Annotated in this window: 58 protein-coding genes and 3 tRNA genes (1 of these 61 cut by a window edge); 34 read left to right on the plus strand and 27 right to left on the minus strand. The window is 68.2% G+C overall.

Annotation, left to right across the window (positions count from 1 at the left end):
• Window positions 1-26 precede the first annotated feature (26 nt).
• Together H489_RS38330 and H489_RS31440 are read right to left on the minus strand one after the other, a co-directional pair.
• Window positions 27-188, minus strand: a complete 162-nt coding sequence (locus tag H489_RS38330; protein WP_156155365.1) for a hypothetical protein — start codon at window positions 186-188, stop codon at window positions 27-29.
• A gap of 35 nt (window positions 189-223) precedes the next feature.
• A complete protein-coding gene (locus tag H489_RS31440) occupies window positions 224-904 on the minus strand; it encodes an NUDIX domain-containing protein (RefSeq protein WP_017887795.1) in 681 nt (226 codons plus the stop codon).
• A gap of 90 nt (window positions 905-994) precedes the next feature.
• Here H489_RS31440 and H489_RS31445 point away from each other — a divergent pair, with 90 nt between their 5' ends.
• A complete protein-coding gene (locus H489_RS31445) occupies window positions 995-1,474 on the plus strand; it encodes a hypothetical protein (protein ID WP_139179580.1) in 480 nt (159 codons plus the stop codon).
• Window positions 1,475-1,574: 100 nt separating this feature from the next.
• On the opposite strand, the gene H489_RS31450 is transcribed toward H489_RS31445, so the two are convergent.
• Window positions 1,575-1,661, minus strand: a tRNA-Leu gene (locus H489_RS31450).
• 86 nt (window positions 1,662-1,747) lie between these two features.
• Here H489_RS31450 and H489_RS31455 point away from each other — a divergent pair.
• From H489_RS31455 to pknB, 7 genes are all read left to right on the plus strand, one after another.
• Window positions 1,748-2,428, plus strand: coding sequence for an FhaA domain-containing protein (locus H489_RS31455; RefSeq protein ID WP_017887797.1), 681 nt, complete (start codon window positions 1,748-1,750; stop codon window positions 2,426-2,428).
• On the plus strand, window positions 2,425-2,976 hold the full coding sequence (locus H489_RS31460) for an FHA domain-containing protein (protein ID WP_017887798.1): 552 nt from the start codon (window positions 2,425-2,427) through the stop codon (window positions 2,974-2,976). The genes H489_RS31455 and H489_RS31460 overlap by 4 nt, the downstream gene beginning before the upstream one ends.
• Window positions 2,977-2,982: 6 nt before the next feature.
• Window positions 2,983-4,341 carry a Stp1/IreP family PP2C-type Ser/Thr phosphatase gene (locus tag H489_RS31465; RefSeq protein ID WP_017887799.1) on the plus strand — a complete coding sequence of 453 codons (1,359 nt, stop codon included), beginning with the start codon at window positions 2,983-2,985 and terminating at the stop codon, window positions 4,339-4,341.
• Window positions 4,338-5,783 (plus strand): FtsW/RodA/SpoVE family cell cycle protein, encoded by a 1,446-nt coding sequence (locus H489_RS31470; RefSeq protein WP_017887800.1) that lies wholly within the window; start codon window positions 4,338-4,340, stop codon window positions 5,781-5,783. Before H489_RS31465 ends, H489_RS31470 begins: the two co-directional genes overlap by 4 nt.
• Complete coding sequence (locus tag H489_RS31475) at window positions 5,780-7,234, plus strand: peptidoglycan D,D-transpeptidase FtsI family protein (protein WP_017887801.1); 1,455 nt, start codon at window positions 5,780-5,782, stop codon at window positions 7,232-7,234. Before H489_RS31470 ends, H489_RS31475 begins: the two co-directional genes overlap by 4 nt.
• Window positions 7,231-9,018, plus strand: a complete 1,788-nt coding sequence (locus H489_RS31480; protein ID WP_017887802.1) for a serine/threonine-protein kinase — start codon at window positions 7,231-7,233, stop codon at window positions 9,016-9,018. The genes H489_RS31475 and H489_RS31480 overlap by 4 nt, the downstream gene beginning before the upstream one ends.
• 120 nt (window positions 9,019-9,138) lie before the next feature.
• Window positions 9,139-10,971, plus strand: a complete 1,833-nt coding sequence (gene pknB, locus H489_RS31485; RefSeq protein WP_152427298.1) for a Stk1 family PASTA domain-containing Ser/Thr kinase — start codon at window positions 9,139-9,141, stop codon at window positions 10,969-10,971.
• A gap of 334 nt (window positions 10,972-11,305) precedes the next feature.
• Here pknB and H489_RS31490 read toward each other — a convergent pair whose 3' ends face one another.
• The gene (locus H489_RS31490) at window positions 11,306-11,950 is read right to left on the minus strand and encodes an anthranilate synthase component II (protein WP_017887804.1); all 645 of its coding nucleotides are present in this window, start codon (window positions 11,948-11,950) and stop codon (window positions 11,306-11,308) included.
• Window positions 11,951-12,031: 81 nt separating this feature from the next.
• Here H489_RS31490 and H489_RS31495 point away from each other — a divergent pair, with 81 nt between their 5' ends.
• Window positions 12,032-12,286: a cell division protein CrgA gene (locus H489_RS31495; RefSeq protein ID WP_017887805.1), complete on the plus strand. Its 255-nt coding sequence runs from the start codon at window positions 12,032-12,034 to the stop codon at window positions 12,284-12,286.
• 349 nt (window positions 12,287-12,635) lie between these two features.
• Here the strand turns inward: H489_RS31495 and H489_RS31500 are convergent, their stop codons facing one another.
• Both H489_RS31500 and H489_RS31505 read right to left on the minus strand, forming a co-directional pair.
• Window positions 12,636-13,490, minus strand: a complete 855-nt coding sequence (locus H489_RS31500) for a rhomboid family intramembrane serine protease (protein WP_017887806.1) — start codon at window positions 13,488-13,490, stop codon at window positions 12,636-12,638.
• Window positions 13,491-13,497: 7 nt separating this feature from the next.
• Entirely contained in the window at window positions 13,498-14,037 is a 540-nt protein-coding gene (locus H489_RS31505) for a peptidylprolyl isomerase (RefSeq protein ID WP_017887807.1), read from the minus strand.
• Between the two features lie 115 nt (window positions 14,038-14,152).
• On the opposite strand from H489_RS31505, the gene H489_RS31510 reads away from it, so the two are divergent.
• Window positions 14,153-14,728, plus strand: coding sequence for a hypothetical protein (locus tag H489_RS31510; protein ID WP_017887808.1), 576 nt, complete (start codon window positions 14,153-14,155; stop codon window positions 14,726-14,728).
• A 413-nt stretch (window positions 14,729-15,141) separates the two neighbouring features.
• Here H489_RS31510 and H489_RS31515 read toward each other — a convergent pair.
• The 10 genes from H489_RS31515 to dnaA all read right to left on the minus strand — a co-directional run bounded on the left by H489_RS31515 (window position 15,142) and on the right by dnaA (window position 26,555).
• A tRNA-Ala gene (locus H489_RS31515) sits at window positions 15,142-15,214 on the minus strand.
• A gap of 56 nt (window positions 15,215-15,270) precedes the next feature.
• Window positions 15,271-15,347 (minus strand) — tRNA-Ile (locus tag H489_RS31520).
• 75 nt (window positions 15,348-15,422) lie between these two features.
• The gene (locus H489_RS31525) at window positions 15,423-15,830 is read right to left on the minus strand and encodes a DUF3566 domain-containing protein (RefSeq protein WP_017887809.1); all 408 of its coding nucleotides are present in this window, start codon (window positions 15,828-15,830) and stop codon (window positions 15,423-15,425) included.
• Window positions 15,823-18,480, minus strand: a complete 2,658-nt coding sequence (gyrA, locus tag H489_RS31530) for a DNA gyrase subunit A (RefSeq protein ID WP_017887810.1) — start codon at window positions 18,478-18,480, stop codon at window positions 15,823-15,825. The genes H489_RS31525 and gyrA overlap by 8 nt, the downstream gene beginning before the upstream one ends.
• Window positions 18,481-18,594: 114 nt before the next feature.
• Window positions 18,595-20,598 (minus strand): DNA topoisomerase (ATP-hydrolyzing) subunit B, encoded by a 2,004-nt coding sequence (gyrB, locus tag H489_RS31535; RefSeq protein ID WP_017887811.1) that lies wholly within the window; start codon window positions 20,596-20,598, stop codon window positions 18,595-18,597.
• A 133-nt stretch (window positions 20,599-20,731) separates the two neighbouring features.
• Window positions 20,732-21,232, minus strand: coding sequence for a DUF721 domain-containing protein (locus tag H489_RS31540; RefSeq protein ID WP_017887812.1), 501 nt, complete (start codon window positions 21,230-21,232; stop codon window positions 20,732-20,734).
• Window positions 21,232-22,557 (minus strand): DNA replication/repair protein RecF, encoded by a 1,326-nt coding sequence (recF, locus tag H489_RS31545; RefSeq protein ID WP_017887813.1) that lies wholly within the window; start codon window positions 22,555-22,557, stop codon window positions 21,232-21,234. The genes H489_RS31540 and recF overlap by 1 nt, the downstream gene beginning before the upstream one ends.
• Before the next feature lie 31 nt (window positions 22,558-22,588).
• Entirely contained in the window at window positions 22,589-23,476 is an 888-nt protein-coding gene (gnd, locus tag H489_RS31550) for a phosphogluconate dehydrogenase (NAD(+)-dependent, decarboxylating) (RefSeq protein WP_017887814.1), read from the minus strand.
• Between the two features lie 71 nt (window positions 23,477-23,547).
• Window positions 23,548-24,693, minus strand: coding sequence for a DNA polymerase III subunit beta (gene dnaN / locus H489_RS31555; protein ID WP_017887815.1), 1,146 nt, complete (start codon window positions 24,691-24,693; stop codon window positions 23,548-23,550).
• 407 nt (window positions 24,694-25,100) lie between these two features.
• Window positions 25,101-26,555 (minus strand): chromosomal replication initiator protein DnaA, encoded by a 1,455-nt coding sequence (dnaA, locus tag H489_RS31560; RefSeq protein WP_017887816.1) that lies wholly within the window; start codon window positions 26,553-26,555, stop codon window positions 25,101-25,103.
• Between the two features lie 514 nt (window positions 26,556-27,069).
• Between dnaA and rpmH the strand changes: the two genes are divergently transcribed.
• The 9 genes from rpmH (at window position 27,070) to H489_RS31600 (ending at window position 32,713) form a co-directional block, all read left to right on the plus strand.
• A complete protein-coding gene (gene rpmH / locus H489_RS31565; RefSeq protein ID WP_022889115.1) occupies window positions 27,070-27,207 on the plus strand; it encodes a 50S ribosomal protein L34 in 138 nt (45 codons plus the stop codon).
• 48 nt (window positions 27,208-27,255) lie between these two features.
• Window positions 27,256-27,606 carry a ribonuclease P protein component gene (gene rnpA, locus H489_RS31570; RefSeq protein WP_017887818.1) on the plus strand — a complete coding sequence of 117 codons (351 nt, stop codon included), beginning with the start codon at window positions 27,256-27,258 and terminating at the stop codon, window positions 27,604-27,606.
• Window positions 27,603-27,983, plus strand: a complete 381-nt coding sequence (gene yidD, locus H489_RS0119525; protein WP_017887819.1) for a membrane protein insertion efficiency factor YidD — start codon at window positions 27,603-27,605, stop codon at window positions 27,981-27,983. The genes rnpA and yidD overlap by 4 nt, the downstream gene beginning before the upstream one ends.
• Before the next feature lie 8 nt (window positions 27,984-27,991).
• Window positions 27,992-28,960 carry a membrane protein insertase YidC gene (gene yidC / locus H489_RS31575; protein ID WP_017887820.1) on the plus strand — a complete coding sequence of 323 codons (969 nt, stop codon included), beginning with the start codon at window positions 27,992-27,994 and terminating at the stop codon, window positions 28,958-28,960.
• A complete protein-coding gene (locus H489_RS31580) occupies window positions 28,961-29,461 on the plus strand; it encodes a protein jag (protein WP_017887821.1) in 501 nt (166 codons plus the stop codon). It abuts the gene before it with no gap.
• Window positions 29,458-30,117, plus strand: coding sequence for a 16S rRNA (guanine(527)-N(7))-methyltransferase RsmG (rsmG, locus tag H489_RS31585; RefSeq protein WP_042539979.1), 660 nt, complete (start codon window positions 29,458-29,460; stop codon window positions 30,115-30,117). The genes H489_RS31580 and rsmG overlap by 4 nt, the downstream gene beginning before the upstream one ends.
• An 81-nt stretch (window positions 30,118-30,198) precedes the next feature.
• Complete coding sequence (locus H489_RS31590; RefSeq protein ID WP_017887823.1) at window positions 30,199-31,092, plus strand: ParA family protein; 894 nt, start codon at window positions 30,199-30,201, stop codon at window positions 31,090-31,092.
• The gene (locus H489_RS31595) at window positions 31,092-32,060 is read left to right on the plus strand and encodes a ParB/RepB/Spo0J family partition protein (RefSeq protein ID WP_017887824.1); all 969 of its coding nucleotides are present in this window, start codon (window positions 31,092-31,094) and stop codon (window positions 32,058-32,060) included. The genes H489_RS31590 and H489_RS31595 overlap by 1 nt, the downstream gene beginning before the upstream one ends.
• Window positions 32,061-32,224: 164 nt before the next feature.
• Entirely contained in the window at window positions 32,225-32,713 is a 489-nt protein-coding gene (locus tag H489_RS31600) for an RES family NAD+ phosphorylase (protein ID WP_031260123.1), read from the plus strand.
• A 111-nt stretch (window positions 32,714-32,824) separates the two neighbouring features.
• On the opposite strand, the gene H489_RS31605 is transcribed toward H489_RS31600, so the two are convergent.
• From H489_RS31605 to H489_RS38660, 5 genes are all read right to left on the minus strand, one after another.
• Window positions 32,825-33,787, minus strand: coding sequence for a D-alanine--D-alanine ligase (locus tag H489_RS31605; protein ID WP_017887826.1), 963 nt, complete (start codon window positions 33,785-33,787; stop codon window positions 32,825-32,827).
• A gap of 60 nt (window positions 33,788-33,847) precedes the next feature.
• Window positions 33,848-35,152 (minus strand): PLP-dependent aminotransferase family protein, encoded by a 1,305-nt coding sequence (locus H489_RS0119530; protein ID WP_017887827.1) that lies wholly within the window; start codon window positions 35,150-35,152, stop codon window positions 33,848-33,850.
• 150 nt (window positions 35,153-35,302) lie between these two features.
• A complete protein-coding gene (gene trxA, locus H489_RS31610; RefSeq protein WP_017887828.1) occupies window positions 35,303-35,629 on the minus strand; it encodes a thioredoxin in 327 nt (108 codons plus the stop codon).
• A gap of 66 nt (window positions 35,630-35,695) precedes the next feature.
• Window positions 35,696-36,694, minus strand: coding sequence for a thioredoxin-disulfide reductase (gene trxB, locus H489_RS31615; protein ID WP_017887829.1), 999 nt, complete (start codon window positions 36,692-36,694; stop codon window positions 35,696-35,698).
• Window positions 36,695-36,788: 94 nt separating this feature from the next.
• A complete protein-coding gene (locus tag H489_RS38660; RefSeq protein ID WP_017887830.1) occupies window positions 36,789-40,922 on the minus strand; it encodes a DUF6049 family protein in 4,134 nt (1,377 codons plus the stop codon).
• A gap of 127 nt (window positions 40,923-41,049) precedes the next feature.
• Between H489_RS38660 and H489_RS31620 the strand changes: the two genes are divergently transcribed.
• The 6 genes from H489_RS31620 to dnaB all read left to right on the plus strand — a co-directional run bounded on the left by H489_RS31620 (window position 41,050) and on the right by dnaB (window position 46,404).
• The gene (locus H489_RS31620) at window positions 41,050-42,507 is read left to right on the plus strand and encodes a CCA tRNA nucleotidyltransferase (RefSeq protein ID WP_040419842.1); all 1,458 of its coding nucleotides are present in this window, start codon (window positions 41,050-41,052) and stop codon (window positions 42,505-42,507) included.
• A 176-nt stretch (window positions 42,508-42,683) separates the two neighbouring features.
• Entirely contained in the window at window positions 42,684-43,073 is a 390-nt protein-coding gene (gene rpsF / locus H489_RS31625; protein WP_017887832.1) for a 30S ribosomal protein S6, read from the plus strand.
• A 3-nt stretch (window positions 43,074-43,076) separates the two neighbouring features.
• On the plus strand, window positions 43,077-43,646 hold the full coding sequence (locus tag H489_RS31630; RefSeq protein ID WP_017887833.1) for a single-stranded DNA-binding protein: 570 nt from the start codon (window positions 43,077-43,079) through the stop codon (window positions 43,644-43,646).
• A gap of 100 nt (window positions 43,647-43,746) precedes the next feature.
• A complete protein-coding gene (gene rpsR / locus H489_RS31635) occupies window positions 43,747-44,004 on the plus strand; it encodes a 30S ribosomal protein S18 (RefSeq protein ID WP_017887834.1) in 258 nt (85 codons plus the stop codon).
• A 14-nt stretch (window positions 44,005-44,018) separates the two neighbouring features.
• On the plus strand, window positions 44,019-44,471 hold the full coding sequence (gene rplI / locus H489_RS31640; protein WP_017887835.1) for a 50S ribosomal protein L9: 453 nt from the start codon (window positions 44,019-44,021) through the stop codon (window positions 44,469-44,471).
• 568 nt (window positions 44,472-45,039) lie between these two features.
• Complete coding sequence (gene dnaB, locus H489_RS31645; protein ID WP_031260130.1) at window positions 45,040-46,404, plus strand: replicative DNA helicase; 1,365 nt, start codon at window positions 45,040-45,042, stop codon at window positions 46,402-46,404.
• Between the two features lie 280 nt (window positions 46,405-46,684).
• Here the strand turns inward: dnaB and H489_RS31650 are convergent, their stop codons facing one another.
• Window positions 46,685-47,170, minus strand: a complete 486-nt coding sequence (locus H489_RS31650) for a GNAT family N-acetyltransferase (RefSeq protein WP_017887837.1) — start codon at window positions 47,168-47,170, stop codon at window positions 46,685-46,687.
• A gap of 68 nt (window positions 47,171-47,238) precedes the next feature.
• Between H489_RS31650 and H489_RS31655 the strand changes: the two genes are divergently transcribed.
• Both H489_RS31655 and H489_RS31660 read left to right on the plus strand, forming a co-directional pair.
• Window positions 47,239-47,808, plus strand: a complete 570-nt coding sequence (locus tag H489_RS31655) for a GNAT family N-acetyltransferase (protein WP_017887838.1) — start codon at window positions 47,239-47,241, stop codon at window positions 47,806-47,808.
• A gap of 134 nt (window positions 47,809-47,942) precedes the next feature.
• The gene (locus tag H489_RS31660) at window positions 47,943-48,317 is read left to right on the plus strand and encodes a DUF3021 family protein (protein WP_017887839.1); all 375 of its coding nucleotides are present in this window, start codon (window positions 47,943-47,945) and stop codon (window positions 48,315-48,317) included.
• 113 nt (window positions 48,318-48,430) lie between these two features.
• Here H489_RS31660 and H489_RS38335 read toward each other — a convergent pair whose 3' ends face one another.
• The 3 genes from H489_RS38335 to H489_RS31670 form a co-directional block, all read right to left on the minus strand.
• A complete protein-coding gene (locus tag H489_RS38335; RefSeq protein ID WP_017887840.1) occupies window positions 48,431-48,598 on the minus strand; it encodes a hypothetical protein in 168 nt (55 codons plus the stop codon).
• A 225-nt stretch (window positions 48,599-48,823) separates the two neighbouring features.
• Entirely contained in the window at window positions 48,824-49,225 is a 402-nt protein-coding gene (locus tag H489_RS31665) for a hypothetical protein (RefSeq protein ID WP_017887841.1), read from the minus strand.
• Between the two features lie 209 nt (window positions 49,226-49,434).
• Window positions 49,435-49,902 carry a tetratricopeptide repeat protein gene (locus H489_RS31670; RefSeq protein ID WP_017887842.1) on the minus strand — a complete coding sequence of 156 codons (468 nt, stop codon included), beginning with the start codon at window positions 49,900-49,902 and terminating at the stop codon, window positions 49,435-49,437.
• A 324-nt stretch (window positions 49,903-50,226) separates the two neighbouring features.
• Here H489_RS31670 and H489_RS31675 point away from each other — a divergent pair, with 324 nt between their 5' ends.
• Window positions 50,227-50,649: a hypothetical protein gene (locus H489_RS31675; protein ID WP_017887843.1), complete on the plus strand. Its 423-nt coding sequence runs from the start codon at window positions 50,227-50,229 to the stop codon at window positions 50,647-50,649.
• 78 nt (window positions 50,650-50,727) lie between these two features.
• Here H489_RS31675 and H489_RS31680 read toward each other — a convergent pair whose 3' ends face one another.
• A complete protein-coding gene (locus H489_RS31680; RefSeq protein WP_139179587.1) occupies window positions 50,728-51,162 on the minus strand; it encodes a hypothetical protein in 435 nt (144 codons plus the stop codon).
• Window positions 51,163-51,445: 283 nt separating this feature from the next.
• Between H489_RS31680 and H489_RS31685 the strand changes: the two genes are divergently transcribed.
• The 4 genes from H489_RS31685 to H489_RS31700 are packed head-to-tail and all read left to right on the plus strand — an operon-like array spanning window position 51,446 to window position 53,961.
• Complete coding sequence (locus H489_RS31685; protein ID WP_152427299.1) at window positions 51,446-51,910, plus strand: hypothetical protein; 465 nt, start codon at window positions 51,446-51,448, stop codon at window positions 51,908-51,910.
• 54 nt (window positions 51,911-51,964) lie between these two features.
• The gene (locus tag H489_RS31690; protein ID WP_017887847.1) at window positions 51,965-52,384 is read left to right on the plus strand and encodes a MauE/DoxX family redox-associated membrane protein; all 420 of its coding nucleotides are present in this window, start codon (window positions 51,965-51,967) and stop codon (window positions 52,382-52,384) included.
• Between the two features lie 48 nt (window positions 52,385-52,432).
• Window positions 52,433-52,993 (plus strand): MOSC domain-containing protein, encoded by a 561-nt coding sequence (locus H489_RS31695; protein ID WP_017887848.1) that lies wholly within the window; start codon window positions 52,433-52,435, stop codon window positions 52,991-52,993.
• The gene (locus H489_RS31700) at window positions 52,993-53,961 is read left to right on the plus strand and encodes an NAD-dependent epimerase/dehydratase family protein (RefSeq protein WP_017887849.1); all 969 of its coding nucleotides are present in this window, start codon (window positions 52,993-52,995) and stop codon (window positions 53,959-53,961) included. The genes H489_RS31695 and H489_RS31700 overlap by 1 nt, the downstream gene beginning before the upstream one ends.
• Window positions 53,962-53,984: 23 nt before the next feature.
• Here H489_RS31700 and H489_RS36975 read toward each other — a convergent pair whose 3' ends face one another.
• Window positions 53,985-54,431 carry a MarR family winged helix-turn-helix transcriptional regulator gene (locus tag H489_RS36975; RefSeq protein ID WP_139179589.1) on the minus strand — a complete coding sequence of 149 codons (447 nt, stop codon included), beginning with the start codon at window positions 54,429-54,431 and terminating at the stop codon, window positions 53,985-53,987.
• A gap of 174 nt (window positions 54,432-54,605) precedes the next feature.
• On the opposite strand from H489_RS36975, the gene H489_RS31705 reads away from it, so the two are divergent.
• Complete coding sequence (locus H489_RS31705) at window positions 54,606-55,259, plus strand: hypothetical protein (RefSeq protein WP_017887851.1); 654 nt, start codon at window positions 54,606-54,608, stop codon at window positions 55,257-55,259.
• A 113-nt stretch (window positions 55,260-55,372) separates the two neighbouring features.
• Window positions 55,373-55,855, plus strand: partial view of a S26 family signal peptidase gene (locus H489_RS36980; RefSeq protein WP_017887852.1) — the 5' portion only. 402 nt of this gene lie beyond the right edge of the window; the window shows 483 of its 885 coding nt (coding positions 1-483); the start codon lies at window positions 55,373-55,375; the stop codon falls past the right edge of the window.

Here is a 55,855-nt window from a genome sequence, read left to right on the forward strand (position 1 = left end):
GCCTCCCGTCCGTCGTCCGGTCGCCGCTACTGCGGGTCGGCGGGCTCGCCGCCCGAGTCGACGTCGCTGTCCTGCTGCGGGTCCTTCGTCGCGTCACCCGTCGACGACCCGTCCGGCAGGTCCTCGGTGTACTGCTGCTGGGTCTCGGTGGGATCGCTCGATCCGTCCGGTGTCGTCGAATCAGTCATGGCCCGGACGGTACGCGGACCGGCACCACGACCGTTCAGCGAGCGGACCCGCGCCGGAGCGCCACCCACTGCAGCAGCATGATCGTCTTGCCGTCGGCGATCCGGCCGTCCGCGACCATCGCGAGTGCCGCATCGAGCGGGAGCTCGAGCACCTCGATGTCCTCACCCTCGTCCTCCACACCGCCGCCGGCCTCGACCCGGTCCGCGGGCGTGTACGCGCCCACGTAGAAGTGGACCCGCTCGGTGACCGAACCGGGGCTCATGAACACGGCACCCAGGTGCTCGAGCGCGCCGAGCCGGATGCCGAGCTCCTCGGCGGCCTCGCGCCGGACGGCGGTCTCCGGGTCGTCCTCGTCGAGCAGACCCGCCGCGGCCTCGATCAGCATCCCGTCCGGGTGTCCGTTCACGTACGCCGGCCACCGGAACTGCCGCGTGAGCAGCACCGTGCCGCGCTCGGCGTCGTACGGCAGCACCGTCGCACCGTTGCCGCGGTCGTAGGTCTCGCGCTGCTGCCGGTCCCACCGACCGTCACGGCGCCGGACGTCCAGGGTCGTGCGGCGGAGCACGTGCCATCCGTTCGACACCACCTCGACGTCCCGCACGACGACGTCGGGGTTGCGGTCGAGGTCGCGGCCGACGGCGTCGAGCCCCGTCCGGCCACGATCGTCGGGGACGTCCACTCCGGGACGCTGGACGGTGGTGCGTTCGTCGGTCACACGATCACCGTAGCGAGGCACCCCGGCAGGACTCCGCCCCCTCGGTACGCTCGACGTGCCGCACCAGGGAGCGGCAGAGGACGGTGCAGCATGACCAGGACGTTCATCCTCCGACGACCGGACCGACCGCGGGTGGTCACCGTGTCCTTCGTGCTGTGGCTGGTGTGGGTGGTCGCCTGCATCGCTGCCACGGTGCTGCAGTTCTGGAGACCGGACGCGGCGGTCGACCCGGCTCCGGTCATCGCCGGGATCGTCGCCCTGGTGCTCTGGGCCCTGGTGACGTGGGCGGTGTTCCGGACGGCAGCGGGATCCCGGGTCGCACGCATCGTGCTCGTCGTCGTCGCGGGCTTCCGCGCGGTCCTGAGCATCACCGGCGGACAGCTCGACGTCCTGACGATCGCACTGTCGGTCGTCGCCGCGGTCCTGCTCTTCCTGCCCACCGCGCGCCCGTACTTCGCCGCACGAGCGGCGTGGAGGACCGGCCACGGGTTCGACGGGACCGGCGTGTCGGGGCCGAGCCGTGCCTCCGCGCCGGATCCTGACCGCACGACGGAGGCGGACCGGTCCTGACGCCGGAGGTTCGACGGACGGCCCGGGGAAGCCCCTGGAGACCAGGCCCCGGAAACACGAAAGGCCCCGGATTCCTCCGGGGCCTTTCCTGTTCTTCGCCTGGTGCGCGAGGGGGGACTTGAACCCCCACGCCGTTTCCAGCACACGGACCTGAACCGTGCGCGTCTACCAATTCCGCCACTCGCGCCAGCCCCGAAACACTACCACGCACAGACGGGTGTCAACGCCAACCACTACCATGCAGTGGTTGACGACCGACGACACGGGAGACGCATGGGCCTGCTGGACAACTTCGAGCGAGGGTTGGAACGCGCCGTCAACGGCGCGTTCGCCAAGACCTTCCGCTCCGGGGTGCAGCCCGTCGAGATCTCGAGCGCCCTGCGGCGCGAGCTCGACACCAAGGCCGCGGTGGTCTCCCGCGAGCGCATCCTCGTGCCGAACGAGTTCACCGTTCGTCTCGCGCCGCCGGACTGCACGCGCATGAACGACGTCGGTCGTCCACTCATCGACGAACTGACCCAGATGGTCCACCAACACGCCGTGGCGCAGAACTACTCGTTCTCCGGCCCGGTCACCATCCGGCTCCAGCAGGACGGCACACTCTCGACGGGCATCCTGCAGGTCGACTCCACCACCGTGCAGCGCGACGTGGCCTGGATCCCCGTGCTCGACATCGGCTCCCAGCGGCACCGACTGCACCGCGGGCGCACGGTGATCGGGCGCGGCAGCGACGCGGACATCACCATCGCGGACACCGGGACGAGCCGCAAGCACGTCGAGGTCCTGTGGGACGGCAAGCACGCCCAGGCCACCGATCTCGGCTCCACGAACGGCTCGAAGCTGAACGGTCAGCACTTCCAGCAGGCGATCGTTGAGCCGGACTCCACCATCGAGATCGGTCGGACCCGTATGGTGTTCCGGGTGATCCCGGAGAACGACGGAGGTGCTCGATGACCACAGGCCTGACCCTGCTCGTCCTGCGCTTCGTGTTCCTCGCGGTGCTCTGGCTGTTCGTCTTCGTGATCGTGTTCGCCCTGCGCAGCGATCTCTTCGGCCAGCGCGTCCGCACGATCCCGACCGATCCCAAGTCGGCCCCGTCCGGGCCGAGCACCCCCACCGTCCCGGCAGCGGCGGCCCCCGGCCCCGCGTCCAGCGGCGCGTTCACGGACGTCATCGGACAGCCCGGTGGTGGGCAGCGTCCCGCCTCGCAGGCCGCGTCCCGCCTGGTCATCACCGAGGGTGCGCGCGAGGGCATGGAGATGCCGCTCGGTGGCGGCCCCATCACGATCGGGCGCTCGAGCGAGTCGAACGTCGTGATCCGCGACGACTACACCTCGACCAACCACGCCCGCCTCGACCTGCGCGCCGACGGCTGGCTCCTCACCGACCTCGAGTCCACGAACGGCACCTTCGTCAACGGTCAGAAGGTGAGCGCTCCCGTCCTCGTGGCAGAGGGCACGCCGATCACGATCGGGACGACGACGTTCGAGCTGCGGCGGTAACCCGGCATGACCGCTCGCACGCTGAGCGCCGCTGTGTCCCACGTGGGGCGCATCCGCGCGAACAACCAGGACTCCGGCTACGCCGGGGCGCACCTGTTCGCGGTGGCGGACGGCATGGGCGGCCACGCCGGCGGTGACGTCGCCTCGGCGATCGCGATCCGCCGCATCCGCGAGGTCGACCGCGAGTTCCCCTCGGCGCACGACGCCGAGTTCGCACTGCAGTCGGCACTCATCGCCGCGAACCAGCTGATCACCGAGACCGTGTTCGAGCACCAGGAGCTCACCGGCATGGGCACCACGGTGTCCGCGATGATCCGCGTCGGCGAGCAGATCGCGATCGCGCACATCGGCGACTCCCGCATCTACCGCCACCGCGACGGCGAGCTGCAGCAGATCACGTCGGACCACACGTTCGTCCAGCGACTGGTCGACAGCGGCCGGATCACGCCGGAGGAAGCCGCGGTCCACCCGCGCCGCTCCGTGCTGATGCGCGTACTGGGCGACGTCGACGCAGCACCCGAGGTCGACACCGCGATCATGGACATCCAGCCGGGCGACCGCTGGCTGCTCTGCTCCGACGGGCTGTCGTCGTACCTGGCCGAAGAGCGGATCCGGCACGCCCTGGCGTCGAACATGGACGCCAACCAGGTCACGCAGCGCCTGGTGAAGGAGACGCTCGACCACGGCGCCCCCGACAACGTCACCGTCGTGGTGATGGACGTCACGGACACCGAGCCCGAGGACGACGACGACGCGGCCACCACCGTCGGGTCCGCCGCGGCACCCCTCACCTTCGAGGCGTCGACCGGCCGCAAGCCGATCCGCCTCCCCACGATCCTGCTGCACCCGCTCAAGGTCACCACCGCGCCCGAGGACTCGCACTTCGAGCCCGAGTCCGACCAGTTCTTCGCCGAGCTGATCGCCGAGGACCGCCGACGCCGCATCCGTCGTCGGGTGTCCTGGACCGTCGCGCTCGTGGTCGCCGTCGCCGTGCTCGTCGGCGCCGTGTTCGTCGGTTGGCGGATCACCCAGGACCACTACTACGTCGGCACCGACCGGGGCACCGTCGCGATCTACAAGGGCGTGCAGCAGTCGATCGGGCCGTTGGCGCTGTCGGACGTGTACGAGGACAGCGACATCACGGTCTCGTCGCTGCCGGACTACACCCGCGAGAACGTCCGCTCGACGATCAACGCGCAGTCGCTCTCCGACGCCCGTGACATCGTCGAGCGCCTGCGCAAGGCCGCCGCGACCGGTGAGGACCAGGCCGGCACCGGCGGGGACGGCAACGCGAGTCCGTCGCCGTCGCCCTCACCGACGCGATCGTCCTCGCCGTCGCCGAACCCGACGCGGAGCTCGCGATGAGCACCGCCACGGCCGCCCAGTCCTTCACGCAGGCGATCACGATCAAGCTCCGGGAGCCCGCCCGTGCGCGGAACCTCGAGCTCTTCCTGCTCGTCATCGCCTGCGGCATCTGCGCGGGCGCGATGGTGCTCGTGCAGCTCGGCACCAAGGGCCGGCTGTTCGACCAGTCGGTGCTCTGGGTGGGTGGCGGCATCCTCGGCCTCGCGCTCGTCATGCACGTGGTGTTGCGCGTCGTCGCGAAGAACGCCGACCCGTTCATCCTGCCGATCGCGCTCGTCCTGAACGGCATCGGCATCGCCGAGATCTACCGCATCGACGTCCACAACGGCCTGTCCGGCTGGGACGCCATCGGCGTGAAGCAGATCGTCTGGACGATGCTCGCGATGGTCCTGGCGATCATCACGCTCGTCGCCGTCCGGAACCACCGGTTCCTGCAGCGGTACCGCTACATCTTCATGGCGCTGACGATCGTCCTGCTGCTCCTGCCCATGCTGCCCGGCATCGGCACGAACATCGGCGGCGCGCGGGTCTGGATCAAGATCGGCCCGTTCTCGTTCCAGCCCGGTGAGCTCGCGAAGATCACCATGGCGCTGTTCTTCGCCGGGTACCTCGTCACCGCCCGTGACTCGCTGTCGATCGTCGGCAAGAAGTTCCTCGGCATGACGTTCCCGCGTGCCCGCGACCTCGGCCCCATCCTGGTGATGTGGGGCGCCGCGATGGCCGTGCTCGTGTTCCAGCGCGACCTCGGCACCGCCCTGCTCTACTTCGGCCTGTTCCTCGTGATGATCTACGTCGCCACGGCACGGGTCAGCTGGGTCGCGATCGGTCTCACGCTGTTCATCGGTGGCGCCCTCGTCGCACAGAGTCTCCTCGAGTACGTCCGTGGCCGCTTCGAACAGTGGCTCGACCCGTTCAACCAAGAGGTCTTCAGCCGCGACACCCAGGCGAGCTACCAGCTCGTGCAGGGCCTGTTCGGCTTCGCGAACGGCGGGATCACCGGCACCGGCCTCGGCCAGGGCCGGCCGTACATCACCCCGGTCGCCAACGCCGACTACATCGTCGCGTCACTCGGCGAAGAGCTCGGCCTGATCGGTGTCTTCGCGATCCTCGCGCTCTTCATCGTGTTCGCGTCCCGTGGCATCCGCGTCGGGTTCATGGCGCAGGACGACTTCGGCAAGCTGCTCGGTGTGGGCTTCGGCTTCATCATCGCCCTGCAGGTGTTCGTCGTCGTCGGCGGCATCACCCGGATCATCCCCGTCACCGGTCTGACCACCCCGTTCATGGCCGCGGGTGGTTCCTCGCTCATCGCCAACTGGATCATCGCCGCGATGCTGCTGCGCCTGACCGACGCGATCCCCGCCGAACAGCGTGTCCAGCAGGGCGCGATCCCCGCCGCGAGCGGGCGGTCCGCGCGCGCGACCAGGAAGGAGCGTCGTCGATGAACCGACAGCTCCGCGGTGTCTCGACCGTCATCGTGCTCATGTTCGTCGCACTCTTCGTGTCGACGACCTCGATCCAGTTCTTCTCGGCAGACTCGTTGCGCGCCGACTCCCGGAACTCCCGAACCATCTTGGACAGTTACTCGACCAAGCGTGGCGCGATCCTCGTGGACGGCAGCCCGATCGCCGAGTCGACCCCGGTGAACGACCAGTACGAGTACCAGCGCAAGTACACGAACGGCGACCTGTACTCGGCGGTCACCGGCTACTTCACGATCGGCCAGGGCAACACCGGCATCGAGAGCGCGGAGAACACCGTGCTGTCCGGCAACTCGGACGCCTCGTTCTTCCAGAACCTCAACTCGATCCTCACCGGCCAGGACGTCCAGGGCGACAACGTCAACCTGACCATCGACCCGGACGTGCAGCAGGCCGCGTACGACGCCCTCGGCACGAACAGCGGTGCGGTCGTCGCGATCCAGCCCAAGACCGGCAAGATCCTGGCGATGGTGTCGAAGCCGAGCTACGACCCGAACTCGCTCACCTCGCACGACACGGCCGAGGTCAAGCGGCAGTACGACGCGCTGCTCGGTGCCGACACGGCGCCGCTGCAGAACCGTGCCATCGGCGGCGACCTGTACACGCCCGGATCGGTGTTCAAGCTCGTCGTCGCCTCGGCGGCGCTCGAGGGCGGCAAGTACAACCTCGACTCCACGTTCCCGAACCCGTCGCGACTGCAGCTGCCGGGTACGAGCTCGTACATCAACAACGCCGAGGGCGGCACCTGCGGCGGCGGCGACAAGGTCAAGCTGCGCACCGCGATCCAGTACTCGTGCAACATCCCCTTCGCCGAACTCGGTCAGAAGCTCGGGTACGACGCGATCAAGGACATGGCCGACAAGTACGGCTTCGGCGACGCCATCGAGATCCCGATGGCCGCGACCGCCAGCCAGTACCCCGACGTCGACTCGACGGCCCAGCTCATGCTGAGCGCCTTCGGCCAGGCGAGCGTCCGGGTCTCCCCGCTGCAGATGGCGATGGTGTCGGCCGGCATCGCGAACGGCGGCAAGGTCATGCAGCCCTCACTCGTCGACTCGATCACCACGAGTGACCTGAAGACCGTCGAGTCCTTCTCTCCGAGGCAGTACAGTGATCCGCTGTCGTCCTCCGAGTCCGCTGACCTCACCGAGGCCATGCAGAGCGTCGTGAACGCGGGGACCGGTACCAATGCCAAGATCGACGGTGTCGACGTCGCCGGCAAGACCGGCACGGCTGAAGGCGGCACCGGCGATCCGTACACGCTCTGGTTCACGGGGTTCGCCCCCGCGAAGGACCCGGAGGTCGCCGTGGCGGTGGTCGTCGGGAACGGCGGCGGGCTCGGGCAGTCCGGAGTCGGCAACACGGTCGCGGCCCCGGTCGCGAAGAAAGTCATGGAGGCGGTGCTGAACAAATGAGACCCACCAGCGGACTCACCTTCGGTGGGCGGTACCAGCTCTCCTCCCGGGTCGCCATCGGCGGCATGGGCGAGGTGTGGCAGGCGACCGACCTCGTCATCGGCCGAACCGTCGCACTCAAGATCCTCAAGGACGAGTACCTCGGTGACCCCGGCTTCCTCGAGCGCTTCCGCGCCGAGGCCCGGCACGCTGCCCTCGTCAACCACGAGGGCATCGCCAACGTCTTCGACTACGGCGAGGAGGACGGCAGCGCCTACCTCGTGATGGAGCTCGTCCCCGGCGAGGCCCTGTCGACCATGATCGAACGCGAGCACACGCTCCCGGTCGACAAGGTGCTCGACATCGTCGCGCAGACCGCGAACGCCCTGCAGGCCGCACACGCGGTCGGCCTGGTGCACCGCGACATCAAGCCGGGCAACCTGCTCATCACGCCCGACGGTCGCGTCAAGATCACCGACTTCGGCATCGCCCGCATCGCCGACCAGGTCCCGCTCACCGCGACCGGTCAGGTGATGGGCACGGTGCAGTACCTGTCGCCCGAGCAGGCCAGCGGCCACCCCGCCTCGCCGTCGACCGACATCTACTCGCTCGGCATCGTCGCGTACGAGGCCCTGGCGGGTCGTCGTCCGTTCACCGGTGAGTCGCAGGTCGCGATCGCGATGGCGCACATCAACGAGCAGCCGCCGCCGCTGCCCGGGGACATCCCCGAGCCGGTCTCGGCCCTGGTCATCTCGTGCATCGCGAAGAAGCCCGCCGACCGTCCCGCGACGGCAGCGAACCTGGCCCGCGCCGCCCAGGCGCTCCGCCGGGGTGACGTCGCCGCCGCCACCGTGGCCGTCCCCGCCATCGCGGGGAACGGCACCGTCGCGTTCAACCCGCCCCAGGGCCAGGGGAACGACGCCGCGACCGCACTCATCGGCACCCAGGCAGGATCGATGGCCGGCGGACCCGGGGCCCCCCGCTCGCCCGTCAGCGACGAGCCCGAGGAACCGAAGAAGAAGCGTGCCTGGATCTGGTGGGTCGTCGGCATCGTCGTCGTGCTCGCCATCGCCGCCGGCACGGCGTACGCCCTGAACGCGAACAACGCCCCGGAGCCCGAGCCCACGAAGTCCTCGAGCACGCCGAAGCCGTCCCGCACGCCCACCGAGACGCCGTCCCCCGAGCCGACCGAGACCCGCGTCACGGTGTCGGCAGCCGACTACCAGGGGCAGAACGCCGAGGACGTCGCGAACCAGCTGCGTGCCCGGGGTCTGCAGGCCGAGGTCGTCGACGGATCGAACGCGACGACGTCCGACCAGGTCGGCACCGTCGAGTCGCTCAGCCCCGAGGGCAGCCTGGCACCGAACACGCTCGTCACGATCAAGTCCTACGGCGACGTGCTGACCGCACCGGCGCCCGAGCGTGCCACCGGTGGGACCGTCAGTGAGTCCGGTCGCGTGACCTTCAGCTGGCCGGCGTACACGAGCTGCCCCGCCGGGTACTCGGACGTCAGCTACACGTACACGATCGACAACGGCACCGTGACGTCGAACGGCAGCAGCTCCGGCTCCACCTCGGGCACCGCGGTGACCGTCGCCGGTGCCCAGTACGGCAAGGTCGCCCTGTCGTACAAGGTCACCTGCAAGTCGCCGCAGTCCGATGCCTCGGTCGTCTCGGCGTCCTCGCCGGGCGCCCAGGTCGAGTGGACCGAGCCCACGGACCAGGAGACGACGGACCCGGGTGACGGAACGGACCCCGGCGACGGGACCAACCCGAGCCAGCCCGGCCCGCAGGACGGCCAGTGAACGACCCCCGGACGGGGGCTGTCGACACCGTTCGGTAACGGTTCGGTCGACCCCTCTCCGGCCAGCGTCTCACCAGGTCGTGCTGCCGTACACTAGCCGGACGAACAGACGGAGGAGTACGTGCCAGAAGGTGTGACCGCGGGGATCACGCTCCTCGCCAATCGCTACGAGATCGGTGACGTCATCGGTCGGGGCGGCATGGCGACCGTGCACCTCGGCAACGACACCCGCCTCGGCCGCAAGGTCGCGGTGAAGCTCCTCAAGCCGAGCCTCGCCAACGACCCGGCCTTCCGCACGCGCTTCCGGCAGGAAGCCCAGGCTGCTGCGCGCATGGCACACCCGACCGTCGTGCGCGTGTACGACGCCGGCGAAGAGACGGTGTCCGAGCCCTCGGGTGCCGAGGTGCAGGTGCCCTTCATCGTGATGGAGTACGTCGAGGGCCGACCGCTCTCCGACATCATCGCCGAAGGTGCCGTCGCCCCGGACGAAGCCGTCCGCATCACCGAGGGCATCCTCACCGCGCTCGAGTACTCACACCGCGCCGGCGTCGTCCACCGTGACATCAAGCCCGCCAACGTCATGGTCACGCACAGCGGCCAGGTGAAGGTCATGGACTTCGGCATCGCCCGGGCGATCACCGACACCTCGGCCACGGTGGCCCAGACCACGTCGATCCTCGGCACGGCCTCGTACTTCTCACCGGAGCAGGCCCGCGGCGAGACCGTCGACGCCCGCACCGACCTGTACTCCACCGGCGTCGTGCTCTTCGAGCTCCTCACCGGTCGCGCGCCGTTCCTCGGGGACACCCCGGTGGCGGTCGCGTACCAGCACGTCAGCGAGCAGCCGGTCGCACCGTCGACGATCTCGCCCGAGGTGTCCCCGGCCCTCGACGCCGTGACGCTCCACGCCCTGGTCAAGGACCGCACGCGCCGGTTCCAGAACGCGGCCGAGTTCCGCGCGGACCTGCAGCAGGCCGCGGCCGGCCGGGTCCCCACCTCCACCAAGAAGCAGCAGCAGAACGCCCAGAACGATGCGTCGACCGTGCTGTTCGGCGTCGATCCGCGCACAACGACCAACGCCGCCTCGGCGTTCCGCGAGCTCGACGACGACACCGCCGAGCACCGCCCGCAGCGCACGCAGAACCGTCCGCCGGTCGCGTGGATCTGGGTGGGCATCCTGCTCACCGTCGCGGTCATCGTGGCCGTGGTGTTCTTCGTCGCGAACCTGCAGCCCGGCAAGCCCCCGGTGTCGTCCTCGGTCAGCGTGCCGAACGTCGCAGGGTCGACGTACAGCTCCGCGGCCAGCGCCATCGAGAAGAAGTCCCTCAAGCCGGTCAAGGTCGAGGAGAACTCCGACAGCGTCGACAAGGGCCTGGTCATCCGGACCGACCCGGGTTCGGGCGTGAACGTCGGACGCAACCAGAACGTCAACGTCGTGGTCTCCATCGGACCGGAGCGCGTCCCCGTGCCCGAGCTGAACGGGCAGTCGCAAGCCGCAGCGCAACAGGCGCTCGACAACGCCGGCTTCCGCTTGGGCGCGATCTCGAGCGACTACTCCACCGACGTCCCCGAGGGCACGGTCCTGAGCTCCGACCCCGAGTCGGGTTCCCTGCACACCAAGGGCATCGTGATCAACCTGACGGTCTCCAACGGCAAGGTGCAGCTGCCCGACGTGACGCAGCAGCAGTACTCGGCGGCGAAGGCCACCGTGGAGCAGCTCGGACTCACCGTGAACCCGGCGCCGTCCTACTCGTGCACCGGCGGCGTGGTCACGCAGCAGGACACCCCCGCTGGCGACGTCGCGCAGGGCAGTGCCGTCACGCTCACCTACTGTGCACGAGCTGCGGCGCCGCCGAAGGCACCGTCGTCGAACAACAACAACGACAGCGGCGGCAACGGTGGTGACGGTGGGAACACCGACCGCGGTGGCGACGACGGTGGCGACGGCCGCTGAGCCGACCTCGGGGCCGGGCGGCGAACCCGACCATCTCGTGACGGGGCCGTCCTGACGGACGGGTGACGGGCCTCCAGTCCGCGGAGCGGCGTTGCCGTCGCGTGCGCTGGGCGCGTTCGTCACGGCTCCTTCGTCACGGCGTGTTCGTCACGGCGTGTTCGTCACAGCCTGGAGGCACAGCGCACGCCCGCCCCAGAACGCGCGGCACGCAGGCGGCCCGGTCCAGTGCCAGGCACACGCCGGCGTGTCGGCGTGACGCCCCGCAACGCACGAGACGCCGCCGATTCCGGCGGCGTCTCGTGAAGACGACGGCGTCTGCCGCCGCGGAGGCTCGTCAGGCGCGGTGCGTCGCGATGAGCGGCCCGAGACCGGCGGCGCGCTCGGCCGCTCCGGACAGCCCGGTGGTCTCGAGCCAGTTGCCGACCATGCGGTAGCCGCCCTCGGTCAGGACCGACTCCGGGTGGAACTGCACACCGAACACGGGGTGCTCGCGGTGCTGGACCCCCATGATGACCCCGCCGCCGGTGCGCGCCGTCACGGTGAGTTCGTCGGGGACCGTGCCATCGACGATCGCGAGCGAGTGGTAGCGCGTGGCCGTGAACGGGTGGGGGACGCCGTCGAACAGCGGACTGCCGTCGTGGTCGACCTGGGAGGTCTTGCCGTGCATGAGCTCCTCGGCGTGGGTGACCGTGGCACCGAGGGCCTCGGCGATGGCCTGGTGCCCGAGGCAGACGCCGAGGAGCGGGACCTCGGCGGCGATGGCGGCGTGCACGGTGGGGATCGAGACGCCCGCGGCCGCCGGTGTCCCCGGACCCGGGGAGAGCAGCACGCCGTCGTACTCGGCGATGCGGTCGGCGATCTCGGACTCGGGGAAGGCGTCGTTGCGGACGACGTCCGTCTCGGCGCCGAGCTGCTGCACGTAGCCGTTGAGCGTGTAGACGAAGCTGTCGTAGTTGTCGACGACGAGGATCCTGGTCATGGCGGTCCACCGTACTCGTGGGCGATGTGTGCGGCGGTCCGCGGGCCGATCCACACACGTGGTCACGGTAGGATACCGGCCATGGCCAAGGACAAGGACCGCACCAAGCCCGCCCGGAGGACCCGAGCCGACTCGGTCGACACCGCTGGGGACGCCCCCAACCCGGTGTGGTTCAAGCCGGTCATGTTCGGCTTCATGCTCGTCGGCCTGGTGTGGGTGATCGTCTTCTACATCTCGAACGCCACCCTGCCGGTCCCGAGCCTCGGCTCGTGGAACATCCTGATCGGCTTCGGCATCATGTTCGTCGGCTTCCTCATGACCACCCGGTGGCGCTGACCTCCAGGCTGCCGCCCCCGACGCCCGTCACACCGCAAGGTGTGGCGGGCGTTCTCGTTCTCCACAAGCAGGAGCTCCTCCGGACCGCACATCCTCGACGATCCTGCTGTTCTCCACACTTCCCCCCACTCTCCACACGATCATCCACAGCACCGCCCCGGAGTTATCCACAGCTGTGTCCACAGTGGGGATAATCACACTGGTGTAACTCACCACCTTCTCCACACCTGTGGATAACTCTCGGTGGCGCTGTGGACAGCTGTGGACGAGCAGGGCACGGACAGCACCGGGAACGACGAACGCCCCGTCGCAGTGCGACGGGGCGTTCGAGGAGCGCGTTGTGGCGGTGTCAGCCGATCGTGACCGCGTACCCGACAGCGGTGAGCGCGATGCCGAGCACCGCCGCGCCGATGATCAGGGCGATCTGCAGCGGTCGCTTCCGGACGTTGCGCGTCTGCGCGAAGACGAAGCCCATCAGGAACCCGCCGATGATCCCGCCGACGTGCGCCTGCCACGAGATGTTGACTCCGGGCAGGAACCCGATGACCAGGTTCAGTCCCATGAGCACGAGGAGTTGCACGGCGTTGTTCCCCAGGCTGCGCTGCAGCACGAAGAACGCGGCGAACAGCCCGAAGATCGCACCCGAAGCACCCAGCACGGTCGTCCCCGGCGCCAGGAAGGTGACGAGCATGGACCCGAAGATCCCGGTGATGAAGTACAGCGCCACGAACCGCCAGGTACCGAGCATGTTCTCGAGCATGCGACCGAAGATCCAGAGCGCCCACATGTTGAACAGGATGTGGAAGATGCCCGAGTGCACGAACAGCGAGGTCACCACACGCCAGGGCTGCGTCGGCAGCAGCAGCGAGTTGTAGGCGAGCAAGCTCGTGAAGAACCGTCCGCTGACCTGGTCGAGCAACCAGATCGCCACCGTGATCGCCACGATGACGGTCGTGCCCTTCTGGTCGAGCATCGCGAACCGACGCCGAGCGACCGTGAACCCGCTGGGGGCTCCGGACGCTCGGCGGTTCGCTGCGAACTGTGCGCGCTGTTCACGCACGCACTCCGGGCAGTGCACCCCGACCGCCGCCGGCGTCTGGCACTCCGGGCAGATCGTCCGCCCACAGCGCTGGCAGAGCACGAAGCTCTGCCGGTCCGGATGCCGGTAGCAGGTGTTGTTCGGGTTGTACGCCTGGTCGGTCACGTGCGGGTCAGACGCCTTCGACGTCGATGCTCTGGATGACGACGTCCTCGACGGGCTTGTCGCGGCCGTCGGTCGGCACGGCCTCGATCGCGTCGACGACCGCGCGGGACTCGTCGTCGGCGACCTCACCGAAGATGGTGTGCTTGCCCTGCAGCCACGGCGTCGCCACCGTGGTGATGAAGAACTGCGAGCCGTTGGTGCCGCGGCCGCCCTGGATGCCGGCGTTCGCCATGGCGAAGATGTAGGGGTTCTGGAACGTGAGCTCCGGGGAGATCTCGTCGTCGAAGCGGTAACCCGGGCCGCCGATGCCCTGGCCGAGCGGGTCGCCGCCCTGGATCATGAAGTCCTTGATGATGCGGTGGAAGATCACGCCGTCGTAGAGCTTGTCGGTCGAGACCTTGCCCGTGCCGGGGTGGGTCCACTCCTGCTGGCCCGTTGCGAGGTCGACGAAGTTCTTGACGGTCTTCGGTGCGTGGTTGCCGAACAGGTTGACGCGGATGTCGCCCTTGTTGGTGTGGATCGTTGCGACAGCGGTGTGCAGAGACATGTTCCGATTCTCGCATGTACTCCTGACCGTGGACGGATCCCACAGCTACGGCTCCGTGACCTGTCAGGCAGTGTGGTGGCAGGATGGGGTCACGCCGATCCGATGGAGGTACCAGATGACGACGATCGAGATCCCGCGAAAGCGTCGGAAGCAGATCAAGAAGCTCAAGGGCCAGACCGCCTCGCTCCTCGGCGAGCAGCGCAAGGTCCTCGAGCACGCGAACGCGATCCTGGCTGAGGCCCGGACCAACGCCGCGGACGCAGCTCGCAAGGACATCGCACCCCGCGTGCAGAACGCGATCGACAACGGGATCCGTCCCGCGTTCGCGACCGGCGTGCACGCTGCCACCTCGGCAGCGCAGAGCGCTTCGCACAAGTTCCAGTCCGAGGTGGTCCCCGGACTCGTCTCGACCGCTGGTTCGGTGCTGAGCGTGACCGATCTCGCGAAGGACCCCCGGGTCAAGAAGATCGTGAAGAACGCCCAGAAGAAGGGCAAGAAGGCCAAGAAGGCCGCTGCGAAGTACGTCCCGTCGCAGCAGAAGAAGGGCCTCGGCTTCGGCGGAGTCGCACTCATCATCGTCGGCGTCGTCGCCGTCGCCGGTGCTGCGTACGCCGCGTACCAGACGCTCCGTGCCGACGACGACCTCTGGGTCGCCGACGACGCTGACACGGCGGAGAAGCCCGCCGCCTGACCTCCCGGTTCGTACGAAGGGCCCCGGCACCAGCCGGGGCCCTTCGTCGTTCCCGGGCCTGGCGACCACGCACCCGCGCACGGTGACGCGCCCTGAACGCGCCCGCCCACCCGCCTGGAGGCCCGCACCGGCCTGGCACCGCGCCTCCCGTCCGGCGGGCCGTCACGCAACACGCCCCGGGGCAGCCACCGACAGGTCGCATCCTGTCGTCCGGAGGACGCGCAGACGACAGTTCCAGCCACCTCGGCAAACCGCACGCGGCATGTCGTGACCACTCGACAAGAAGCAACCTGCAGGGAGAGTGGCGAACCCAACCATCGCGGAGCGGCGCGTCGCCGAAGGCGCGCAGACAAGCACGACGACCGAAGACGGCGGAGCGAGGAACGAGCGAAGCAGGACTCGTGCAGAGGGAGTGGAGCCTGGGAGAATCGAACTCCCGACATCCTGCTTGCAAAGCAGGCGCTCTACCAACTGAGCTAAGGCCCCGAGTGCCACCGAGGTGATCGGCGACAGGATCGGATTGTCGTGCTGTTCCGGAGAACTGGTGGGGCTACAAGGACTTGAACCTTGGACCTCTTCGTTATCAGCGAAGCGCTCTAACCGCCTGAGCTATAGCCCCTCAGACCGGATGAAAGCCTACCGTACCGATCCCAGAGAACGAAATCGAGCGGTCGGCCTCATCCGGCCGGGTGTGTCAGTTGTTCGTGAAGCCCACGAGCAGCCCGCCCGTGATCCGCACACTGAGGTTGTAGAGCACGCTCACGATGGCGCCGAGCACGGTGCCGACGACCACGTTGAGGATGCCCACGACGATGGAGAACCCGAGGACCTGGCCCAGCGAGAACTGGTCCATGATCGAGTAACTGTTCTGACCGGTGACGTCCTTCAGCAGGGCGTCGATCTGGGTGAACACACCCGTCTGGTTCAGGATGACCCACACCAGTGCCGTGGCGACCACGATCACGATGCTGCCGGCCAGGGCGATGAGGAAGCTCAGCTTCACCATCGACCAGAAGTCGACGTAGACCAGTCGCAACCGCACCTGGCGGGTGCCGACGGGTCGCTTCGCCTTCTTCTGGAGCTTCTCGGCGACACTACTCATTGCTTGACTGGTCCTCTCCGGCCTCGTCTGCGACGGGCTCGGTGTCGATGGGATCAGTGGAATCCGGGGCCGCTTCGGCAGGGCTGACCGTCTCCACCGGGCCCGCGGGCTCGATCTCGGCGTCGTCCTGGTCGTCCAGGTTCCGCTCGGTGTTCCGGGCCACCGCGATGATCCGGTCGTTCTCCGCGAACCTCGCGAAGACGACGCCCATCGTGTCACGGCCCTTGGCAGGGACCTCGGCCACGGCAGACCTTACCACCTTGCCCGATTGCAGCACGACGAGCACTTCGTCGTCCTCGCCGACGATGAGAGCGCCCACAAGATCGCCTCGGTCGAGCGCCAACTTGGCCACCTTGATGCCCAGACCGCCACGGCCCTGCACGCGGTACTGGTCGACTGCGGTGCGCTTGGCGTAGCCACCCTCGGTCATCACCCAGACGAACCCGTCGTCGGAGACGACCCGGGCCGCGAGCAGCGAGTCACCGTCGCGGAAGGACATGCCCTTCACACCCGAGGTCGATCGACCCATCGGACGCAGGGTGTCGTTCGTCGCGGTGAACCGGAGCGACATGCCCTGGCGGGACACCAGCAGCAGGTCGTCGTGCTCGTCGACGAGCAGCGCCTGGCGGAGCTTGTCGCCGTCGCGCAGGTTGATGGCGATGATGCCGCCGGTGCGGTTCGTGTCGTACTCGGTCAGCGCGGTCTTCTTCACCAGGCCGTGCTCGGTCGCGAGGACGAGGTACTGGGCGACCTCGTAGTCGCGGATGTCGAGCACCTGCTGGATCTGCTCGTCGGGCTGCATCGCCAGCAGGTTCGCGACGTGCTGGCCCTTCGCGTCACGGCCGGCCTCCTGCAGCTCGTACGCCTTGGCGCGGTAGACCCGTCCCTGGTCGGTGAGGAACAGGAGCCAGTGGTGCGTCGTCGTGACGAAGAAGTGCTCGACGATGTCGTCGGCGCGGAGCTGGGCCCCACGGACACCTCGGCCACCGCGGTGCTGCGAGCGGTACTGGTCGCTCCGCGTGCGCTTGACGTAGCCACCGCGGGTGATGGTGACGACCATCTCCTCTTCGGGGATCAGGTCTTCCATCGACATGTCGCCGTCGTAGCCGAACATGATCTCGGTGCGGCGGTCGTCGCCGAAGCGGTCGACGATCTCGCTGAGCTCGTCGCGGATGATCGAGCGCTGACGGCTCTCCGACGCCAGGATGTCCTGGAAGTCGGCGATCTTGCGCTCGAGTTCTTCGGCCTCGTCGTGGATCTTCTGGCGCTCCAGGGCCGCGAGGCGACGGAGCTGCAGCTCCAGGATCGCGCGCGCCTGGATCTCGTCGACGGACAGCAGGTCCATCAGGCCGGTGCGGGCCTCTTCGACGTCGGGCGAACGACGGATGAGCGCGATGACCTCGTCGAGGGCGTCGAGCGCAGCCAGGTACCCGCGCAGGATGTGGGCGCGCTTCTCGGCCTCGCGCAGCCGGTACTGCGTGCGGCGCACGATGACGTCGACCTGGTGGGCGACCCACGCCGAGATGAAGCCGTCGAGCGGCAGGGTGCGGGGCACACCGTCGACGATCGCGAGCATGTTCGCACCGAAGTTCTCCTGCAGCTGGGTGTGCTTGTACAGGTTGTTCAGCACGACCTTGGCGACGGCGTCGCGCTTCAGCACGATGACCAGGCGCTGCCCGGTCCGACCGGAGGTCTCGTCGCGGATGTCGGCGACGCCGGCGAGCTTGCCGTCCTTGACGAGCTCGGCGATCTTGATCGCCAGGTTGTCCGGGTTGACCTGGTACGGCAGCTCGGTGACGACGAGGCAGGTGCGCCCCTGGATCTCCTCCACCGAGACCACGGCACGCATCGTGATCGAGCCACGGCCGGTGCGGTAGGCGTCCTGGATGCCCTTGGTGCCGAGCACCTGCGCACCGGTCGGGAAGTCCGGGCCCTTGATGCGCTGCATGAGCGCGGCGAGCAGCTCTTCGCGGGTGGCGTCGGGGTTGTCGAGCGCCCACTTCGCACCCTCGGCGACCTCGCGCAGGTTGTGCGGCGGGATGTTCGTGGCCATGCCGACCGCGATGCCGACGGACCCGTTGACGAGCAGGTTCGGGAACCGGGCCGGCAGGATCGCCGGCTCCTGCGTGCGGCCGTCGTAGTTGTCCTGGAAGTCGACGGTGTCCTCGTCGATGTCGCGGACCATCTCGAGCGCGAGCGGCGCCATCTTCGTCTCGGTGTACCGCGGGGCGGCGGCGCCGTCGTTGCCGGGCGAACCGAAGTTGCCCTGGCCGAGCGCCAGCGGGTACCGGAGCGACCACGGCTGCACCAGACGGACCAGGGCGTCGTAGATCGCCGAGTCACCGTGCGGGTGGAACTGGCCCATCACGTCACCGACGACGCGGGAGCACTTCGAGAACGCACGGTCCGGGCGGTAACCGCCGTCGAACATCGCGTAGATCACACGGCGGTGCACCGGCTTGAGGCCGTCGCGGACCTCCGGCAGGGCACGACCGACGATGACCGACATCGCGTAGTCGAGGTACGAGCGCTGCATCTCGAGCTGCAGGTCGACCTGCGAGATGCGGTCACCGGAGACGACGATGTCCCCGCTGTCGCCGTGGACGATCTCGGGCTGCTCGTCGGCGCCGTTCTCGTTGTCGTCAGCCATGTGGCTTCGTTCCCTTTCTGGACAGCCTGGAGGCTGTGGTTCCGTTGGTCGCGCCGGGCGCGACCACAGGTGGTCAGGACTGGTCGACGCGGCTCACACCGCGCCTCCTGGCCGTTAGATGTCGAGGAAGCGGACGTCCTTGGCGTTCTGCTGGATGAACTGGCGACGTGCGTCGACGTCCTCACCCATCAGCGTCGAGAAGGTGCTGTCGACCGCGGCTGCGTCCTCCAGCGTGACCTGCAGGAGCGTGCGGGTGTCCGGGTTCATCGTGGTGTCCCAGAGCTCCTTGTAGTCCATCTCGCCGAGGCCCTTGTAGCGCTGGATCCCGTTGTCCTTCGGGATGCGCTTGCCGGCGGCGAGGCCGGCCTGCATCAGGGCGTCGCGCTCCCGGTCGCTGAACACGTACTCGTGCGCCGAGTTCGACCACTTCAGGCGGTACAGCGGCGGCTGCGCGAGGTACACGTACCCACGCTCGATGAGCGGACGCATGTAGCGGAAGAGCAGCGTGAGCAGCAGCGTCGTGATGTGCTGGCCGTCGACGTCGGCATCGGCCATCAGCACGATCTTGTGGTACCGGGCCTTGTCCGGGTCGAAGTCCTCACCGATGCCGGCGCCGAACGCCGTGATCATCGACTGGATCTCCTGGTTGGCGAGGGCACGGTCGAGCCGGGCCTTCTCAACGTTCAGGATCTTGCCGCGCAGCGGCAGGATCGCCTGGGTCATCGGGTTTCGGCCCTGCACGGCGGAACCACCGGCGGAGTCGCCCTCGACCATGAAGATCTCCGACAGGGTCGGGTCCTTCGACTGGCAGTCCTTGAGCTTGCCGGGCATGCCGCCCGACTCGAGCAGCCCCTTGCGACGGGTGGTCTCGCGTGCCTTGCGGGCCGCGAGCCGAGCCTGCGACGCCTGGATCGCCTTGCGGACGACGTCGCGTGCCTGCGTCGGGTTGCTCTCGAACCAGTGGGTCAGCTCGGTGCCGACGACACGCTGCACGAACGACTTCGCCTCGGTGTTGCCGAGCTTGGTCTTCGTCTGCCCTTCGAACTGCGGCTCGCCGAGCTTCACGGAGATGACGGCGGTGAGCCCTTCGCGGATGTCGTCACCCGTCAGGTTGTCGTCCTTCTCCTTGATGATCTTCGCCTCACGCGCGTAGCGGTTGACGAGGGTCGTGAGCGCGGCGCGGAAGCCCTCTTCGTGGGTCCCGCCTTCGTGCGTGTTGATCGTGTTCGCGAAGGTGTGGACGCTCTCCTGGTACGAGGTGTTCCACTGCATCGCGACCTCGAGCGCGATCTTGCGGTCCGGGTCCTCGGACTCGAAGCCGATGACGTCGGGGTGGACGAGGTCGGCCTTCTTCTGCGCGTTGATGAACTCGACGTAGTCGGCGAGCCCACGCTCGTACATGAAGGTGTCGTTGCGAGCTTCTTCCCCTTCTTCGGGGGCGCGCTCGTCGCGCAGGTTGATCCGCAGACCCTTGTTCAGGAAGGCCATCTGCTGGAAGCGCGTGCGCAGGGTCTCGTAGTCGAAGACGACGGACTCGAAGATCTCGGCGTTCGGCCAGAACGTGATCGTCGTCCCGGTCTCGTCGGCCGGTTCGTCCTTCGAGACGGGGGCCACGGGGACGCCGTCGGTGTAGCTCTGACGCCAGACGTGGCCCTGCCGACGGACCTCGACGTCGAGCTCGGAGCTCAGCGCGTTCACGACGGACGAACCGACGCCGTGCAGACCACCGGAGACGGCGTAGCCGCCACCGCCGAACTTGCCGCCGGCGTGCAGGACGGTGAGGACGACCTGCAGGGTGGAGACCCCCTCGGCCGCGTGGACGTCGACCGGGATGCCACGGCCGTTGTCGACCACCCGGACGCCACCGTCTTCACGGATGCTCACGTCGATGGTGTCGCAGTACCCGGCGAGGGCTTCGTCGACCGAGTTGTCGACGATCTCCTGGACCAGGTGGTGCAGACCGCGGGGACCGGTCGAACCGATGTACATACCGGGACGCTTGCGGACCGCCTCGAGCCCCTCGAGCACCTGAATCTGGTCTGCGCCGTAGGACGGTTCGCTCTGCGGGGTCTCCGCTTCGAGCGGGTTCTGCGGGTCGTCTTCAGATTCTGATGCCATGTCGAGCGTGCTCCTGCCTGCGCGCGGAACGCCCGCGCACTGCACCTCCCAGTCTACCGCAGAGCCCCCTCTTTCGAGGGCTCATCTGCCCCACAGACGGGCTTTTCTGGCACTCCAGGATGATTTCGTCGCCTCAACCGTAGGTGTCGCGAGGACCGCGCCCCTGGACCGTCCTGGGGCCGCGTTTCCAGGTGGGGGCGTCCGGGCCGGAAACCCTGATCGACTCGACCCCTGCTTCCGGGTGCCGTTCCGCGATGGTGGTCGTGACCGTCGCGCGCATCAGTCGGAGCTGGGTCGCCCAGGCCGTCGAGTCGCACCGGATGACGAGTGCGCCGTCGTCGATGGTCACCGGGCGGGAGTGCTTCGCCAGCTCCTCGCCGACGACGCTCGGCCAGTCCACGAAGAGCTCGGAGCGGGCGAGTGGTTCGGTCCACCCGAGCTCGTGGGCGAGCGACCCGACGATGTCGGCGAGGCCCTTCGGCTCACGGCCGCGCCCGTACGGCACGGTGTCGGCGTCGAACTCGCGAGCGCGTCGGCGGCGGGCGTCGGTGCCGCGCTTGGACGGGTCGCCGAACACGGCGCGCAGGTGCCGGTACACCTGCGAGGGTTCGGTGGGCTTGCGGGGCTTCGGCATCAGGCGTCGGCTCCGGCGGGGGTGAGGTCGTCGTCGGTCGGATCGGTCTTGCTGTCGGCGCCCGCCTTGGTGTCGGCGTCCGCCGGCTCCGTCGCGCGGGTCCGGTCCGTCGCGTCCGTCCGGTCCGTCGACGGACTGGAGGCGCGGGTCGCGTCCGCCTCGTCGGTCACGATCGTGCCCGCTTCGATCCGCACCGTGTGCGCCGCCAGCTTCGGGGGCACGTCACCGAACACCGCTGCCGTGATGAGCACCTGCTCGTAGTCGGCGACCGCGTTCGCCAGCCGTTCCCGTCGCGATTCGTCGAGCTCGGCGAACACGTCGTCGAGGATGATGATCGGGTCGCCCAGGTTCGACTCCGCGCGCAGGATGGACGCGCTCGCGAGCTGGATCGCCAGCGCGAAGGACCAAGATTCGCCGTGACTCGCGTAGCCGCGGGCAGGTAACCCGTTCAGTTGGAACAGCACGTCGTCCCGGTGCGGTCCGACGAGGGTGAGTCCGCGGTCGAGTTCGTCCCGCCGACGTCGTTCGAGCGCTGCCGCGAACGCCTCGGCCGCCGACGCGACGGTGACCGGTTCGTCGGGCGTCCCGAGCACGGGGTCGGTGGCCGCCGCGGACTCCGGGTCGCCACCGCGGATCGACAGGACCCCCGTGATCGAGGCGTCGTGGTGCTCGCCGGCGACGGTGGCGTAGGCCTCGGCCACGAAGGGGGCGAGGCGTCGGGTCAGGTGGTCGCGGGCCGCGACGATCTCGGCACCGAGCCCCACGAGGCGGTCGTCCCAGACGTCGAGCGTCGACAGGGCGTTGGCCTTCGCACCCGTGGCTCGGGCCGACTTCAGCAGGGTGTTCCGCTGCCGGAGCGTGCGGTCGTAGTCGGCGAGCACACCCTGCATCCGCGGCGCGATCTGACCGAGCAGCTCGTCGAGCATCCGGCGTCGCCCGGCCGGTTCGCCCCGCACCAGGGCGAGGTCCTCCGGTGCGAAGAGCACCGACGTGCAGTAGCGCGGCAGCTCCCGCGGCTTGATCGCCGAACGGTTCACCTGCGCACGGTTCGCACCGGTGCGGTTGATCTGCACCTCGGCGAGGATGCTGCGGTCTTCGTGCGCGAGTCGAGCCCGGACGATCGCGGCGTCACAACCCTGGCGGACGAGCGCTGCGTCGGTGGGGACGCGGTGCGAGCCGAGGGTGGAGAGGTACCCGATCGCCTCGACCAGGTTGGTCTTGCCCTGTCCGTTGCGTCCGACGAACAGGTTCGGCCCGCGTGCGAGGTCGACGTCCGCCTCCCGGTAGTTCCGGAAGTCGGTCAGTTGGAGATGGTCGACGTGCACGCGGGCCGAGGCCGGGTTCCCCCGGGAAGTCCTAGGACTTCTTGACGGCGTGGCCGCCGAACTGGTTGCGGAGCGCCGCGACGGCCTTCATCGTCGGCGAGGCACTGCCCTGGCGCGAGACGAAGCGCGCGAAGATCGACGCCGAGAGCGCCGGCATCGGCACGGCGAGCTCGATGCCCTCTTCCAGCGTCCAGCGACCCTCGCCCGAGTCCTCGACGTAGCCCTCGAGCTCGTCGAGCTTCGGGTCTTCGTTCAGGGCCAGGACCATGAGGTCGAGCAGCCAGGAACGGACGACCGTTCCGCGCTGCCACCCGGCGAACACGGCGGGGACGTCGGTGATGAGGTCCTTGGCCTCGAGGAGCTCGTAGCCCTCGCCGTACGCCTGCATGATCGCGTACTCGATGCCGTTGTGGACCATCTTCGCGTAGTGGCCGGCGCCGATCGGGCCGGCGTGCGAGAAGCCTTCTTCGCGGGGGCCCTCGGGGCGCAGGGCGTCGAAGACCGGCATCGCGAACTCGACGTCCGCAGCGTCACCGCCGACCATCAGGCCGTAGCCGTTGTCCTTGCCCCAGACACCACCGGAGACGCCGGCGTCCATGTAGCGGATGCCGCGCGCACCGAGCTGCTCGGCGTGCTTGGTGTCGTCCAGCCACTTCGAGTTGCCACCGTCGATGACCAGGTCGCCCTCGCCGAGGACGCCGGCCAGGTCGGTGATCACGTCGTCGGTGATCTTGCCGTGCGGGACCATGACCCACACGAGGCGCTTGCCCTCCGGGAGGGCAGCGGCGAGGGCGCCGAGGTCAGCGACGTCGGAGACGGCGGGGTTGGCGTCGTACCCGGTGACCTCGATCCCTGCGTTGCGGAGACGGGCACGCATGTTGTTGCCCATGCGACCGAGGCCGACAAGACCGATGTGCATGATTTCCTCTTCTGTTCGTCGTCGCGCTGATGCTGCCGGTGGTGTGCGCCAGCGCAGGTTGCCTGTTGCGCCTATCGCAGCAGCAGGTTGGGCTGCAGCAGGTACCGGTATCCATCGGTCGCTGCGGCCTCTTGCGAAGTCTGGCCGGTGATCAGCACCGGGCCCGGCTTGTTGGGGTTCTCCGTCTTGGTGAAGGAGATGCGGACGAACTCGGAGTGCACCGCGTTCAGCCCGTCCAGGAGGAAGGCGGGCTTCAACGAGACCACCGTTTCCTCGCCGGTCAACAACGCACTGATCGACTCTGACGCCTGCGCTTGTTCGGATCCGATCGCCTCGAGCGTGAGCCCGTCGACCGTGAAGGAGAACCGGAGCGCGGCTTCGCGCTCCAGGACGAGGGAGACCCGTCGGACCGCTTCGACCAGCTCCGCGGTGTTGATCACCGCGTGGTCGTTGACGGTCTCGGGGAAGAGCCGGCGGACCGGCGGGTAGTTGCCCTTGATGAGCAGCGACGTCACGGTCTTGTCGTCCGCGTGGAAGGCGATGAGTTCGCGGTCCGAGTTGCCGCTGATCGACACCGACACCGTGGACGCCGAACCGAACGTGCGGCCGACCTCTTGCAGGGTGCGGGCCGGGACCAGCGCGTGCAGGGGGTCCGAGCCGACTCGGCCGGAGTCCCACGCGATCGTGCGGACGGCGACGCGGTAGCGGTCGGTCGCGATGAGGGACAGGTCGTTGTCGCCGACCTCGAGCTGCACGCCCGTGATCACCGGGGTGACGTCGTCACGGCTGGCGGCGACGGCGACCTGGGACACGGCTTCGGAGAACGCGTCGCCCGGGATGACACCCGTCTGCGGACCGATCTCCGGCAGCGTCGGGTACTCCTCGACCGGCATGGACAGCAGCGTGAAGTGTGCCGAACCGCAGGTGACCGAGATCTTCGCGTCCTCGGTGGTGAACGACACAGGGGCGTTCGGCAGCCGGCTCGCGATGTCGTTCAGCAGCCGGCCGGAGACCAGGACGGTGCCCGGTTCGTCGATCTGCGCCGAGATCGACGTCTGCGCCGAGACCTCGTAGTCGAACGACGAGAGCGTCAGGCGATCGCCATCGGCGTGGATCAGGACGCCCGACAGGATCGGCAGGGTCGTGCGCTGCGGGAGGAGCTTCACTGCGAAGGAGACGGCTTCGGAGAAGACGTCCCGGTTGACCTCGAACTTCACAGCTGGAACCCCTGTCGATCGGCTTGGACTGTCCGGCCGCCCCATTCTGGCACAGGCGGAGGAGCGCCGGATTTCTTGTCATCCCGCCGTCCACAAGGTTGTCCCGCGGAGATTGATCGTTAACCAGGAGTAATGGTGTTAACGCCTGTGCACACTGTGGATAACCCTGTGCATCCCGGTCCGGAGTAGGGAACTACACGCTTGTGACTTGTGAGCGGTGTGTGAGCGTTAACGGGATGAATGAATCTCATCTATCCACTTCCATCCCCAGTCTCCACAGGCGACCCCCCACCTGTGTACAACCGGGCGGCGTGTCCTCCACAGTTATCCACAGGCTATCCACACTGTGAGAACTCCGGCCCATGGAACCGTCTCAGATGGTGGATGGGTCCGGGAACCCGCCGATCTCAGCGGTAGCGGCGGTCCTGTTTGATGCGGCTGGTGAGCTCGGTGACCTGGTTGTAGATCGACCGACGCTCCTTCATCAGCTCGGTGATCTTCTTGTTCGCGTACATGACCGTGGTGTGGTCGCGGTTGCCGAACAGCTGCCCGATCTTGGGCAGGGACAGGCTCGTCAGCTCACGGCACAGGTACATCGCGATCTGTCGTGCCGTGGCGATCGCCTGGGAGCGGGACGAGCCGTAGAGGTCGTCGACGGAGAGCTTGAAGTACTCCGCGGTGTGGTTGATGATGTCCGTCGGCGCGACGACGTTGTCCTCGTCGAGGGTGATCAGGTCCTTGAGCACCGTCTGCACCAGCGCCATGTCGACGGCCGTCCGGTTCAGGCTCGCGAACGCGGTGACCCGGATCAGGGTGCCCTCGAGCTCGCGGATGTTGCTCGACACCTTCGACGCCATGAACTCGAGGATGTCGTCGGGGACCTGCAGGTGGTCCGACTGTGCCTTCTTGCGGAGGATCGCGATGCGCGTCTCGAGCTCGGGCGCCTGGACGTCGGTGATCAGACCCCACTCGAAGCGCGACCGCATCCGGTCCTCGAACCCGGTCAGGTGCTTCGGCGCCACGTCCGACGTGATGACGACCTGCTTGTTGTGGTCGTGCAGCGTGTTGAAGGTGTGGAAGAAGGCCTCCTGGGTGGAGTCCTTCCCCTGCAGGAACTGGATGTCGTCGATCAGCAGGATGTCGATGTCGCGGTAGCGCTGCTGGAACTGGTTCGACCGGTTGTTCGCGATCGAGTTGATGAAGTCGTTGGTGAACTCCTCGCTCGACACGTAGCGGACGCGGATCCCCGGGTAGAGGCTCTCGGCGTAGTGCCCGATGGCGTGGAGCAGGTGGGTCTTGCCCAGTCCGGAGTCCCCGTAGATGAAGAGCGGGTTGTAGGCCTTGGCCGGTGCCTCGGCGACGGCGACGGCTGCGGCGTGGGCGAACCGGTTCGACGAGCCGATGACGAAGTTGTCGAAGTTGTACTTCGGGTTGAGCCGCGACTCCGGGCGCCCGCTGGTGCCGGGAGAGTCGATCTGGCTCGGGACGAACGGCGCCTCGATGTACTGACGCGGCGCGGCACTCTGCTCGACGGCTTCCTGCACGGGTTCGGCGTACTCCGGCACGTTGGGGTCCACCCGCGGCTCCGACGCCATGTCCGGGTTGACCGTGATCGCGAAGTTCGCGACCGAGTCGTCGCCGATGCGTGCGACGGCCTCGGTGATCGGGATGCGGATTCGCTGCTCGAGCATGCCGCGGGTCAGGTCGTTCGGGACCTCGAGGTACAGGGTGCCGGCGAGCACGCCCTTCGGCTCGACCAGGTTCAGGAACCCGTGGAGCTGCGGCGTGATGCGGGGGTCCTCGGCGAGGATTCGGAGTACGGATGACCAGAGGTCCTCGACGGGGTCGGCCGGCATCGTCATGTCGCGCTCGTCTCCAGGGGTCGTGTCGTGCGTTCGCTGCCGGACGAGAGTGCGTCCCGCGGGGTCGGACATGCCGTGGCGTCCTCGGCGACCGCACTCGGGACAGGGTCGTCTCCGGCGGATCGTCGGTGGCTCCGGAGAGTTCTCCGAAGCCTCGTTGCCACGGAGGTTCCCACAGGGTTGTCCACAGTGTTGTCCACGACCGCTCCGAGTCGTCCGACAGGAGTACTTCCCTGTCGTACCGGGCCTTCGAGGCGATCGATCACACCACTGTAAAGGACCGGACCGAGTCCCACCGAACGGAAGTTGTCCCCAATGTGGAGAATGGGCTCGAGCGGCACCAGCCACGGGTGTGACGGCACCACCTGTCCGCGGGGGGTTTGACCTGCCCGCCGCTGTCACGTACCGTTAACCAGTTGACTGCGGCCCTTTGGTCGCGCCCATCTGCGTCGTCCGCACCCGGACGACTACACATACGTGACGGCTCGCCGCGAGCAGCCGTGTGGAGAACATCATGAGCAAGCGCACCTTCCAGCCGAACAACCGTCGCCGCGCCAAGAAGCACGGCTTCCGCCTCCGCATGCGGACGCGTGCCGGCCGCGCCATCCTGTCGGCGCGTCGCGCCAAGGGCCGCACCGAGCTCTCGGCCTGATCAGGCTCATCCGCCTGATCCGGTCCTCGGTCTGACCCCGGCGTCGCAGTGTTGGCCAGCGCCAACCGCATCGTGCGCGGGGACGACTACCGGAACGTCGTGCGTCGTGGTCGCAAGAGCGCCACGGCGCACGTCGTCGTGTCCGTGGTCCGCCAACCGGCCGACCGCGACGGACCGACACGCTTCGGCTTCATCGTCGCGAAGACGGTGGGCAACGCCGTGACCCGGAACCTGATCAGGCGGCGGCTCAAGGCGATCGCGCACGACCTGCTCGTCGAGTGCCCAGAAGGGTTCGACGTGGTGGTCCGTGTACTGCCAGCCGCATCGCAGGCCGGATGGCCTACCCTGCTCGAAGACGTCACGCGCTCCTTCGCGCGCGGGGTGGAGAAGGCAGCATGAACCGCACTCTGTGGACCCGGCTGGCCTGGGTCATCGCGTTGCTCCCACGCAACGCGTGCGTCGTCGTGCTCCGGGCCTACCGTGCGGTGATCTCCCCGCTGTACGGCAACGTCTGCCGCTACCACCCGTCGTGCTCCCGGTACGCCCTCGACGCGATCCAGCAGTACGGCGTCGTGCGCGGATCCGCCATGGGCGCCTGGCGCATCGCCCGCTGCAACCCCTGGGCTGCCGGCGGCATCGACGACGTCAAGGAACGTCGTCACCCGTTCGTCGTCAACCGGTTCGGGTTCGTCCTCGCGCCGATCCCGCAGCAGCCGCACCCCGCGGTCGGAACGGCCCGGCCGGTCCTGCTCCCCCAGCGCACTCGAAAGGCGTAGCCGTCCCCATGGACATCATCGGAACGATCCTCTGGCCGCTCAAATGGGTGGTCTCGGCCATCCTCGTCGGCTTCCACTGGATCTTCGAGAGCATCGGGATGGACCCGAGCGCGGGCATCACGTGGGTGCTCTCGATCATCTTCCTGACGTTCGTCGTCCGCGCCGCGTTGATCCCGATCTTCGTCCGGCAGATCAAGTCGCAGCGTCGCATGCTCGAGGTCGCGCCGCAGCTGAAGAAGATCCAGGACAAGTACAAGGGCAAGAAGGACCAGTTCTCGCGCGAGGCCATGAGCCGCGAGACGATGGCGCTCTACAAGGAGACCGGGACCAACCCGCTCAGCTCCTGCCTGCCGCTGCTCCTGCAGATGCCGATCTTCTTCTCGCTGTACTCCGTGCTGCACGAAGCGCAGATCAACAAGACCGGCATCGGCCTGCTGACGAACGACCTCGCGGCCTCGTTCGGCAACGCGGCGCTGTTCGGCGCTCCGCTGCACGAGACGTTCACGAACGCCTCCGGCTGGGAGGTCCGCGCGATCGCCGGCTTCATGATCGTCGTCATGACCGCGTCGCAGTTCATCACGCAGCTGCAGCTCGTCGCCAAGAACATGTCGCCGGAGACCAAGGAGTCTCCGATGTACCGCCAGCAGAAGATGATGCTGTACATCCTCCCGCTGGTCTTCGTGATCTCGGGCCTCAGCTTCCCCCTCGGCGTCATGTTCTACTGGCTCGCCTCGAACCTCTGGACGATGGCGCAGCAGTACTTCGTCATCCGCAGCATGCCGACCCCGGGTTCCGAAGCTGCTCTGGCTCGTGAAGCCCGCCTGGCCAAGAAGGCCCAGCGTCGCGGGACCGCCACTCCGGTCCTCGCCGAGGCCGGCGCCGGCGTCGGCGCGACGGAGATCGAGCCCGTGCGCGTCACCACCCAGCGTCAGCAGCCGGTCGGCAAGCAGCGCCAGAAGAAGAACGGGAAGAAGTAAGTGACCGAGCAGGACACCGCGGCCGCCGTCGAGACGACGGACACCGAGACCGAAGACGTCCGCGACGAAGCGGACATCGCAGCGGACTACATCGAGGAACTCCTCGACATCTGTGATCTCGATGGCGACATCGAGATCGAGGAACGCGGCGGTCGCGTGTACCTGTCGGTCACCGACGACGGAGAGGCACTTCGTGTCCTCTCGAAGCCCGACACGGTGACCGCACTGCAGGAACTCACTCGCATCGCGGTGCAGGCGGAGACCGGCGAGTTCAGCCGACTCATCCTCGACGTCGGTGGCTCGCGCGACGCCCGTGCCGAGGAACTTCAGCGTCTCGTCGACACCGCGGTCGAGCGGATCGAAGCCGGTTCGTCGACGGCAGCACTCCCCCCGATGTCGTCGTACGAGCGCAAGCTCGTCCACGACCTGGTCGCTGAGAAGGGCTTCCACTCGGAGTCCGAGGGTGAGGGTCGGGACCGCCACACGGTCGTCACCCGATGACGGACGAGCCAGTGGCACCCACGGCCGCACCGGTGCTCGAAACCGAGCCTGCTGCCGCCGTGACGCTGTTCGGCGACCAGATCGAGGTGGCGCGGTCGTTCACGGACGAGCTGGCGCGACGAGGTGAGGAGCTGGGCCTGATCGGCCCGCTCGAGCTCCCCCGGCTGTGGACTCGACACATCCTCAATTCTGCGTTGCTGGCACCCCTCCTGGAGGCGCGTGGCCGGGTTGCGGACGTCGGTTCCGGCGCAGGACTGCCGGGCCTCGTGCTCGCCATCGCCCGCCCCGACGTCGAGTTCGTGCTCATCGAGCCGATGGAGCGCCGGACGGATTGGCTCCGCGGTGAGGCCGACCGCCTCGGCCTGCAGAACGTGACGGTGCTCCGTGGCCGTGCAGAGGACGTCGCTGACGAAGTGGTCGTTGACCAGGTCACCGCTCGGGCCGTCAGCGCGCTCTCGAAGCTGATCCCCCTGACCGTGCCCTTGGTTCGGTCCGGTGGCCAGCTCATCCTGATGAAGGGTGCGCGTGTCGACGAGGAGATCGAGAAGGCCCGCAAGGTGATCCTCCGGAAGCGCCTCTCCGACGTCGAGGTGCTCGAGCTCGGAGACGGTGTGGTCGACGAGACCACTCGCGTCTTCCGGGCTACAGTTGACTGACGCTGCGGCTCGGGCCGGGTCATCCGGCCGCCAGTGGCTCCGCGTTCCACGTGAAACATCGAACCGGGGAAGAGGCACTCGTTGAGTTCATCGACCGACTACGACGCGTCGACACCGCTCGCTCGCGAGATCGCCGACCTCAACCGTCGCCGCCGCGCGATTGCGACGCAGCAGTTCCCGCTGCCTGCTGAGACGCGGATCATCACGGTCTCGAACCAGAAGGGTGGCGTCGGCAAGACGACATCGACGGTCAACCTCGCAGCGGGACTCGCCCACGGTGGCGCTCGAGTGCTCGTGATCGACCTCGACCCGCAGGGCAATGCGTCGACCGCACTCGGCGTCGATCACCAGGCCGAGGTCGCGAGCATCTACGACGTCATCGTCGATGAGGCACCGATGGCCGACACTGTCCAGGCCTCCCCCGAGTCGGACACGCTCTGGTGTGTGCCGGCAACGATCCACCTCGCCGGTGCAGAGATCGAGCTCGTCTCCCTCGTTGCACGTGAGCAGCGCCTGCGGACCGCGCTCGACATGTACCTGCAATCGCTCGACGAGCCGTACCACTACGTCTTCATCGACTGCCCGCCGTCGCTCGGTCTGCTGACGATCAACGCGTTCGTCGCGGCACAAGAGGTCCTGATCCCGATCCAGTGCGAGTACTACGCGCTCGAAGGGCTGAGCCAGCTCCTGCGGAACATCGAGCTGATCGAGCGCCACCTCAATCCGAACCTCCGGGTGTCCACGATCCTCCTCACGATGTACGACAGCCGCACGAACTTGGCGAACCAGGTGGCGAACGACGTCCGGGAGCACTTCGGTGACCAGGTACTCAAGGCGATGATCCCCCGCTCCGTCCGAGTGAGCGAGGCACCCAGCTACGGGCAGAGCGTCGTCGCGTACGACGTGAACTCCACCGGGTCGCTGTCCTACCTGGAAGCGGCCGCCGAGATCGCAGCACGAGGAGCAAAGCACTGATGGCACCGAAGCGAACCGGGCTCGGCCGAGGCATCGGCGCCCTGATCCCCACAGCGACGGACCAGCAGGACCGTCCCGTGGATGTGTTCTTCCCGACCGGCGGCTCCCCCGCCTCCGCGCCGACGGCGGACGATCTCGTGGCAGTGCCGGGCGCCCGTCTGGCGAACCTCAACCCGCTCGACGTGATCCCCAACGCGCAGCAGCCGCGGAAGGAGTTCCGCGAAGAGGAGCTCCAGGAGCTCGTCCACTCCATCCGCGAGATCGGCGTGCTACAGCCCATCGTCGTGCGTCCCATCGCCGGCGCGACGGGGACGGACCCGCAGTACGAGCTCATCATGGGTGAGCGTCGTCTGCGGGCCACCAAAGAACTCGGGCTGAGCACGATCCCTGCGATCGTGAAGGACACCCCTGACGACGCGATGCTCCGGGATGCACTGCTCGAGAACCTCCACCGGGCACAGCTCAACCCCCTCGAAGAAGCGTCTGCCTACCAGCAGCTCCTCGCGGACTTCGGCATCACGCAGGAGCAGCTCGGTCAGCGCATCGGACGGTCTCGACCGCAGATCACCAACACCATTCGGCTCCTGCGCCTCCCCTCCCCCGTCCAGCGCAGAGTCGCCGCAGGTGTCCTCTCTGCCGGGCACGCCCGTGCCATCCTCGCTGCGCCGGACGCAGAGGCGATGGAGTACCTGGCAGAGAAGATCGTCAACGAAGACCTCTCGGTCCGGGCGGCTGAGGCGATCGCGCAGCAACTCGCCTCGAAGACCCCGCAGACGAAGCCGAAGTCCGAGCCGTCGAAACGTCAGGCGCACTTCGACGACCTCGCAGAGCGGCTCGGTGACCGGTTGAACACCCGGGTGAAGATCGCGGTCGGCGCCCGGAAGAGCTCGGTCACCATCGACTTCGCGAACGGTGACGATCTCAACCGGATCCTCGCCGAGCTGGGCGTGCGGGACCTCGAGAGCTGAAGCAGGCCTCACGCGGCGCTGTGGGGCGCTGTGAGCCTCTGGGACGCCAGAGCCGGGGTCCACGGACGCGCTACTCCTGCCGCGCGCTCTGGCGGCAACGCAGCGCTCCGCACGATGCTGCGCCTTCGGTGGACGCGATCGGCCTCAGCTGAGATGGTGGCGTCGTGACCACCAGCGGCTCGCCTTTCACGCCGGCGATCCGGGGGACGTTCTTCCGGGCCGTAGATCCGAGGTTCCGAGAGTTCGCGATCGCGGGATCGCGTTCCGTGGGCCGGTATTCCAGGGCCGATGAGCCGACGTTGTACCTCAGTGCGTCGGTCGGAGGAGTCGAAGCTGCGATGGTCGCGCACAGGGACGTCCGTGCGGAGACGTTGGAGATCGTCGCGATCGATGTCGACGCTGCACGAATCGTCGACCTGCGTGATCCAGGCACGCTCGATTCGATCGGCATCGACCTGCAGGACGCTGTTGCTCCATGGCAGGACATCGCCGCCGCCGGTGGTACGCCCGGCTCGTGGCAGGTGCGCGACCGCTTGCTCGAGATCGGCGCCGACGGACTCATCGATCCGTCTCGGAAGAGCCCCGGCCTGTGGCACTTGGTGCTGTTCCGGTGGAACGAGGACGACGCGCCAACCGTTGTGATCCGTCGATGAGATCGGCCGGACGAGCAGTGCGACGTTCCACGTGGAACATCGAAGTCCGTCAACCACGCCGGCGTGGTCCCGAGCGCGCGGTGTTCCACGTGGAACATCGCGCGACACTGATCAGGCGCGGTCGTCCCGGATGGCCTGCTCGGCGAGCTCGGCGTAGGTCCAACCGAGGTCGAAGCCCGACGCCGAGAGCGCTTGCGGCAGCAAAGACGTCTCCGTGAGCCCGGGGAGCACGTTGGCCTCGAGGAACCACGGTGTTCCGGCGCCGTCGATGATCAGGTCAACGCGCGACAGGTGACGGAGTCCCAAGGCCGTGTGCGCGGCGACTGCTGCTTCTGCCGCTGCCGCCGCGAACTCGTCTGACAGCCGCGCCGGCGTGTAGAAGGTCGTCTCCCCCGCGTTGTAGCGAGCCTCGAAGCCGTAGATACCGTTGCGGGGCACGATCTCGACGGCGGAGAGGGCGACCGGGCCGTCGCCGGTGTCGATGATCCCCACGGCCACCTCGGTCCCGCGGATGAGCTGCTCGACCACGACGTCGTCGCAGTACGTGTAGGCAGTGACCATGGCGCGTGGCAGGTCGTTGACGTCGTCGACGAGGGTCACGCCCTGGGCGCTCCCGCCACGTGCGGGCTTCACGGCAAGTGGCACCGGGTGCTCGGTGGCGATCGACTCGAGGACGCCGACGGCGCCGAGCTCACGGAAGACGTCGTGCGACAGCGTCACCGAACGAGGGGTCCGCACGCCGGCGCGGGCGACCAGTGCGGACGCCGTGGGCTTGTCCCATGCCAGCCGAGCCGAGGTCGAACGCGAGCCGACGAACGGGATGTCGACGGCCTCCAGGATGCCCCGCAGGGCCCCGTCTTCACCGGAGGCGCCGTGCAGCGCCGGCCACACGACGTCCGGGCGGGACTCCGCGAGGGCGGGCAACAGGAGCGCGTCGGCGTCGCGGAGATCGACCTGCCAGCCGTAGCCGGTCAGTGAGTCGGCGACCCGCCGACCGGATCGCAGGGAGACGTCCCGCTCGTGCGAGATGCCTCCGGCGACGACGACGACGTGACGACGGGTGAGCTCGGCCATGCGGGGTCCTCCGGTGTGGAACTGCGGTGCTGTGCGATCAGCGTCGCGCAAAAGTGCTGATCAGGAGATGTTCGGCGGCGGTGCACTGACGGACGATGTCGCTCGCACCACCGTGTTGGGGCGCGGGGTCGGCCCGAAGGTCTCGATGAGTTCGAGCTCGTCGTTGACGACGTTCGCCAACCGCTTGACGCCGACGCGGATCTGCTCCGGCGTCGGGTAGCAGAACGACAGGCGGATGTGTCCACCGCCACGTCCGTCGGCGTAGAACGCCGTCCCCGGTGTGTAAGCGACGAGCTCCTTGACGGCACGCGGCAGCATGCCCTTGGAGTCGAGCGACTCCGGCAGCGTCAGCCAGACGAAGAAACCACCGTTCGGCTTGGTCCAGGACAGGTCGGGCAGGAACTCCCCCAACGCGGACAGCATGGCGTCACGTCGCTCGGCGTAGATGCCCCGGAAGGTGTCGACCTGACCCTTCCAGTCCGCGGCGTCGAGGTAGGCGTTCACGACGTACTGGCCGAAGGAGTTCGGCGCGAGGACGGCCGACTCGTTGGCGAGCACGAGCTTCTCGCGGATCGCGTGCGGCGCGAGTGCCCAGCCGACGCGGAACCCGGGCGCGAGCGTCTTGGAGAAGGAGCCGAGGTACACGACGCCCTCTTCGTCGATCGAGCGGATGGCCTGGGGTGCCGGCTCGTCGAACCAGAGGAGTCCGTAGGGGTTGTCCTCGAGCACGAGGATGTTGTTCGACCGGCAGATGTCGAGCACCTCGATGCGTCGCTCTCGGCTCATCGTGACGCCGGCCGGGTTGTGGAAGTTCGGGATCGTGTAGAGGAACTTGATCCGCTTGCCCTGGGTGCGGAGGTTCGCGATCGCCTCACGCAGCGCCTCGGGGACCAACCCGAGCTCGTCGGTCGTCACGTGCACCGTCTCGGCCTGGTAGGACCGGAAGACACCGATCGCACCGACGTAGGACGGCGACTCGGCGAGCACGACGTCGCCCGGATCGATGAACAGCCGCGTGACGAGGTCGAGCGCGTGCTGCGAGCCCGTGGTGACCACGACGTCCTCGGCGCTGGCCCGGATGCCCTCGAGGCTCATGACGTCCACGATGTGCTCGCGGAGGGAACGCAGGCCCTGTCCCCCGCCGTACTGGAGCGCCATGGCGGCGTGCTCGTTCATGACACGGTCGAGAGAGCCCGTGACGAGCTCCCTGGGGAGCGCGGAGACGAACGGCATGCCGCCGGCCAGCGAGACGACTTCGGGGCGCGAGGCGACGGCGAACAGGGCTCGGACCTCGGAGGCGCTCAACCCGGCGGTGCGCTGGGCGTAGGAGTCGTACCAGGGGTCGAGGCTGTTGCCGTTCGTCATCGCGTGCTCCGTTCAGTGGGACATTCCCGCCACACTACGACATCGGCCCGGGGAACCCGGGTTCCGCGACGGGGCCGATCGGCATCCGGTGGCTCCGGACGAGAACGGCCCCGCTCTCCGGGGAGAGCGGGGCCGTTCGTGCGGGGCGACCTACGCGAGGAACTCGGCGAGGTCGGCCTCGAGCGCGGGCTTCGGCTTGGCGCCGATGACGGTCTTGACGACCTCGCCACCCTTGAAGACCTTCATCGCCGGGATCGACGTGATCTGGTAGTTCATGGCCGACTGGGGGTTGTCGTCCACGTTGAGCTTCACGATCTCGATCTTGCCGGCGTGCTCTTCGGCGATCTGGTCGAGGATCGGCGAGACGGCGCGACACGGGCCACACCACTCGGCCCAGAAGTCGACGAGGATCGTCTTGTCGGACTTGAGGACCTCGTCCGAGAAGGTGGCGTCGGTGACAGCCTTGGCGTTGGACATGTGTGCTCCTTCGAGAAGTCGTTCAGGGGGTACAACGGCGATGCGGTCGTGGTATTCCGAGACTGCTCAGGCCCGGGAGGCGATGACGTCGACCATGGCGGGTTCGGTCGGACCGACACCCTCGGCCTCGTTCGTCAGTTCGTCGTCGAGCTCGGCGAGGTACTTCTCGGCGTCGAGCGCGGCGACCGTACCCGAACCGGCGGCCGTGATGGCCTGGCGGTAGGTCGGGTCGATGACGTCACCGGCGGCGAAGACACCCGGCAGGTTGGTCTTCGACGAGCGGCCCTGGACAGCGATCGTGCCCTCGGGCGCGATGTCGATCTGGCCGTGGATCAGGTGCGTGCGCGGGTCGTTGCCGATCGCGATGAACAGGCCGTCCAGTGCGAGCTCGGACTCCTCACCCGTCACGGTGTCCGTGAGGGTGACGCCCTCGACCGCGGAGTCACCCGTGATGCCGGTGACCGCCTTGTTCCACGCGAACTCGATCTTCGGGTCGTTCATCGCGCGGTCCTGCATGATCTTCGACGCACGCAGCGAGTCCTTGCGGTGGATGACCGTCACCTTGTCGGCGAAGCGGGTGAGGAACGTCGCCTCTTCCATCGCGGAGTCGCCACCGCCGACGACAGCGATGTTCTTCTGGCGGAAGAAGAAGCCGTCGCAGGTCGCGCACCACGAGACACCGTGGCCGGACAGGCGCTCTTCGTCGGGGAGACCGAGGTGGCGGTACGCCGAGCCGGTGGCGTAGATGACCGCGAGGGCCTCGTACGTCTCGCCCGAGCCGACGGTGACCTTCTTGACCTTGCCGGTCAGGTCGACGGAGACGGCGTCGTCGTACAGGACCTCGGCACCGAACTTCTCGGCCTGCTCCTGCATCTTGATCATGAGGTCGGGGCCCTGGATCCCCTCGGGGAAGCCGGGGAAGTTCTCGACCTCGGTCGTCTTGGTGAGTTCACCGCCCGTCTCGACACTGGAGGCGACGATGAGCGGCTTGAGCTCTGCGCGCGCTGCGTAGATGCCGGCGGTGAACCCGGCCGGACCGGAACCGATGATGATGAGCTGGCGCATGCCTGATTGCCCTTCCGTTGCGTCTGACCGGGTCAACCCATCGTACCGGCGTGGCATTCCGCACGACCCGTGAGCGTGCGGTGACCGGCTGGGATCAGCGGCCGAGCTTGCTGCGGAGCATCCGGACGGCGTTGCCGATCTCGCCGTTCTTCGCGACGACCAGGGCTCCGAAGTACACGGCGACCATCGCGGCGCCGGTCAGGACGATCGTGATGAGGGCCCCGGTGCGGTCGGACATCGCGAACCCGGACTCCGAGAAGGCACCGAAGAAGTTCACGACGAGGAGCCCGACGACGCCGGAGATCAGCGCCGCGATGACGAACTGGACGTGCGACCGGGTGATCACCGGCCCCTCGATGTGCCCCAGCCGCTTGCGGACGACCACGAGCGCGACGATCGTCTGCGCCGATCCGGCGATCGTGGTGCAGGCGGCGACACCGATGCCGATGACCGAGGTCGGGAACGTCGAGACCGCCAGGGCCCCGATGACGAAGAGCACCGACTGGATGCACTGCATGAGGAACGGGGTGCGGTGGTCGTGCATCGCCCAGAAGACGCGCTGGATGACGAACAGCATGCTGAACAGGACGAGACCCGGCATGTAGGCGACGAGCACGGCACCGACCTGCAGCGCGCTCTCGAACGTTCCCTCGTACAGGCGGCCGAACGGGACCGCGACGACGATCAGTGCCACCGAGGCGAAGACGGTGAACAGCCCGACGATGCGCAGGGACAGCGACAGGTTGCGGCGGACCGCGTCGAGGTCACCGCGCTCGGCGTCGTGGCTCATCCGGGTGAAGTAGGCCGTCGCGATGGACACCGTGATGATCGAGTGCGGGAGCATGAAGATCAGCCAGGCGTTTCCGAGCACGGCGTTGCCCGGACCGTCGTCCCGTCCGAGCCACGCGACCTGCGACTGCACGATGCCGGCGATCTGGGTGACGAGGATCATCGCGAAGAGCCAGCCGGCAGCGGTCCCCGTGGACTTGAGGCCCACGCCGCGCCACCGGAAGTCGGGGCGGAACGACAGGCCGGCGCGCTTCCAGAAGAACGGCAGGAACGCGGCCTGGGCGAAGACACCGAGCGATGCGCTGCCGGCCAGGAGTGCGATCTTCGCCGGCGTCCACTGGTCGAGCTGGCTGCCGCTGGTGCCGTACAGGGCGATGAACACGACGAGGCCGCCGATGGCGATGACGTTGTTGAGCAGCGGCGCCCACGTGAACGGCCCGAAGACCTGCTTCGCGTTGAGGACCTCGCCGAGCAGCGAGTACATCGCGTAGAAGAGGATCTGCGGCAGGCACCAGAACGCGAAGGCGACGGCGAGGTCGGTCGCCTCGGGCCCGGAGCCGACCGATGAGCTCGTGTAGAACCGGACCAGCAACGGTGCGAACACCGTCGCCACGATCGCGATGACGACGAACACGGATCCACCGAGCGTCACGATCTTGTTGACGTACGCCTGGCCGCCGTCCGTGCCGGTCTTCATCGCGCGGACGATCTGCGGGATGAGCACGGCGGACAGCAGACCGCCGGCGATGAGCGCGTAGATGTTGTTCGGCAGCTGGTTCGCGACCGCGAAGGCGTTGGCCGAGGGGCTCGCGTTCTGCCCGATCGCGTACGCGAGCACGAACGTCTTCGCGAAGCCGAGGATCCGGCTCACCATCGTGCCCGCCGCGAGCATCGCGCTCGCCCGGCCGAGACTGCGCTCGGCGACCGGCTCGGCGTCGACGTCGGGCTGGGGCTGGCTGGCGCTGATGGTCGGCTCCTCGGCGTCGCGGTCGTCCGCGACGGTGGTGCGTGCGCCGTCGGACGGGAGGCGCGGCTCGGCCCCGGCGCGCGCGATGGCGTCCTGCAGGGGGCCGTGGTCCACCGCCGCGGCCGGCGCCGTGGTCGACGTGGCGGCCGGCGTTCCTGCGGCCGCAGCGGCCGTGGACGCGGCCACGCTGGGTGCGGTGGCTGCTCCGGAGGGGTGATCCGTGCCTCCAGGCCGGGTCGTCGTCGCCTGCGCGCCCCCGACCGTCGGCTGGACCGCCAGGGGGCGGTTCGGGTCGTCGTCATCCTCGTCGTCGAGTTCGCCGTTGCGGCGCCGGATGCGCTTGCGGATGCTGCGGAAGATGCCGAAGCCGAAGATGCCGATCAGGGCGATCGCAGCGACCGCGGTGATGACGGTCTCCCACTGCGCCTGCACGTTGAGCTCGACCGTGGCGGGCTGGGCGACGGCGACACCGGTCGGACTCGAGAGCGACATCGTCAGTTCGACCGTGCCGTTCGCGACCGACTGCACCGGGACGGTGGCACGGGTGGAGGAGTCCGGCTGGATCTCGACGACGATGTCGTTGCGGACGACGCGGAGCGCCGAGTTGGACGGCTGCACGGACAGGTGCACCGTGACCGGGTAGTCGGAGCTGTTCCGGATGGACACCGGCAGCGACGACCGGTCGCCGAGCAGGGTGAGACTGCTCGAGTCGACGATGCCGACCTCGGTCGTGCTCTTCGCCCACGCGGCCGCTCGGGCCTCCACCGCGGCTGCGAGACCCTGGTCGTCATCGCGCCAGGCGTTCGAGGCGAGGGCGAGCAGGCGGAGCCGTGCCGGGGCCGTCAGCTGGTTCGGGTCGCCGAGGATCGTCGCGAACGCGGTGAGGCCCTGCTCCCCCCGCACGAGCTTCTGGAGCTGGTCGATGCGGGATTCGCCGGTGGACGCGCTGGCGAGCGTCAGTGACCCGGGTGTGGCGTCCGAGGCGGTGGAGAGGTCGGCGGGAGCGACCCACGGGGTGCCCTCGAGCGCGTCCAGCGCCTGGCTGAGCCGCGTGGAGTCGGACGGCCACTCGCGACCCAGGGTGAGCAGGATCGGGCCCGTCGCCGAGCCTTCACTGGCCGAGGTGGCCAGGGTCGCGGTGAGCTCGGACATCGTCGACGACCAGCTCTGGCGGTCGGGGGCGGTCGCTGCGCGGCGGAGCATCGACGACATCGACTGGTCGGAGACGAGCACGTGGTCGCCGCCGATCTTCTCGGACGCGGCGATCGTGGTGTCCGCGCCGGCCGAGGTGTTGCCGCTCGAGACGATGGTGGTCTTGGTACCGGCTCGCCGGAGTGCGGGGAGGTCGTCGGAGGACACCGTGCCGTCGGTCGGCCAGGCGATCGGGTCCATCGAGTAGGGGAAGTCGAGCAGGGACTCCGTGGTGGGCAGGGTCTCCTGCGCCTGGTCGGTACCCGGGTCGGTCGTGGCGTCGTCCGGGGCCTGGGCGGGCGCCGGTGACGAGGTCTGCCCCGGGGTGGCGCTCGGCGTCGGCGCCGGGGTCTCGGCGCCGGGGAAGTTCTCGGCCTTGACGGACTCGTCGAGGGAGATCGGCGACAGGATGCCGTCGGACCCGGCCTGCCGGAGCCCGGTCACGTCCGCGTCGGCGTAGGGCAACGCGAAGGTCTCGTTGCGCATGGCCTGCAGGCGTTGGAGCCAGCTGACCGCGCTCGAGGGGGCGTTCTCGCCGAGGATCCGGATCGAGGCGATGATCCGGGGGTCGACGGCCACGGCGACGTTGTGGTCTTCGGCCGCGTCGAGCTGCTGCGTGAGGGTGCCGTCCACCGAGGTCGCGGCGGCCAGCACCGGGGCGGTGAGGATGCCGTCGGTGGACTTCGGCACCGTGACGGGCATCGCGACGGACACGCTGACCGGAGCCTGCTCGAAGTCCGGGTACCAGGTGATCGCGGACCGGTCGACGGCGAAGGCGTCACCCGCCGTGTACTCCGCCGCGATGCGCCGGGCACCGAACGACGAGTACCCGCCGAGTGCCACGTTGCCGGAGACGATGTCGACCGAGTCGATCGTGACCGAACGGTGCGCCGGGACCGCCGGGATGTCCACGGAGTCCATCGGGGCGCCGAGGTAACCGGTTGTGGTGGTGTCGTTGAGCCAGCTCGCCAGGACGTCCCGGGTGCTCACCGAGCGGAAGATGTCGAACTCCGCGGTGCCCGCCGGCAGGGCCGCATCGGTGTCGTTCGTGACGGTGACCGACAGGGTGAGGTCCTGGTCGCGCTGGACGATCCCCCGGTTCGCGGGGGCGATCGAGATGGTCGCCTTCCCCGCGTCGGCGGCGGCCGGGTCGGCGACGTGGCTCTTCGGTGCGGAGACCGTGGCGGCCGAGGCGTGGTCGGTGGTGACGGGCGCGACGACCAGGCCGAGCGCGACGAGGGTCGACGCGGCTGCGGCGAGCGTGGTGCGGAGCATCTGCATACGGGGAGCGGGCCACGGGGTCGGTTCGGGCCGAGCACGAGTGTATGAGGCGCGACCATGAACAGGACCCGTGCGCGCGCGGCTTGTGGAGAACTCGGGGCCTCGATCTGGGAGGATGAGCACCGTCATGCAGTCCGTTGCCCAGGCCGTCGAACGACTCGACGCACTCGCCACCACCGAGCCCGTCGACCTCCTCGCTCGGGCCTTCGCCGACGCCGGACACGAACTCGCCCTGGTCGGCGGGCCCGTCCGTGACGCGTTCCTCGGCCGTCCGGTGACCGACCTCGACTTCACGACCGACGCCCGGCCCGACGACATCCTGCGGATCGTCGAACCCATCGCGAGCGCCACGTGGGACGTCGGCCGCCAGTTCGGCACCATCGCCGCACGGGTCGCCGGCGAGCAGGTCGAGATCACCACGTACCGCAGCGACGTCTACGACGGCGAGACCCGCAAGCCCGAGGTCGCGTTCGGCGACACCATCGAGGACGACCTGCTCCGTCGCGACTTCACGGTGAACGCCATGGCGCTGCGGCTGCCGGCCCGCGAACTCGTCGACGTGCACGGCGGCGTCGAGGACCTGCTCGCCGCACGGCTCCGGACGCCACAGACCGCGGTCGTCTCGTTCCGCGACGACCCCCTGCGGATGATGCGCGCGGCCCGGTTCACGTCCCAGCTCGGGTTCACCGTCGACGACGACGTGCGTGCCGCGATGCAGGAGCTCGTCGCGTCGATCGACATCGTGTCCGCCGAGCGCGTGCGCGACGAGCTCGTCAAGCTCCTCAACACCAGCGACCCCGTCCCCGGCATCCGGCTGCTCGTCGACACCGGCCTCGCTGAGCGGTTCCTGCCGGAGCTGCCCGAGATGCGACTCGAGGTCGACGAGCACCACCACCACAAGGACGTCTACGAGCACTCGCTCACCGTGCTCGAGCAGGCCATCGGGTACGAGGCCGAACGGCACGCCGGCGATCCCCCGGACACCGTGCTCCGGCTCGCGGCGCTGCTGCACGACATCGGCAAGCCCGCGACGCGCAAGCTCGAGCCCGGCGGCGCCGTGAGCTTCCACCACCACGACCTGGTCGGCTCGAAGATGGCGAAGAAGCGACTCCGTGCGCTCCGCTTCGACAACGACACCATCGCCGCGGTGTCCCGGCTGATCGAGCTGCACCTGCGCTTCTTCGGGTACACCGAGGGCGCCTGGACCGACTCGGCCGTCCGCCGCTACGTCCGCGACGCCGGGGACCAGCTCGAGCGACTGCACGAGCTCACCCGCTCGGACGTGACCACCCGCAACCGCCGCAAGGCCGATCGGCTGGCGTTCGCGTACGACGACCTGGAGGAACGCATCCGGGTGCTGTCGGAACAAGAGGAACTCGAGTCGATCCGTCCGGACCTGACCGGCGACGACATCATGCGCATCCTCGACATCCCGCCGGGGCGTGCCGTGGGCGAGGCCTACCGGTTCCTGCTCGAGGCCCGGATGGACGAAGGACCCCTCGGCGAGGAGACCGCCGAGGAGCGCCTGCGCGCGTGGTGGGCCGCCCGGGGCGAGACCGGCGGCACCGGCGCCACCGGCGCCTGAGACGCGACCGCCTGACGGGCGGAACCGTTCTCCACAGGCCGGTGGCGCGCCTCCAGGCAGTCCGGTAGGCTACCCAGGTTGCCCCTCGCGCACCTGCGTGGTCTGGGGCACATGCATCAACCCTCCTGCCCCGGGAACCGCCCGGGGCCGCTGAGACCAGAGGAGGTGGGTTCCGCATGCACCAGTACGAACTGATGGCGATCCTCGACCCCGAGATCGATGAGCGCACCGTCGCTCCCAGCCTGGACAAGTTCCTGGCCGTGATCCGCAACGCGGGTGGCACCGTCGACAACGTGGACGTCTGGGGCCGTCGCCGGCTCGCGTACGAGATCGCGAAGAAGTCCGAGGGCATCTACGCCGTCGTCGACTTCACGTCGTCGCCCGAGGCCGCCAAGGAGCTCGACCGTCAGCTCGGTCTCTCCGAGGCCGTGCTCCGCACGAAGGTCCTCCGCGCTGAAGAGGGCATCGCGCAGGTCGCCGCCCAGAAGCAGCGTGACGAGGCGCGTGCGGCCCGCAAGGCTGCCAACGCCTCCCAGACCGCAACCGCGACCGCGAGCGCCGAGTAACCCGTGGCCGGCGAAACCGTCATCACGGTGGTGGGCAACCTCACCGCGGACCCCGAGCTGCGCTACACGCAGAACGGGCTCGCCGTGGCGAACTTCACCATCGCGTCGACCCCTCGCACGTTCGACCGTCAGGCGAACGAGTGGAAGGACGGCGACGCGCTGTTCCTCCGTGCGAGTGTGTGGCGCGAGTTCGCCGAGCACGTGGCGGGGTCGCTGACCAAGGGCTCGCGCGTCATCGCGCAGGGTCGTCTGCGTCAGCGTTCCTACCAGGACCGTGAGGGCCAGCAGCGCACGAGCATCGAGCTCGAGGTCGACGAGATCGGCCCGTCGCTCCGCTACGCGACCGCACAGATCACCCGCGCAGCGGGTGGCAGTGGCGGCGGTCGTGGCCAGGTCGGCGGCGGCGGCAACGCCCCCGCGGGCAACGGCGGCGGCAACTGGAACAACAACGGTGGCGCTCAGTCGGACGCGCCCTGGTCTCCCCAGGGCGGCCAGCAGGGTGGCGGCAACGCACAGTCGAACGACGTGTGGAGCACCCCCGGCGGCAACTTCGACGACGAGACCCCGTTCTGATCGGAGCACGCAGCGCCGCCTGACAGCGGCAACTGCGAGTTCCGGACTGATCCTCCCGGTTCCGACGGACACACAACTTTTCTTCTAAGGACAAATCACTATGGCTGGAAAGAGCACCGGCGACCGCCGGAAGCCTCGCGGCAAGGGCGGCAAGAACGCTGCTCCCGCGAAGTCGATCAAGGTCGGCGTCATCGACTACAAGGACGTTGCGACCCTTCGCAAGTTCATCTCGGAGCGTGGAAAGATCCGCGCCCGTCGCATCACCGGCGTCTCCGTCCAGGAGCAGCGCCTCATCGCCCGTGCCGTGAAGAACGCCCGTGAGATGGCGCTCCTCCCCTACGCCGGCTCCGGCCGCTGATCGGAGGTCGACACATGTCGAAGCTCATCCTCACCCACGAGGTCTCCGGCCTCGGTTCCGCTGGTGACGTCGTCGACGTCAAGAACGGCTACGCCCGCAACTACCTCATCCCCCAGGGCTTCGCTGTCGCGTGGTCCAAGGGCGGCGAGAAGCAGGTCGAGTCGATCCGTGCCGCGCGTACCGCGCGCGAGCTCGCCACCATCGAAGAGGCACAGGACCTCAAGATGAAGCTCGAGAACGCGACCATCACCCTGTCGGTCAAGGCCGGCAAGGACGGTCGTCTGTTCGGCTCCGTCCGTCCGGGCGACGTCGCTGACGCCGTCCAGGCGCAGGGCGTCGGCTCGCTCGACAAGCGCAAGGTCGAGGTCCCCGCGACCATCAAGACCGTCGGTGACCACGAGGCCACCGTGCGCCTGCGCGAGGACATCACTGCCGTGATCTCGCTCCAGGTCGTCGCTGCCAAGTAGCACTGACGTTCCGCTCCACGACGGGCGGGTCTCCTCCGGGAGGCCCGCCCGTCGTTGCGTTCCAGGGGCGGTCGCGCGGCTTGTCGTACGGCTGTCGCCGAGACGGTCACCGGCCTGGAGGCGCGGGTCGACTCGGCTGGCAGGTTACGTTGCATGCGGGGTCAGGCTGGCTGGGAGCGGGCCGAGAACTCTTCCCACAGGAGGGGTGCTTGTCAAGTCGTTTTACACAGTGGAAACGTGTCAAATCGGAACCTTCAACGGGTAGTTGAACCCCACTTTTCCACACACCGTGTGCAACACAAAAGCCCAGGTCAAGCGGTCGAAAGTGTGTTCGTACGGGCATTTTTCCACAGGCTCTTCCACAGTTGTCCACACAGCGGTCCGGCGTGTTCCGCAGCCTCTCCCCAGAGTTATCCACAGGGCCGTTTGTTGGGGATAACTCTCGGGCCGTACGTTGGGCCAGCGACTCGGGGATGTCGGTCGCCGGGGGTAGAAACAGGGGTGCGGGTTCCGGCCGGTGGGTGCTGTCCCGCCGGTTCCGGTCCGTGTCGTCAACAGAGGAGAGCGTGTGTCGATCGCACATCTTGAGCCCGCACCGCAGGACTACGCGGAGCGCGGCATGGAACGCACCCCGCCGCACGACATGCTCGCGGAGCAGTCGACCATCGGCGGCATGCTCCTGTCGAAGGACGCCGTCGCCGACGTCATCGAGACCGCACGCGGCGTGGACTTCTACGTCCCCAAGCACGAGGTCATCTTCGACGCGATCCTGTCGCTCTACTCGCACGGTGAACCCACCGACGTCATCGCCGTCACCGACGAGCTGACCAAGACCGGCCTGCTGTCCCGCGCCGGCGGCGCCGAGTACCTGCACAGCGTCACGAGCATGGTGCCGACCGCCGCGAACGCCGGCTACTACGCCGGCATCGTCGCCGAGAAGGCCGTGCTCCGTCGCCTGGTCGACGCCGGCACCCGCATCGTCCAGATGGGCTACGCGTCGGAAGGTGAGGTCACCGACCTCGTCAACAGCGCCCAGGCCGAGGTCTACAACGTCGCCGGTGGTGTGCAGACCGAGGACTACGTCCCGCTGACCGACGCCATCTCCGCCGCCCTCGACGAGATCGAGGCCGCCAAGGGCCGCGACGGCCAGATGACCGGCGTGCCGACCGGGTTCGCGCAGCTCGACGGCCTGACCAACGGCTTCCACCCCGGACAGCTCATCATCGTCGCCGCCCGCCCTGCGCTGGGCAAGTCGACGCTCGCGCTCGACCTGTGCCGCGCCGCCGCGATCAAGCACGACCAGACCGCCGCGTTCTTCTCGCTCGAGATGGGCCGCGCCGAGATCGCCATGCGTCTGCTCTCCGCCGAGACCAGCGTGCCGCTGCAGAACATGCGCAAGGGCACCGTGGACTCCCGCGACTGGACCACCATCGCGCAGACCCGCGGTCGCATCAACGACGCCCCGTTCTTCATCGACGACTCCCCCAACATGACGCTCGTCGAGATCCGCGCCAAGTGCCGTCGACTCAAGCAGCAGCACAACCTGAAGCTCGTGGTCATCGACTACCTGCAGCTGATGACGTCCGGCAAGAAGGTCGAGAGCCGCCAGCAAGAGGTCTCCGAGTTCTCGCGTGCCCTGAAGCTGATGGCCAAGGAGCTCCAGGTGCCCGTCATCGCCCTGTCGCAGCTGAACCGTGGGCCCGAGCAGCGTGCCGACAAGAAGCCCGCGATCTCCGACCTGCGTGAGTCCGGCTCCATCGAGCAGGACGCCGACATGGTCATCCTGCTGCACCGTGAGTCGGCGTACGAGAAGGACAACCCACGTCAGGGTGAGGCGGACCTGATCGTGGCGAAGCACCGTAACGGGCCGACGGACACCATCACCGTGGCGTTCCACGGGATGTTCTCGCGGTTCGTCGACATGCCGCAGTAGGCGCCTGTCGTCGCGCACACAATTTGTCTCCTTCGCGCACAACTTGTCGCCGTTCAGCGCGGGCGGGGTCACCCTGGTCATCCGCGCGAGCCCTAGGCCTGTCAACTCGCGCGAAGCGTCCGTATGACGCACCTTCACTGCGAGGGACCGCGGACCACCTATGTGAGACGGAGTCTCGCGGCAGCCAGCGCGAGGATGGGGATCTCAGCGATGCAGCGACTTCGGTCGCGGGAACTGACTCCGCGTTCGGTGCGAGCAGCTGAGTCCGGCAGCCGATCGGCTATTGAGGCGCAAGGCTGCGCCTGTAGTAGACAAGCGACTCGTCACGGTCGATCTCAAGGAACCCGTTCTTGATTAGGACCCGTTGCGACTCGATGTTCTCGAGGTCGGTGTCGGCGACGGCGAAGCGAGCCCCCCACGACGACGCACTCTCGAGCGCCAACCGAACCGCTTCGGTTGCAAGACCTACCCCTCGTGCCGACGGGACGAGACCGTAACCGAACTCCACCTGGTCCGTCGTATCTGGCGGACCGAAGAAGCCGAAGCCTCCGACTGCTCTCCCATCCTCAGTTCGCCGGAGCAGGTACATCGTGAACGGTGTGTTCGTCGGTTCTGCAGCCGCGAGGGATTTCAGCGGGTTGAGCTCATCGTCCAAGGGATACTCACGGTGCCAGTCGTCCCCAGGCAGCTCCTCCCGCTCGATGATTCGCCGAGCGAGGTCGGGAGAGATCGGCTCCAGCGATAGACGAGCACTTCGAAGAATCATCTGCCGATCATCCCATCGCGTCCGTTTGGTGATCAGTCACCGAACCTGACTCTTGAGAGGATGACGGGGTGCGCACTTCTCCGTGGCCCGCTCAGAGCGGGGCTCTCCTCCTCCGCGATCCTCGGCCCGAGGACGCAGACCAGCTCGTCGCCCTGCGGAACAACCCGGTCGTCAACCGGTTCATGCTCCGCACTCATGTCAATCCGGACGCCTACGCCCAAGAGTGGGCCAGCATTCCCGACAGCGACACCGACTTCTCCTGCATCGCGGAGCTGGACGGCCAGCTCGCCGGGCTGGGCTTCCTCGACGTCGTAGACGGCCTGGGACAGCCGGGGATGCCGCTGGCGACGCAAGGCGTCATCGGTTACATGCTGCAACCCGACCTCGCCGGACAGGGACTGGGAACAGACCTGGCACGCGGTCTCCTGACCGCGGCGTTCGACGTGCTCCGGCTCAGACGCGTCACCGCGAGCTGTAACGCTGACAACATAGCCTCCGCCCGCGTACTCGAGAAGAACGGCATGCGACGTGAGCAGCACGGCGTCGAGGACTCCTGGCACGCTGACTTGGGCTGGGTCGACGGCTACCAGTACGCCATGCTCGATCGCGAGTGGACCGCCGCTCGGACCGTCCGATAGCCGATCCGCTATCGGACACCAGCCGGCCGGTCGACAGGTCGTCCTTTGAATGGGCTGTACGAGCGGACTCTGATGTGTGGTCGACTGGGCGCAAACCAGGGGGCACCATGCAACAACCACGTAGGCGAATCGCTTTGCGCGCCGTCCTCCTGGCAGCGATCCCGCTGGTGCTCATGTCCGCGATCGGTGCTTTCCTCCTCCACGACGGACAGGCCGAGGACGGTCGCAGCACCTTCACGGTCGGCGTAATCATTGCAGCTGTGTCCGCGTCGTCCGTCATCTACCAGGTGGACCGTTGGTCCCTCATGCGGCAGTCGCTCACGCACCTCACCATGATGCTCGTCACCGTCCTCCCCGCGCTGCTGCTCAGCGGCTGGTTCCCGGTGGACACGGTCGGCGGCGTGCTCCTCGTCGTCGCGGTGTTCGCGCTCGTGGGCTTGGTCCTCTGGTCGTCGCTGTTCCTCATCATGCGCTTTGTCGAGCGCCGCCAGGCCGCGCGCGTGCAGTAGCCCTCTCTGACTGGCGGCTCGGCATACGTTCGACTCGTCATCGCGCGGCGTCGTCCGGACCGGGATCGGCTACCGGACGCAACACACCACGTGTGCGTGGGCGCTCGGGCCTGTCAGTCGTCGGGCCGATCGCGCGCTCGCCGCGCCAGAGAACTGAGCCCCACGGCAGCGAGGACCGGGCCGAGAAGCGCGATCGGAAGCGGCGTTGACAACGCGATCAGCGTGAGGGCCATGATGCTCGCGCCCACGAGCAATGCCAGGATCGCGAAAGCTGGTTGCATGTACCGCTCCTTCGGTCGGATGAAGACGACGGCCGAGCCGTTCCGGTGGGATCAGTAGACGAAGTCGAACGGCTGTGTCGACTTCTGCAGCTCCAGGGTGGAGCCGGAGGTGCTCACAGAGAAGTTGCCCCATGACGCCGAGACGTTGCCGACTGCCCCGTTCTCGACAGCATGGTAGGAGAATGCCGCGCGCTTCGTTGTGGTTCTTCGGGCAACTGTCCGCGTTCAGCCACGCCAACGCCGCAACGACCCGAGCTTGGTCGACTTGCCACTGGTGTCGTCCGTCGCCATGTCGAGGTGTTGCAGCTTCGCGCACTTGTTGATGTCGAACTCCAGGGTCGCGACGTCTCCCGGATCGGTCTGCCCAGCGAAGTAGTTCGCGAACTTCCAGTGGCCTCCGAACTCCCACCCGTACAGAGTGTTGACCTTGACGACCCAGACCTTGTAGACGTCTGTCGGGAGCGAGGAGAGCGTCGTCGTCGCCTGTCCGCGATGAGCCGCAGCCGCGTCTGCAGCGTCCTTCTGACGCTGCGCTGTGGTGCCGTCGACGAGCTTCGGCTGGCCTTCGAACCGTACCTGGATGTGAGTGTCGAACAGGCGCAGCGCTTCGGCATCTTGGGCAGCCAAGCGGCAGGGGCCGGGGGCAAGAACCCTTGAAGCGCTCGAATCTCACGATCTGGTGACAGACCTGTCCGAGCGCCTCCCCGAAGGAGCGGCGACCGGAACCAGTCAGCCCGCGCTCGGGCTCGTCGATAGGGCGAACGCGAGTGCGGGTACCGCGCGGAGCGCTGACGGCGCCGAGATCGGAGGTCTCACGACACCGGTTCGGCCGGCGATCATCCGATGTCCACGCGACTGCGTGCGACCGCCAAACCCTGCTCTGCTGAGGCGAGGAGCACCGGGTCTGCTGTTCGTCGGAGTTCGACGGCTTGCTGGAAGTCCTCGATCGCGCGTCTTATTTCGCCGTTCGCGAGGAGGGCTTTCCCCCGGTGTTGCCGCATCACGGCCTCGCGTGCCGTGCCCAAGCTCTCTGCGACAAGGACGTCGTACTCCCCCACAGCAAGAGCGGTGTCCCCGAGATCGCGACGGCAATCGGCAGCAAGCGCCCGCACTCGGGGCGTCTGCTGGAGCGATTCGAGGCCGTGAAGAGCAGCGCGGGCGTTCCCGGTCCACAGCAGTTCGATCGTCTCGGCAAGTGGATCCCCAGCGAGGCCGGCTCGGAAGGCGTCCAGGTCGGTGACGGCGGGGCGGAGGTCGGCAGCTCTGATGATCCAACCGGGTCCACCGTCGACGTCGCTCACCATGCAACGAGGGTAGGTGCCTGTCGTGGCTGCCGGCCGGACTGTTCGCGACCGGACACATCGTGGTGATGCGCCGGGTGGCGGCGACCGGGACAGCTCCTTCGGTACGAAGACGGTCTTGGATGCGGCAGCAGACCGAGGAGAATTGGCTCATGTTCGACTGGCAGACGGGACCAACGGGTGATCCGACACCGTAGGCGCTTGACTCTGGTGGGTGTGTTGATCTCGTCCGCTGCGCTTCTGATGACTGCGTGCGCCGATCACGGTCCGCATACTCCGGCGAGCATGGACTCTTCGTTGACCCCAGAACAGTCACACGACAACGTCATGGACATCTTCCAGGCGGTGAAGTCCGTCGTGGGTGAGGGGGGCTGGGACGAGGGAACCGAGTTCGAGTGGAACGACTGTTCGTCCAATGGCGAAGACGGAGCGCAATTCACGCTCACAGCCATCCGCAAGCACCCGCTGCTTGCCACTCCAGCCGTCGTGACCGGGCGAGTTGCTGCAGCGTTGAAGACGTCGGTCGGGTTGGACGGTGCCCCTGTCGAGCACGATGACACGCTCAAGCCCGCACGAACCGTGATCGCCTACCCGAACGGTTACAACGGCGGCACTTCTGCCGATGGGTTCGGTGTCGAATTCCAGTCCGGCACGGACTTCGCCAGCCTTCTCGTCTACGGGCACTGCGTGCCAGGGAAGCCCCCGAAGTTGGGAACTCCGCTCAACCCGCGCCCTTCCGACGCTCCGTAGCCGCTGCGAGCCGGGCCGTCGCTCCGCTCCTGAGCCTGATCGCTCACGAGACGGGCAACTGGCTCGTCGCTCGCCGTGTCAGCGGCACGCCCAATCGGTCCCGAAGGCTTCGTGCACGCGCCGGAGTGCTTCGGGGTTGCCCCACTCGTCGATCTCCGAGCAGTCGGCGGAGGAGCGCGCTGCGACGAGACCCCAGTTGCCGACGCTCTGCCACGAGTACCGGGTGTCGGAACTCGAGCCCGAGGATGCGCCGCCGCCACCTTGCTGCTCCGGAAGCTGCAGCTGCTCACCGTCGGGGAAGACCAGCACCTGACCCAGCGGGTCACAAGTCGGCAGGCGCGTCGTGTCCAGCTGCTCGACCGAGACCGGCGCTGCGGTGGTGCAGGGCGACAAGGTGGCTTCCCCCGCAGAGAGCGTCAGGAAGTCGTCGTCCCGATCGTGCTGGGCACAGCCGACGAGTGCGACTGCAGCCACTGCGAGGATCGCGGGTACGGTCAGGAACTGAGGGATCACCACCTCAGTCTTGTCCTCGCCCGGCTTCTCGGGTTCACTGCGCTCATGGGTCTCGTCGAAGCAACAGCGTCGTGTGTCGAGTCAGTTCCGGAATGCAACGACACGATGAGCGCATCCACCGACCTGCTGTCGGCGGCGTGGCTCGCATCGGCAGTGGTCGTCGCGGTGCTCGTGGTCTTCGTCGTGATCGTCCTGCGGCGTCGTCGCCGACGGTAGGGCTCTCGCCTCTGGCCCACTGGACACCTCGACGTGTTAGGTTGTGCACAACCTAATGGAGCACATCGTGAAACTGACCAGCTCGATCGATCTCGTCACCGGCGTCCTGCTCGCCGGGCACGGCATCGTCATGGTTCGCCGCACTCCGCTGCGCGCCCGAGCCCAGCAGATGCAGCGCCGGGGCTTCGAGCCGGGCGTCCCGCACGCACTCGGCATCCCGGCGCTGCAGGTCCTGTCCGGGCTCGGAGTCGCTGCCGCAGCGGTTCGCCGTGCGCCCGGGCGCGACCTGGTCGGCACCGGCGCCGCCATCGCGGCGACCGCCCTGGGCGGGACCCGGCTCGCGATCGACCTCGAAGACCAGTCGGTGACGACCACGACCGGTGCTGCCGCGGCACTCACGTTCGCCGGTGGGCTTCGACTCCTCACCTCGACCCGCGGCCGTCCGGTCGCCCGGATCCTCACGCTCGGTGCCGCCGCTGCCGCGATCACGTTCGAGGCCGCACGCCGACGCCGAGTCCTCCGCAGCCGCTGACCTCGTCCTCCCACTCCACCGAACCCCACCCCGATCGTGAAAGGCACCACTCCGATGGCAACCCGCACCCCCGCAGTCCGCTCAACGCTCCCCCGGACCATCGTCCGCATCCTGTTCGGCGCGATGCTCACGTGGGCTGGCATCAGCCACCTGACCGTGGCGCGCGAGGAGTTCCAGGCGCAGGTGCCGAAGTTCGTGCCGCTGCCGACGGACGTCACGGTGATCGCGTCCGGCGTGGTGGAGATCTCGCTCGGCGCTGCGCTGATGCTCCTGGCGCGGCGACAGGTGACCGTGGGGTGGGTCGTCGCGGTGTTCTTCCTGGCGGTCTTCCCGGGCAACATCGCGCAGTGGATGCACCACCGCGACGGCTTCGGTCTGGACACTGACACCAAGCGCTTCGTCCGCCTGCTGTTCCAGCCCGTGCTCATCGCGATCTCGCTCTGGTCCACGAACGCCCTGCGCAAGCGCCGCTGAACAACGCCGCACTCGCGCCGCGCGGACGATGGGTGCAGAATCGGCCCCATGAGCGGGGACGACGAGGACCAGCCGCGCGTGGTCGCGGTCAGCAAGGACGGCGAGCACCGGTTCAGCAAACCGTTGGTCGACGCGGTGACCCTGGTCGCCGGGTGGGGCATCGAGGGGGATGCTCACGCCGGTACGACCGTGCAGCACCGCTCCCGGGTCGCGCGTGACCCGTCGCAGCCGAACCTGCGACAGGTCCACCTGCTCCACGCCGAGCTGTTCGACGAGGTCGCCGAGGCCGGGTTCAGCGTCGAGCCGGGCCAGATGGGCGAGAACGTCACGACGAGCGGCATCGACCTGCTCGGGCTGCCGGAGGGCACGGTGCTGCACCTCGGCGGCGACGCCTCGGTCCGGGTCACCGGCCTGCGGAACCCCTGCCAGCAGATCAACGGCTTCGAACCGGGGCTGCTCCGCGCGGTGCTCGGACGAGCCGAGGACGGCACCGTCGAGCGCAAGGGTGGTGTGATGAGCGTCGTGCTCACCGGTGGCACGGTCCGACCGGGCGATCGCATCCGGGTGGAGCTGCCCACCGGCGAGCGACGAGCACTCGAGCCGGTCTGATGCCCCAGCCCTCGCGACGCGTCCTGGTGCTCGGTGGAACCGGCTGGCTCGGACGGACGATCGTCGACGAGCTGTTGATCGAGGGTGCCGACGTCACGTGCCTCGCCCGGGGCACCACCGGCAGCGTTCCCGAGGGAGCGCGCTTCGTGCAGGCGGATCGGTCCCTGCCCGGCGCCTACGAACCGGCCACCGGCACCTGGGACGAGGTCATCGAGCTCGCTCACGCCCCCGAGTTCGTCGCACCGGCGCTCGACGCCCTCGCCGACCGGGCCGCCCACTGGACGCTGGTGTCCACGGTCTCCGTCTACGCGCAGAACGACGAACCGGGCGCCGATGAGTCCGCCCGGCTGGTGGAGCCGGAGGACCCGTCCGCCTACGCCGACGCGAAGGTCCTCGCCGAGCGCACCACGCGGCTCAGGCTCGGGTCGCGGCTGCTCATCGCACGCCCGGGGTTGATCGTCGGCCCGGGTGACCCCAGCGACCGGTTCGGCTACTGGCCGGCACGCCTCGATCGCGGCGGGCCCGTGCTGGTGCCGACGACGGCGGAGCGCTTCGTGCAGGTGATCGACGTCGCGGACCTCGCCTCCTGGCTCGTCCGGGCGGGGCGCGACGGGTCCGTCGGCACGGTCAACGCCGTCGGGGCACCGGTGTCGATGCACGACTTCCTGCGGTGCGTGGCCGAGGTCACCGGGTTCGACGACGAACTCGTCGCGGTGGAGGACGACGTCCTGCTTGCACACGACGTGGCCTACTGGGCGGGCCCCCGATCACTCCCCCTGTGGATCCCGGTGTCGGACGCGGGGTTCGCGCAGCGCTCCGCAGTGGCGTTCACCGACGCCGGCGGGGTGACCAGACCCCTCCGGGACACCGTCGTGCGGGTGCTCGAGGACGAGCGTGCCCGCGGGACGGATCGGGAACGCCGTGCTGGCCTCACCTCGACCGAGGAACGGGCGGTCCTCGCCAGGTAGACCCTCGGTCCCCACCAGGAAGGTCAGGACGCAGCGGCAGCCTGCTCGTACAGACTCGTCGCCAGGTCGTTGAGCACCTCGTGCAGTTCACCCTTGTGCGCCCCGTCGACGGCCCGGAGCATCGCCGCGTACCGCTCCTGGTAGTCCGACACGACGACATGGCCCGGGGGCAGCAGCCGCAGCAGTGATCCTCGGCGATCGGCCGGGTTCGGTGCGCGCTCGAGGAGCCCGGCGGCGCTCATCCGGTCGATCATGTTCGTCACCGCACCGGAGGTCAGCCCCAGGTACCCGGCGACCTCGGTCGGCGTGGAGTACCCGGTGTCGCTGATGAGCACCATGGCCCGGAGCGCGTTCTCGTGCACGCCCGCGCGAGCACTCAGCTGACTCACCAGGCTCGCGTTCGCGCGCACCACAGCGGTGAACGCGGTCATGAGCTCGGCTGCGCTGTCACCGCTTCGTGCTGCTGTCACGACGGTCTTCCTCCGGGTCGGGTGATGGGGGGACAAGGGCCGTCCCCCGCACTGGGGTAAGTATACGAGTCGCACACATGCTCAATCACTGACTATCTTAACCATTGAAGCAAAACAGCCCGAATGTCTTGCTCCCCCCCGACCACTGAGCATCACCGAACGAAGAGGTACCCCGTGTCCACCAAGCTCCGCACCTCCGCACTGAAGCGGATCCGCTTCGCCCCCGTGGCCCTCCTCGCAGGCATCTTCGCCGCCGTCCTGCTCTCCCTCTCGCTCACCGGCACCCTGTCAGGATTCGCCGCGAGCATCACGAACAGCAGCAACACCGCCGCCAGCGGCACGCTGATCATGCAGGAGCAGAACGCCGGCGCGACCGTCACCTGCCTCAGCACCGACGGCGGCTCGGTCTCGACGAACTCGGCGACCTGCTCGACGATCAACAAGTTCGGCGGCAGCACGACGATGACCCCGGGCAACACGGTCAACACCGCGATCTCGATCAAGAACACCGGCACCGCGAACGCCAGCACCTTCACGCTGAACCCGGGCGCCACGTGCACCCAGTCGGCAAACGGTTCGGCCAACGGCACCGCGACCGACCTGTGCGCCAAGATGAACCTCGTCGTCACCTCTGGCTCGACCACCGTGTTCAGCGGCACCCTCGCCAGCTTCAAGGGTGCGGCCGCGTCGGCCATCACGATGCCGCAAGCCCCGGCCGCCGGCGCGAGCGTCCCGTTCAACTTCGCGGTGACCCTCGACTCCTCGGCCGGCAACACCTACCAGGGCCTCGCCGCCTCGGTCCCGATGACCTGGACGTTCACGGCCTGATCCGGCCCGATCCGGCCTGTCCGGTCCGCATCACCACTCCCCCAGACCGGCGACGCTCGGCCGACCCCCTCCGGTCGAGCGTCGCCATTCCCTGAACCCTCGGAGCAGCACCCATGAGCCAGACCGCAGCGATGCCGCTCAGCGGCATGCTCGACCGCTCGGTCCTGCGCGGCCGTCCGGTCACCCGCTCCGAGACCGTCCTGGCGTGGTCGGTCGCCGCGATCGCTGCACTCCTGCTCACCGCCGCCGTCCTGTTCCTCTCCGCCGGCGGCCGCTGGTTCGTCGTCGAGACCCCCTCGATGGGCGAGGCCGCCCCGGTCGGCACCCTCGTGCTCGACCTGCCGGTGGACGCCTCCACCCTGCGGGTCGGCGAGATCGTCTCGTTCGAGACCTCCGCCAACCCGGACGTCGTCTACACGCACCGCATCGTGTCGATCGACGCGGACGGTGGGCTCCACACCCGTGGTGACGTCAACGGCGCGATCGACCCGTGGACGCTCACCCAGGCGGACGTCATCGGCACCCCGGCGCTCCTGGTCCCGCACCTCGGGTGGCTGTTCCGGGCCGCCTCGGTCCTGCTCATCGGCACGCTGATC

Origin of the sequence: Curtobacterium flaccumfaciens UCD-AKU, from assembly GCF_000349565.1 — a bacterium.
GTDB lineage: Bacteria > Actinomycetota > Actinomycetes > Actinomycetales > Microbacteriaceae > Curtobacterium > Curtobacterium poinsettiae.

Bases quoted from the DNA above. Each gene is read 5' to 3' on its own strand.
- H489_RS31605 (WP_017887826.1), bottom strand. From the start codon at position 33,787: ATGGCCGAGCTCACCCGTCGTCACGTCGTCGTCGTCGCCGGAGGCATC.
- H489_RS31675 (WP_017887843.1), top strand. From the start codon at position 50,227: ATGGACATCTTCCAGGCGGTGAAGTCCGTCGTGGGTGAGGGGGGCTGG.
- H489_RS31650 (WP_017887837.1), bottom strand. From the start codon at position 47,170: ATGATTCTTCGAAGTGCTCGTCTATCGCTGGAGCCGATCTCTCCCGAC.
- H489_RS0119530 (WP_017887827.1), bottom strand. From the start codon at position 35,152: ATGACGAACGGCAACAGCCTCGACCCCTGGTACGACTCCTACGCCCAG.
- yidC (WP_017887820.1), top strand. From the start codon at position 27,992: ATGGACATCATCGGAACGATCCTCTGGCCGCTCAAATGGGTGGTCTCG.
- gnd (WP_017887814.1), bottom strand. From the start codon at position 23,476: ATGCACATCGGTCTTGTCGGCCTCGGTCGCATGGGCAACAACATGCGT.
- H489_RS31690 (WP_017887847.1), top strand. From the start codon at position 51,965: ATGGCAACCCGCACCCCCGCAGTCCGCTCAACGCTCCCCCGGACCATC.
- rpsF (WP_017887832.1), top strand. From the start codon at position 42,684: ATGCACCAGTACGAACTGATGGCGATCCTCGACCCCGAGATCGATGAG.
- gyrA (WP_017887810.1), bottom strand. From the start codon at position 18,480: ATGGCTGACGACAACGAGAACGGCGCCGACGAGCAGCCCGAGATCGTC.
- H489_RS31620 (WP_040419842.1), top strand. From the start codon at position 41,050: ATGCAGTCCGTTGCCCAGGCCGTCGAACGACTCGACGCACTCGCCACC.
- H489_RS31670 (WP_017887842.1), bottom strand. From the start codon at position 49,902: ATGGTGAGCGACGTCGACGGTGGACCCGGTTGGATCATCAGAGCTGCC.
- H489_RS31445 (WP_139179580.1), top strand. From the start codon at position 995: ATGACCAGGACGTTCATCCTCCGACGACCGGACCGACCGCGGGTGGTC.
- H489_RS31505 (WP_017887807.1), bottom strand. From the start codon at position 14,037: ATGTCTCTGCACACCGCTGTCGCAACGATCCACACCAACAAGGGCGAC.
- H489_RS38330 (WP_156155365.1), bottom strand. From the start codon at position 188: ATGACTGATTCGACGACACCGGACGGATCGAGCGATCCCACCGAGACC.
- H489_RS31695 (WP_017887848.1), top strand. From the start codon at position 52,433: ATGAGCGGGGACGACGAGGACCAGCCGCGCGTGGTCGCGGTCAGCAAG.
- H489_RS31480 (WP_017887802.1), top strand. From the start codon at position 7,231: ATGAGACCCACCAGCGGACTCACCTTCGGTGGGCGGTACCAGCTCTCC.
- rpsR (WP_017887834.1), top strand. From the start codon at position 43,747: ATGGCTGGAAAGAGCACCGGCGACCGCCGGAAGCCTCGCGGCAAGGGC.
- trxA (WP_017887828.1), bottom strand. From the start codon at position 35,629: ATGTCCAACGCCAAGGCTGTCACCGACGCCACCTTCTCGGACGAGGTC.
- trxB (WP_017887829.1), bottom strand. From the start codon at position 36,694: ATGCGCCAGCTCATCATCATCGGTTCCGGTCCGGCCGGGTTCACCGCC.
- H489_RS31495 (WP_017887805.1), top strand. From the start codon at position 12,032: ATGGCCAAGGACAAGGACCGCACCAAGCCCGCCCGGAGGACCCGAGCC.
- H489_RS31455 (WP_017887797.1), top strand. From the start codon at position 1,748: ATGGGCCTGCTGGACAACTTCGAGCGAGGGTTGGAACGCGCCGTCAAC.
- H489_RS38335 (WP_017887840.1), bottom strand. From the start codon at position 48,598: ATGCAACCAGCTTTCGCGATCCTGGCATTGCTCGTGGGCGCGAGCATC.
- H489_RS31595 (WP_017887824.1), top strand. From the start codon at position 31,092: ATGGCACCGAAGCGAACCGGGCTCGGCCGAGGCATCGGCGCCCTGATC.
- H489_RS31465 (WP_017887799.1), top strand. From the start codon at position 2,983: ATGACCGCTCGCACGCTGAGCGCCGCTGTGTCCCACGTGGGGCGCATC.
- H489_RS31525 (WP_017887809.1), bottom strand. From the start codon at position 15,830: ATGAGTAGTGTCGCCGAGAAGCTCCAGAAGAAGGCGAAGCGACCCGTC.
- H489_RS31460 (WP_017887798.1), top strand. From the start codon at position 2,425: ATGACCACAGGCCTGACCCTGCTCGTCCTGCGCTTCGTGTTCCTCGCG.
- H489_RS38660 (WP_017887830.1), bottom strand. From the start codon at position 40,922: ATGCAGATGCTCCGCACCACGCTCGCCGCAGCCGCGTCGACCCTCGTC.
- gyrB (WP_017887811.1), bottom strand. From the start codon at position 20,598: ATGGCATCAGAATCTGAAGACGACCCGCAGAACCCGCTCGAAGCGGAG.
- H489_RS31470 (WP_017887800.1), top strand. From the start codon at position 4,338: ATGAGCACCGCCACGGCCGCCCAGTCCTTCACGCAGGCGATCACGATC.
- dnaA (WP_017887816.1), bottom strand. From the start codon at position 26,555: ATGACGATGCCGGCCGACCCCGTCGAGGACCTCTGGTCATCCGTACTC.
- H489_RS31510 (WP_017887808.1), top strand. From the start codon at position 14,153: ATGACGACGATCGAGATCCCGCGAAAGCGTCGGAAGCAGATCAAGAAG.
- rsmG (WP_042539979.1), top strand. From the start codon at position 29,458: ATGACGGACGAGCCAGTGGCACCCACGGCCGCACCGGTGCTCGAAACC.
- H489_RS31475 (WP_017887801.1), top strand. From the start codon at position 5,780: ATGAACCGACAGCTCCGCGGTGTCTCGACCGTCATCGTGCTCATGTTC.
- rplI (WP_017887835.1), top strand. From the start codon at position 44,019: ATGTCGAAGCTCATCCTCACCCACGAGGTCTCCGGCCTCGGTTCCGCT.
- H489_RS31700 (WP_017887849.1), top strand. From the start codon at position 52,993: ATGCCCCAGCCCTCGCGACGCGTCCTGGTGCTCGGTGGAACCGGCTGG.
- H489_RS31540 (WP_017887812.1), bottom strand. From the start codon at position 21,232: ATGCCGAAGCCCCGCAAGCCCACCGAACCCTCGCAGGTGTACCGGCAC.
- yidD (WP_017887819.1), top strand. From the start codon at position 27,603: ATGAACCGCACTCTGTGGACCCGGCTGGCCTGGGTCATCGCGTTGCTC.
- H489_RS31490 (WP_017887804.1), bottom strand. From the start codon at position 11,950: ATGACCAGGATCCTCGTCGTCGACAACTACGACAGCTTCGTCTACACG.
- rpmH (WP_022889115.1), top strand. From the start codon at position 27,070: ATGAGCAAGCGCACCTTCCAGCCGAACAACCGTCGCCGCGCCAAGAAG.